This window comes from Skermanella sp. TT6 (assembly GCF_016653635.2).
Classification (GTDB): domain Bacteria; phylum Pseudomonadota; class Alphaproteobacteria; order Azospirillales; family Azospirillaceae; genus Skermanella; species Skermanella cutis.
Genome location: NZ_CP067421.1, coordinates 456,677 through 512,522 on the forward strand (window position 1 = coordinate 456,677; position 55,846 = coordinate 512,522).

Here is a 55,846-nt window from a genome sequence, read left to right on the forward strand (position 1 = left end):
TACCAGTTGGAGGTGATCAGTCTGGAGGAATTGCAGGAGCGGCGCCGGCAACTGGCCGATCAGCGCAAAGCCCTCGACCTTCAAATCGAGCAACAGCGCCGCCTGTGCGAACAGCGCGCCAAGGCCCAGGCAGTCATGACGGACCTGACGGCGTTCTGCCAGCGGGTTCGGCCCGGTGGGACTATCGGGAATTCCGTGCTTGGCGGGGCGGGTTCACTATCAGGCGGTCATCGCCTTTGCGAACCGGTCGCCGAAGATGACAGCCATCTGGGCTTTGGCGGCCGTCCATTCCCGGGGCGGCATCTTCCAGTCTTTCTCCGCGCGGTTCAAGACGAGAAACAGGAGCTTCAGCGCGGCTTCGTCATTGGGGAAATGCCCCCTGGCCCGGACCGCCCGGCGCAGCTTTGAGTTCAACGCTTCAATGGCATTGGTCGTGTAAAGGATGCGCCGGACCTCGCGCGGGAAGGCAAAGAAGGGGATGACCTCCTGCCACGCCCGCCGCCAGGCCTTGCCGATGGCCGCGTATTTTTCGCCCCAAGGCCCGGTCTCAAAGGCGGTCAGGGCCATCTCGGCGGCCTTGTCGTCGACAGCGTCGTAGACCGTCTTCAGGGCGGCGGCGATGGCCTTGCGGTCCTTCCAGGACGCGAACTCCATGCTGTGGCGCAGCAGATGAACGACGCAAGTCTGAACAATCGTCTCCGGATAGGCAGCCGCGATCGCCTCGGGAAAGCCCTTCAGCCCATCGACAACAGCCAGCAGGATGTCCTCCACACCCCGATTCTTCAACTCGTTCAGGACGCGCAGCCAGAACTTGGCGCCCTCGTTCTGTTCGATCCACAGGCCCAGCACTTCCTTGGCACCGTCGGCCCGAACGCCAATCGCCACATGGATGGCCTTGTTGCGGACCAGACCTTCGTCGCGGATCTTGACCCGGATGGCATCCAGGAACACCAGGGGGTAGATCGCCTCCAGCGGCCGGTTCTGCCAGGCCGTCACCTCCTCGATCACCGCGTCCGTCACCGTGGAGATCAAATCGGCTGAGACCTCAATGCCATAGAGCTCCCGCAGGTGTCCCGTGATCTCCCGGGTTGACATGCCGCGTGCGTACATTGAGATGATCTTCTCGTCAAAGCCGGGGAAGCGCCGCTGGTATTTGCCGATCAGCGCCGGATCGAACGTCCCCGACCGATCGCGGGGAATGGACAGACCCATCGAGCCGCCATCGGTCAGCACCGTCTTGTGGCCGTAGCCGTTGCGACGGTTGCCGCTCTCATCTCCAGCCAGATGATGATCCAGCTCCGCCTTCAGCGCCCGCTCCGTCAGCGCCTTCTTCAGCTGGTCGAGCAGGCCGTTCTGGTCGAATGCCGTCTTCGCATCGGCTCCAGCCAGCAGTTGGTCAAGGATCGCGTCAGGGATAACAGGATCTTTGCGTCGGGCCATTCAGGGTCTCCTTCTGTTTCAGGATAACCCCGCCAAGCACGGAATTCCCGATAGTCCCACCGACAAGCCGGGCTCGAAGCGCCACGTCGTCATCGACGCCAACGGCATCCCGCTGGCCGTGACCCTGTCGGCCGCTAACATCCACGACAGCCGGATGCTGGAGGCCACCGTCGATGCCATCCCGCCCATCCGCCAGTGCGCCGGCCGGCCCCGCCGCCGTCCCGCCAAGCTGCATGCGGGAGCTTTAGCTAACGCTGAAAGCGGTACAAAGGCTATGATTTCCGGCGCTGCCGGCGTGCGTTGCGCGGACGCGCCATCATTCCCCGGATCGCGCGGCGCGGCATCGACAGCACCGAGCGCCTGGGCCGGCACCGCTGGAAGGTCGAACGCACCTTGGCATGGTTCGCCCAATTCCGGCGGACCTCCGTGCGCTACGAACGCCGGATCGATATCTTTGCCGCCTTCAACCACCTCGCCGCAGCCCTCATCACCTTCCGCTTCGTCGAACGATGGTTATGTTAGGCACTCTTATCGTGTAGCCCGGCACTCTCACCTAAACCTACCCATCTCAGTGCTGCTTTATGCCTTCCGGTCATAGGTATGTTCGAAGGAGAGCAGTCGACCACCGATAGGTTGTGAGATGATTTCAGCTTGCGCTACTAGTGCATTGACGCCGACAAGGGATTCACACAAGGGCGGCATTGTGCGAGTCTGGGGTCATGGCCCAGACAGTCAGCGTCATCGTCAGCCCTGAGGACCGCGCGCGGTTGGCCGCCGTCATCGGGGACCGCAGCCGCCCGCTCAAACACACGCAGCGGGCCCGTATCGTGCTTCTGTCGGCGGATCGGCTGCCGGTCCTGGAAATCGCCCGGCAGACCGGGGTAAGCCGCCCCTCGGTTTGGCGCTGGCAGCGTCGCTTCGCCGAGAAGGGCGTGGACGTGCTGCTGCGCGAACCCAGCCGCAAGCCGGGCAAGGCTCCGGTCCCGGAGGAGACGGTTCGGCGGATCGTTGCCCTGACCTGCGCGGAACCGCCCGGAACGGCGACCCACTGGACCGGGCGGGCGATGGCCGAGGCGGTCGGCCTGAGCCTGCGCACGATCCAGCGGATCTGGGAGGCGCATCGGCTCCAGCCCCACCGCATCCGCACCTTCAAGCGGTCCAACGATCCGGCCTTCGCCGCCAAGGTCGAGGACGTCGTCGGCCTCTACATGGACCCACCCGCCCACGCGGTGGTCATATCCATCGACGAGAAATCGCAGATCCAGGCGCTCGACCGCACCCAGCCGGGACTGCCGCTGAAGCCGGGGAAATGCGGAACCATGACCCACGACTACAAGCGCCACGGCACCACCACCCTGTTCGCGGCCCTGAACGTGCTGGACGGCACCGTGGTCGGCCGCTGCATGAGCCAGCACCGTCATCAGGAGTTCATCAAGTTCCTCAACGCCGTCGAGCGCGCCGTTCCGGCGGGCAGGATCGTCCATGCCATCCTGGACAACTACGCCACCCACAAGCACCCGAAGGTGCAGGTCTGGCTGGCCGATCACCCGCGTTGGGTTTTCCATTACACGCCCACCTCGGCGTCCTGGCTGAACGCCGTCGAGGGCTTCTTCTCGACCCTGACCCGCAAGCGCCTGAAGCGTGGCGTCTTCACCTCCGTCCCCCAACTGGAGGACGCGATCCGCCGCTTCATCAAGGAGCATAACGGCAAGGCAAAACCCTTCGTCTGGACCAAGCCCGCCGAGACCATCCTGGAAAAGCTCAGGCGCCTTCCCGCTGCATCCCTTCAATGAGTCGCTGCACTAGCTACTATGGGGGCTGACTTGGCGACGCTCAAAGGGAATGCCAGCAACAATACGATCAACGGCACATCATCGGCTGACTCAATCTACGGCTATGCTGGCAATGATACGCTGTACGGCAAGGCTGGGAACGACCTGATATGGGGCGGCATCGGCTCCGACAGGCTATTCGGTGAGGCTGGTAACGACACTCTACGCGGTGAAGCCGGCGATGACTTCGCCTATGGCAGTGACGGCAACGACCTGATCTACGGCGGAACTGGCAACGACACGCTCCACGGCGATGCCGGAACGGACACGATCTATGGCGAGGCTGGTATCGATACGTTGAAAGCCGGTACGGGCATCGCAAAGTTGTACGGCGGTGACGGCAATGATAAATTTTATTATGACCCAACGACAGCGAATATCAGCTCGCTCGGAAATTATTTGTCAACAACGACAATGGATGGTGGTCTGAATTATGACACTCTCAATGTTTACAATAAGGCTACTTACACAAAGAATGGCGTTACCCGACCAGCGGTAACTGAGATTAGCATTGAAGGCTATGGGGACGATGATCGTATCGTTTTCGGCGGAGATCTGCGAACTGATCCATGGATACTGGCTGGAACATTTAAGAACATTGAAAGAATAACAGTCACTGGACCGGGTAGCCTAGACTACTTCGGTTCAATCGATGGTGATGATCAGATGACCATTGTTGGCACTAGTTCAGCAGATTACTTTTTCAGCTCCTGGGGCAAAGACATAATGGACGGTGGTGCCGGTAATGATGTATTTACTCTTGCAGAGGGCAATATAGATGATGTTATTTATAGCACTTCGACTGACAGTGATAAGTTCTGGTTTGATGTTTATGGAGGATCTGGAGCAACTATCACCGGATTTAATGGCGTAGGTAAAGCAGGAGGTGATGAGATACACTTCAACTTTGTAGATAGATTTTTCTATCCAAATCCTAGTGAAGCACTAGCAGGACGCGGAAAAATGGGCCTTCGCAGCGCCCTTGCCTCCGCTGAGGCTTGAAGAGGGCGCTTAGGACGCCCGTTTTGGTCGAGATGGAGCGGTTTGCCTCGATCCAGGGCTCGCGGAGCCGCCGTTGAGGCGGACTCCGGACGTGATTATGCCGCAGCCAGCAGCTTGGGCAGGCGGATCAGGTTGTAGGCCGCGGCGGTCAGCGTGAACATCCAACCGACACGGGCCGTGCCGCGATGACGCGCTTTGCGCAAGCCGGCTCCCTTGATCCAGCCGAACACCTCTTCGATCCGCTTGCGGATACGCAGGCTGACGGCGTAGCCGGGGTGGCGGGTGGTCCGGCCGTCGATCGCCGAGCGGCGGTTGTTCGTGTTCTGGGCGACGTGCGGGGCCGCGCCCAACTCGCGCATGTTCGCCACGAAATCCCTGGTGTCGTAGGCCTTGTCGGCCCCGACCGTGATGCGGTGGCGGCCCGGAATGGCCTCGACCATGGCCACCGCCGCCTCGCGCTCGGCCAAGCCGGTGGCCGCCGTCAGCCGGACATCCACCACCAGGGCGTGGCGGTTCTCCATCAGCGCATGACCCATGAAGGCCAGCTTCGCCGGCTGCCCGTTGCCCTTGCGGTACAGCCGCGCCTCGGGATCGGTGGTCGAGGCGTGGGTCTCGTTGGAGCGCTTCTCGCCATGGAAGTCGCGTTCGCCGTTGCGTCCCGGCCCCGGCGGCTCGCCGCTGCCGTCCTTGGGCCGGAAGCTCTTCACCGAGGCCCACGCCTCGATCAGCGTGCCGTCCACCGAGAAATGCTCGTCCGACAGCAGCGTTCTGACCCGCGGCTGATCCAGCACGGTAGCCAGGAACTTGGCCGCCACATCGCCGGCCAGCAGCCGTTCACGGTTCTTGGTGAACACCGTCACGTCCCACACCGGCGCGTCCATCGACAGGCCGACGAACCAGCGGAACAGCAGATTGTAATCGAGCTGTTCCATCAGCTGACGCTCCGAGCGCACCGAGTAGAAGGCCTGCAGCAGCAGCGCCCGCAGCAGCTTCTCCGGCGGGATCGATGGTCGCCCAATCCTGGAGTACAGCCCCTCGAAGGCCGGCGACATCACCTCCAGCGCCTCGTCCACGATGGCCCGGATCGGCCGCAACGGATGGCTCGCCGGAACCCGCGCTTCACAGCTCACGTAGCTGAACAGACCCTCGCTGCGTTCGTCCAATCCCCGCATCGTCCCCTCGCCGGCCGCAGTCTAAACCACCGAAGAGAATCACGACCGCCCGCCCGTGCACAGCCCTTTTTCCGCAGCCTGCTAGGAAAATACGAAAACGGCAATACCACAACGTTGACCCTGGGGGAAACTACTGTAAAAGTTGATAAGGTTGGTCTGATTGAGAACGTGGACTATTTTTTCCACATGTCTGGCTGAAGCTGCATTGGCGCTCGTCTCAATCACACGGAACGAGTTCGCCTTCTACGGCAACACCCGGCGGGCCTACGCCGCCGACTGGCGCCACTACACCGCGTGGTGCGCCCGCCGCGGCCTTGAGCCGCTGCCGCCCGCGCCCCAGGCGATCGGCCTCTACCTCGCCGACCTCGCCTCCGAAACCGGCGCCGGGCGGGGCCGGACGGCGGCCACCGTCGAGCGCCGCCTGGCCGGGCTGGGCTGGACCTTCCGCCAGCACGGCTTCACCCTCGACCGGGCCGAGCGCCACGTCCGCGAAGTACTGGCCGGCATCCGCCGGGCCCACGGCCGCCCGCCCGGGCACAAGGAAGCCCTGCTCGGCAGCGACGTCACCGCCATGGCGGCGCTGCTCGGCCCCGACCTGCGCGACCGCGCCCTGCTGCTGTTAGGATTCGCCGGCGGGCTGCGCCGCAGCGAGCTCTTCGGGCTCGACCACGGCCCGGACGAGACGCCCGAGGCGACCGGCTGGGTCGAGGTGCTGGAGGCCGGCCTGCTGCTCCGCGTCCGGGGCAAGACCGGCTGGCGCGAGGTCGAGGTCGGCCGCGGCCGGCGAGCTCTCTCGCCCAAAAGTGCGACCCGGCACACGCCTCCATCCCGATCACGCAAACGGGCAGGTTGGCGAAGAACGCCAGCACCGCATCCCGGCGCAGCCGCTTCGTCACAACAACCTTGCCTTGGGCATCAACGCCGTGAACCTGGAACACCGACTTCGCCAGATCGAGACCGATGAATGCTGCGGACATTGCGCAATCTCCGTAATGAAGCTGACCTATCGATCATGTGGCACTACCTGGCCAGATGCGGAGGCCGTCCATCCCATCACGCTGTCCATCTGTTCAGCACTGACTGTCGGTGTAGCAGAACTTTTCAACCCACCATGGCCCGCCGCCTTGACCCAATTATGTAGCGTCTGCTCCGACAGGCCGAGATTCTTGGCGACCGTCGCCACCCGCTCGCCACCGGTGACCAGACGAACGGTCTCTTCTTTGAACGCCAGCGTGTAGCGTGCCCTTGCTGATCTCGTCATTCCGCCTCCATCCTCTCGCCGATCTCACCCGGCTATGGGAGGCGCTGTACGGGGGCAAGGTCACATCTCGAAATAGAATCCTGGTCAGTACGCCTCGTCTATGAACAGTTCTTTGATTGAGGTCATTTTTACAGTAAACAGAGTGCAATCAATCTCTGATAGTTATAATATAAACATTTTCTAGCAGTTAGATTTATTCTGCTGCTTCGAAATCCTGCTGAATCAAGGTTGAGTCTCCGACGATGGTAGGGCGCTCAGTCCGGCACGGAATGCGGGAACTTTCCATTTCTCGCATCAGAAAGCATAATTGAGCGCGTATACCAGCAAGACGTCGAGCATGATCTGGGGGCCAAAGCCTAACGGCGGCTTCGTCAATCGAGCGGATAGCTTCATACAAGGCGGTTCGGTGCATTGCCCGTCCTTTCCAATTAGCCGTAGGACCTAAGAAGTATGGTAGGCTAAATTAGTTAACAATATGTCAATAGGCATATCGCGTAGAGCTTGGGCCAAGTAGCCACCATTATGCGCCGAGGCGCTGCGCAGCCCGCCTACCGAACGAAACTGCTCAGCGTGCAGTTGCAAAGGCACAAGCCATTGGCCGTCGCGCTGGTGTCGGCGTGATACAGGTGGAGCTGGCGGTGAACGGGATCGGCATCGTCAACTTGCTGGACCTGATCCGAGAATTGGGTAAGCTTGACGAGAGGCGTTCGTCCAGGACAACCAGTGCCTGTCAGCGGCGCGCGGCACGGTGCGGGGGCTGCATTTCCAGATCCCGCCGTTCGCCCAGGACAAGCTGGTCCGCGTGCTCCGCGGCAGCATCCTGGACGTCGCCGTCGACCTGCGCCGCTGGTCGCCGACCTTCGGCCGCCATGTCTCGGCCGTGATCAGTGCGCGGGAGGGAAACCAGATCCTGGTGCCCGTCGGCTTCGCCCAGGGGTTCTGCACGCTTGAGCCGGACACGGAGGTCTTCTACAAGGTCTCCGCCCCGTACTCGCCCCCTCATGACCGCGACATGGCCTGGAACTACGGCGAACTCGGCATCGACTGGCCGGTGGCGCCGGGCGACGCCGTGCTTGCGGCCAAGGACAGGCTGCTTCCGGCCTTCGCCGACCTGCCGGACTGCTTCCCCGCTGACCGGCGGAGCTTCCACAGTCTTCCAAGGTCTGTACCTTTCGATCACGGTATTTCATGCGATGAAGATCATCATCACCGGCGCCGCCGGTTTCATCGGATCGGCCGTCTGCCGGTACGTCCTGGAGAACACGGGCGCCTCGATCGCCTGCCTGGACAAGATGACCTATGCCGCGCCCCCCGATACGCTCAGCCGCATCGTGACGGCGACCGCGCGGTGTTCGAGCAGGTGGACATCTACGACCGGGCGGAACTGGACCGGGTCTTCGCCGAGCACCAGCCCGACGCGGTGATGCACCTGGCCGCCGAGAGCCCTGTCGACCGCTCGATCGAGGGCGCGGGCGTCTTCATCCAGACCAACGTGGTCGGGACGTACCATCTGCGCGAGGCGGCCCGCCAAAACTGGTCGGCCCTGTCGGACGAGCGCCGCGCCGTGTTCCGCTTCCATCACGTCTCGACCGACGAGGTCTACGGCTCCCTGAGTCCCGACGGCCTGTTCACGGAGGAGACCGCCTGCGCGCCCACCTCGCCCTATTCGGCGAGCAAGGCCTCGGCCGACCATCTGGCGCTGGCCTGGCACCATACCCACGGGCTGCCGGTCGTCGTCAGCAACTGCTCCAACAATTACGGCCCGTTCCACTTCCCAGAGAAGCTGATCCCGCTGATGATCATCAACGCGCTGGAAGGCAAGCCGCTGCCCGTCTACGGCACTGGCGAGAACGTGCGCGACTGGCTGTTCGTCGAAGACCATGCCGCGGCGCTCTGGCGCATCCTCACGGCCGGCCGGGTGGGCGAAAAATACAATGTCGGCGGCAACGCCGATCGGAGCAACCTGCAGGTCATCCACGGCATCTGCGACACGCTGGACGAGATGCTGCCGGCCGCCAGGCCGCGCCGCACCCTGATCACCCACGTGACCGACCGTCCCGGCCACGACCTGCGCTACGCCATCGACGCGTCCAAGATCCGGCGCGAATAATTGGGCTAGCAGCCGCAGGTCACGTACGAGGCGGGCTGCGCCGGACCATCGAGTGGTTCCTGTCCAACCAGACTTGGTGGCAGCCGCTGCGCGCCGGGTACGACGGCCGGCGCCTGGGCCTGGGCGCCGCGGTGCCGCCCCGCCGGCTGGAGGCCGTGGCGTCGTGACCGGCGCCGTGTTCGAGGAAGCGCCGCGCACCCTCCTGGTGTTCGGCAGCCGGGGCCAGGTGGCGACCTGCCTGCGTGAGGCGGCGCTGCCGGCGGGCTGGGCCGTCCGGACCGTCGGCCGCGCCGAGCTGGACATCGCGTCCGAGCCGGACGTGGACCCTATAGTGGCGGAGAGCGGCGCCGCCCTACCGCGAGGACGATCCCATCGCCCCGATCAGTGTCTACGGCGCCAGCAAGGCGGCCGGCGAGGACGCCGTGCGCGCCGCGGCGGGGCGCCACGCGATCGTCCGCACCGCCTGGGTCTACAGCCCGCACGGGCAGAACTTCGTCAAGACCATGCTGCGACTGGGCCGGGAGCGGCCGGAGCTCGGCATCGTCGACGACCAGCACGGCTGCCCGACATCGGCCGCGGACATCGCCGACGCCCTGGTCGCCATGGCGCTGCGCATGACGGAGCCTGGCGCCGGCGGGCATGACGCCCTGTACGGCACCTTCCATTTCACCGGAATGGGCGCCACCACCTGGTACGGCTTCGCCCGGGAGATCTTCGCGCTGGCCGCCGGCCACGGCCATCCCGTCCCTGGGCTGCGGCCGATCGCCACCAGCGACTATCCGACGCCGGCGGCCCGGCCGAAGAATTCCGTGCTGGACTGCTCCCGCCTGCGCGCGGCCTACGGCATCGAGGCGCCGCCCTGGCGGGACAGCCTGGCCGCCTGCATCGCGCGCCTGTGCCCCCAATTCCTGGAACAAACCGCATGAAGGGCATCATCCTGGCCGGCGGCTCCGGCACCCGGCTCTATCCCGTCACGCAGGTCGTCAGCAAGCAGCTGCTGCCGGTCTACGACAAGCCGATGGTCTACTACCCGCTCAGCACCCTGATGCTGGCGGGCATCCGCGACATCCTGATCATCACCACGCCCCACGACGAGGCGCAGTTCCGGCACCTTCTGGGCGACGGCAGCCAGTGGGGGATCTCGCTCAGCTATCAGGTCCAGCCCTCGCCGGACGGCCTGGCGCAGGCCTTCGTCATCGGCCGCGAGTTCATCGGCCGCGACCCCTGCGCGCTGATCCTGGGCGACAACATCTATTACGGTCATGGCCTGTCGCAGAAGCTCCAGTCCGCGCGGGAGGGCAGCTGCCAGGGGGCGACCGTGTTCGCCTATCTAGTGGGCGACCCGCACCGCTACGGCATCGTCGAGTTCGACGCCGCCGGCCGTGCGGTCCACATCGAGGAGAAACCCGCCAAGCCGCGCTCCCACTGGGCCGTCACCGGCCTGTATTTCTACGACAACCAGGTCGTCGACATCGCGGCGTCGATCCGGCCGTCGGCCCGCGGCGAGCTGGAGATCACGTCGGTCAACGAGGTCTACCTGGAGCAGGGCCGGCTGTCGGTGGAACAGCTCGGGCGCGGCTTCTGCTGGTTCGACATGGGCACACACGAGTCGCTGCTGGAAGCCGGCGAGTTCGTCCGCACCATCGAGAAGCGCCAGGGGCAGCGCATCGCCTGCGTCGAGGAGGTGGCCTACCGCATGGGCTTCATCGACGGCGCCAAGCTGGAACGGCTGGGAGCCGCACTGGGAAAGAGCGGGTACGGCAGGTATATCCTGTCCCTCCTGGAGGATGCCGCCGTCCCGTAGGGCGGCGGGGTCCGCCGCATCCCGGGGCAGAGTTCAGGGTGGAACGCTTGGGCCCGACCGTGCGTCGATCCGGCGCATGCCCGGATGCAGGGCCGAGACGGCCGCCGCTGCGCTGGCCGCCAGCGCGAGGGCCAGGGCGAACCGGGCGGGACCCAGGACCGCCACGGCCGGACCCGCAGCCAGGGCCGCCAAGGGTTGGGCCGCCATGATCATCGCCCTGACCCGGCCCAGCACATGGCCGCGCGCGGCCGCGGGCACCCGTTCCTGGATCGCGGTCACCATGATCGGGCTCAATGGCCCGGCTCCCACGCCGATCAGAGCCGGACCGAGCAGAAGACCGATCGCTGCCGGCAGGAGGGCCAGCGCCCACAGTCCCGCGGCGAACAGAACGACTCCGGACGCGAAGGTCCTTCGACGGGAGAGACGGTGCCCGACCAGCGCGAAGAGCAGGCTGGATCCCAGGGACGTCGCGCCGAGAATGCCCAGGAACAACGCCAGCCGGTCCGCTGCCACGCCTTCGGCGACCACCAGCGCCGGCGCCAGGATCTCGTCGAGACTGGCATAGATGCCGACCAGCGCGATGCCCAGCGCCAGCAGGACGGCGAGCGCGGGATCGCGGGCGGGGCGCCCGGACGCCCCTGACGGTGGGCCGCGGCGCCGGCGCGCAAACCTCGGGAAGGTGGCGAGGTCGACGAGACACACCAGTGCGAGGATCGATGCCGCCGCTTGCAGGACCAGGGGCAGTCCGCCGGCCTCCACCAGCAGCACGGCCGTGGCGGGACCTGCCACGTAGGAAATCCCCATCGCCACGTCGCTCCAGGCGTTCGCCGCCGGCAGGGGAATGCCGGCAAGGCGGGCGATCTCCGGCATGCGCGCCGATTGCGCCACGATGCCGGGCGCGGCGGCGAGGTTGGAAAGCGCAAGCATGCCGACCACCGGCCACAGGCCCATCCCCGGTACCTCGGCCAGGAGCGCCGCGCCCAGGACCGCCAGCAGCCCGCCGGCATCGCCGAGCAGGAGGACTCGGCGGGCGCCGGCCCGGTCGATCAGCCGGCCGCCCAGCGCCGTGCCGATCACCGCCGGCATGTGCAGGCAGAACGCCGCCACCCCCGCCACCATCGTGCCGTGCCCGCCGGAAATGAGGACCCAGGGCAGGGCCATCGCCAGCAGGGTGATGGCGAACACCGACAGGGACCCGGTCAGCATGGTCCCGAGCAAGGGCAGGCGGCGGGCGGGTTTCACGGGTTCGCTCCGCGTCCAGGACCGCACCGCCCAGCGGACCCCCGGCGAGCGCCGCAAGGCGCCGGGCGATCCGCGCCGGCATGACCCAGGCCCGGATCTGGTGCCAGGCCGGAGAGGATCGTCACCATCGCAATGCTCCCGAGAGGTCCTGCGCCGGGCTTGGCGGAGTCGCGCGACGCGGGGACGGGGTGGAGGGGTCAGGCCGGCGGGTCCGGCAGGAAGCGGACGAGCACCCGCTGGCCCAGCGGCACCTGCGGCGGCTCCCCGTCGAACCCGACGGTCACCTCCAGGACCCGCATGTCCGCCCTGTCGCGCGGCTCGTAGGTGGTCACCCGCCGCGGGCCGTAGGCTTTGCCGATCCGCAGCACACGGCCCCTGGCGATCGTCTCGGACTGGCTGGTCTCCAGCGCGATCTCCGCCGCTTGCCCGACCCGCAGCAGCGGAGCGACCGTCTCGTCCGCCTCGGCGCGCACGATCGCCGCCGTCCCCGGTGCGAACCAGAACAGCGGCGTGACGTTCAGGGTCGAGACACCGTCGCCGGGACGGACCAGCCGGCGGACGATGGCGCCGTCGGCAGGCGCGGTGATGGTGCGGACCTCCCGCTCGTAGCGGGCGGAGCGGACATTGGCTTCGGCGGTCGCCTTCTCGGCCCGGCGCAGGGCCAGTTCGGCGGCAGCCAGCCGAGCCTCCGTCTCCGCCTCGTCCAGGGATTTCCGCGATGCGGCGTCGGTGCGCGCCAAGGTCGCCAGCCGGTCGCGTTCGCGTCTGGCCCGGTCGACCTGCACGGCCTGGGCCTCGACCGCGGCTTGACGTTCCGCCAACTGCGCCTCGGCGATCCCGATCTGGATCCCGGCGGCGCGGTCGTCCATCGCGGCGAGCGGCTGGCCCTGGCGCACGGTCTCGCCCTCCTCCGCCAGGACGGCACGGACGACGCCATCCCTCTCGGCCGCGATCTGCACCAGCCCCCCATCCACGTCGACGAGGCCCCGGGCGACCGGGACGATGCGGTCGGCGACCGCAGGCCGGACCTGCGGCGCCTCCTGTCGCCCGGACAGGGTGAAGCCGGCGAGCAGCAGGCCGGCGGTGACGCCGACGGCGGTCAGCAGGCGGGTCCGGATGGTCATGGAGCCGTCTCCAGCAGGGAACGAGGTCCCCCGGCGAGGGGGGCGGCCGGCGCGTGCCGCTCGTCGGCGGTGATAAGGCCGTCCTCGATGCGGATGACCCGGTCGGCATGGTCGATCAGCCGCTGGTCGTGGCTGACGCAGAGCACGGTGGCGTCCCGATCATGGGCCAGGGTGTGCAGCATCCGGGCGATGCGCGAGCCGTTCTCCCGGTCCAGCGCGCTGGTCGGCTCGTCGGCGAACAGCAGCCCCGGATCCTTCGCGATGGCCCGGGCGACGGCGACCCGCTGCTTCTCGCCGCCCGACAACTCCTGCGGGTAGAGATGGGTCTTATCCGCGAGCCCCACCACCTCCAGTGCGCGTCGGGCGCCGAGGTCCGCGGCGGACCCCCGCCTCGTCGAAAACTGAAGCGGATAGACCACCTGCTCCAAGGCGGTCAGCGCGACGAACAGGTTGAAGCCCTGGAACACGAATCCGCAGTGCTCCAGCCTGAACCGATCCATCGCCCGGTCGTCCAGGCAACCCAGGTCGACGCCGAGCGTCACCACCCGCCCGGCGCTGGGGCGCATGAGGCCGCTGGCGATGGCCAGCAGGGTGCTCTTTCCGGAACCGGAAGGACCGACGATCAAGGTCATCTCGCCGGGCCAGATTTCCAGGGTGATGCCCTTCAGCACGCGGGCGGTGATCGCTCCGCTGGTGAAGGAACGCTCGACCGACGACAGGGCGATGGAGGGTGCGCGCGCCGGCCTCATCGCAGCAGCTCCGCCGGCTCGGTCCGGTACAGGGGACCCAGCGAGAACAGGCCGGAGACGAGGCTGACGAGCATCGTGAACAGCGCCGTGCCCAGGATCGACCATCCGGTGAAGGCGACGGAAACCTCGGCGGCCGCCGCGGCCCACCAGACCCCGGCGGCTCCCAATGCCGTGATGCACAGGCCGGCGACGCCGACCCAGAACGACTGCTCCAGAACCACGGCCCGCAGCGCTCCCAAAGGGATGCCCAAGGCGCGCAGGGTCGCGTATTCGCGCAGCGATGCCAGGATCGCGGCCCGCAGGGTCTGGCTGGTGATGGCGACGCCGACCAGCAGGCCCAGGACGGTCGAGAACAGGAATCCGACGCCCGTGCCGGACTCCAGCAGCCAGTACGACTGCGACATGATCGACAGCTCTTCCGGCGTCATGGCCCGGAACAGTCCGGTACCGGATCGATTCAGGCGGGCCTGGACGGTGGCTGCGTCGCTGCCGTCGGCCAGCCGCACCAGGAGATAGGAGGTGCCGCCATCGGTCGATCCGGTCAGGCTTCGGAACGTCTCTTCGGCGGTGAAGATCGTGGCGCCTCCGACGGAGCGGAAACCTGTGACGATTCCCGCCACCGAAACCCGGCGGCCATTGATCTCGGAGTCGCCCGCACCGTCCTCGGAAAGGCCCAGCTTGCCGAGGTCGGCCCGTTCGACCAGGACGCCGCCGGGCCGCAGCAGGGCGCGGCGCAACCCGTCCGGCACCGTGCGCGGGAAGGCCAGGCTGCCCTCGTCGACGTTCAGCCCCACCAAGGTCACCGTCACCCGGCGGCCGTCCGGCGCCCGCCAGTCGGCATAGCCCAGCAGCAACCGCTCGACGCGCTCCACACCCGGCTGGGACCGGACACGGAACTCGACGCGCTCCGGCATGTCCCGGGCGAGGTCGAACGACTGAACCGCGGCCTCGCCGACCCAGAGGTCCGCGCCGGACCGGTCGACCACGGTGGTGACGGTCCTGAACAGCCCGAGGAGCAGGGCCAATTGCACGATCACGAGAAGCCCGGAGAAGGCGACGGCCAGCACGGCGGCCAGGTAACGCCGCCATTCGTAGGTCAGCGAGCGGCGGGCCAGCGATACGCCGGACGGGGCGGGAGCGCCGGTCATGGGCAACCGTCCCCGGGAACCGAGAGGATGCGGCCTATCGCCGCCTTCAGGGCCGGCAGGGCGGCCGCGAAGTGAGCCGAACCGTTCAGCGTCGCCTGCCAGAGAGCCCCGTCGATCAGCGCCAGCAGCATGGCGGCCGTATCGTCGGGGTCGAGATCATGGCGGAGGGCACCCTGGCCGAGGGCGGCGGCGATCGCCGCCGAGAGGGTGCGTCGGCTCGCCCGGTCGGCCTCGGCCGCCCGCTCGCGCAGGGAAGGCTGGCGGAGCAGTTCGGCGCCGATCTCGGCATTCAGGACAAGGTCGCGGTCGGCGATCCCGGCGGCGAACCGGTCGAGCGCGTCGAACAGCGCCGCCCGAAAGTCGGCCGCCTCTGCGAGCGGTTCTATCAGGGCGCGGGAGAAGCCGGCCTGGTTGTCGATGATGCCGGCGATGATGTCCGCCTTGGACCGGACATAGTGGTAGAGCGTGCCCGGACTCATTCCCGCCTCGGCGCAGATATCCTTCATGCTGGTGGCATGGAAGCCCTGTCGGACGAAGCAGGAGACGGCGGCATCCAGGATGGCCTGACGGCGCTCGGCGTTGAGATCGGGGTCACGGCTGCGCATGATTTCACCGAATGATTATTCGACGAACAAATATTCGCCTTTTCAAGCCGCCGTCAAGCCCCTCGAACGGGGAAGCGCGGTCACGCATAGAACCGACGCGAACAAACGGTAAGCGGACAAAGCCGGAACGTCATGCGGCCAGGAGGTCGGCTGGAGTGCGCAACGGGCGATAGCTCGGCGTGCCCGGAACCCGCTTTCCGCTCCGGGGACAGTCGCCGGTCGGGTTGATGCGCTGCCATCAGGGGGGCGCGAGGTGCCCCGGCAATCCGCCGGGGATGTGCTCTCCGCGGGCGCATAGGGTGCCGATGGCCCGCTCCCTGTAGACGGTATTCCACAGGATGCTCGTGGCCACGCACGACCAGGCTGAGGCCGCCGGAGCGGTGCCGCTGGGTTTCCGGCGTCTGGTCGGGTAGCGGTCGGAGACGTGGGTGTAGAAGGAGGCCGCCGGGCCGGATCCTCTGTGCGGGTTGACTGCGCCGGCCACCTTGCCCCGCCAGGCGAGCGGGAAGTGCTGGCTGTCGGAACTGGAAGCTGTCCCGCCGCCGAAGTTGAACCGCACCGGGTTTACCGGAGGTCCCATTTCTTGAGAGACTGGGGTCATCATGACGAAACAGGCATCACCCGAATACGCCCCTGAAGTCCGCGAGCGCGCGGTGCGGATGGTGTTCGAGCACGAAGGGGAGCACGCCTCGCAGTGGGTGGCGATCAGCTCGATTTCGGCGAAGATCGGGATGAAGCGGAGTCCTGCGGCACCCCGGTCGTCGAAACCTTTGCCGCCGGCCTCCGTCAGGATCAGGCGGCGATGCAGGCCGTCAGCTTGTAACGCAATCTCCAGAAGACCACGAGAAACACGATATCCATCGGGACCTGGACCCGATTCAGCGTTGTGCCGGTCCGCTCGTTGAACAGACGCCCACAATCCCGGCATCGAATCCGCCGGAAGCCATGAACCGTTCGCCCTCCCGCTCCGCAGTTGCCGACGGGTGCCAGTGCTGGCCCTCCATGGCGGCTCTCTTGATCCTCAAGATCGGACTGGGAACCCATCCACTGAGGGCGCTTTCGGCAAGCCGCCCCGGGAGCTGACAGAACCTATATGGTGTTCTTCTTCGAATTTCAGAGGAACGGCGCTTCTATTCGCGTCAAGTCTTCGTCCAATCCTCCAGCCGCAATCCGGCGATACGCCCGAACTCGGCGGTGTTGTTGGTGACGAGCGGCAGGCCGCGCGCAAGCGCTTGGCCGGCTATCAGTACGTCATAGGGGCCGATCGGCGTGCCTTGCCGCTTCATGTCCGCCCTGATCTCACCGGCGGCGCGCGCGTCTTCACGATCGAGGTCCAGAATGGCGATGTCGGTGAAGAGCAGCCGGAGCGTTTCGAGGTTGAAGTCGACCTTCTGGCTTCTGTAAGCGCCGAAGTAGAGTTCATGCGCGACGATCGCCGATACGGCGAGCGCGCCGGGTTCGGTCGCCTCAACCCGGCGCAACAATGTTTCCGACCGGCGCGTCGTCAACGCGATGACGGCGTTAGTGTCGAGCAGCCAACCGATCACTGAAACGCCCGGTCGAGATCGGGACGCTCCTGCTGATCGGGCTGCTCGCGGCCCTCGGCCATGAAGTCGTCGCTGAGGCTGCGGTCGATGGCCGCGTGCAGCGATGCCCAGCGCCTGGAGGAATCGGCCCTCGGGCGCAGGATCACGGCATCGCCCTCGCGAGAGACTTCGACCTCATCCACGGCGAAGCGGAAATCCTTCGGCAGCCGGACAGCCTGGGAGTTGCCGGACTGAAAAACCTTGGCGATATGGGGCATGGCAGCCTCCTGTTTATACGTGACCGTATATACATCTTCACGCCTGCCGATACAAGGCCGCTACGGCTCGGCGCCGCCCAAGGACGCGATGGCCGCTGCGCGCCGGATTGACGATGAGGAGCAGACGATGGCGATTGCCTTTCGTCTCCAACTCCTCGGTCCGCCGGCGGCCGATCTGGTTGAGTCACGCCGCCCTGGCGACGTGCTCGGTTTGAGCATAGTAGCGTGCTTCGGCCTCGGCAGGCGGAATGTTGCCGATGGGTTCGAGCAAGCGCCGGTGGTTGAACCAATCCACCCATTCCAGGGTGGCGAACTCGACGGCTTCAAGGTTGCGCCATGGCCCGCACCGTCGGATCACCTCGGTCTTGTAGAGGCCGTTGATCGTTTCGGCCAGGGCATCATACCGCCTTGGGCGTTAGCTGAAGCTCCGTAGCTGTCGCCGACGCTGCCGACCGACGGCTCGACACCGGCCTCGGCCAAGTGCTCGGTGTAGCGAATGCTGACATATTGCGGCCCACGATCGCTGTGGTGGATGAGGCCGCTACCCTTGGCTGGCCGGCGATCATGGAGCGCCTGCTCCCCGCTCCTGGTCGTCCGTCCTCGGGCCGGGCCGTTTCCCCTGGTCGCGCTCGGCCTTCCGGTTCCGCAGCGTCTCCGCCGTGCAGCCGATCTTCGCCGCGATCGAGCTGATCGCCGCCCACTGCGAGGCGTGCTCCCCCTCGTGATCGAACACCATCCCAACCGCGCGTTTGCGGACTTCAGGGGCGTACTTGGGTGATGCCTGTTTCGTCATGATGACCCCAGTTTCTGAAAAAATGGAGTCTCCGGTAAACCCGTCGCGGTTCATCGACCATCCTTGACAGGTTGGTGACAGCTTTCTCTGGTAAGACTCCGCCAACGCAAGGGGTGACCGATGGATCAGCGAACGGCTGCTCTCGTTCGACCCCTAAACAGAACCATGAATGGAGGACAAAGATGCTGCCCCCGAGGCGCGCTCCCTAGACGAACAACCCATACAGCCTTGCAGAAACCCGCAGCAACAGGGGAATCCGGGGCCATCGCTCCAGATCTCATCTGCAACCAGATTTGATCCGGTCCGACCTGCGTCCGCGTGACGCGCCAGCTACAGCCAGGCGATTTCGCGGCTGTGAACGGATCGTCTTTGTCCGGAGTCCGAGAAGAATTTCGGCCCGTCGAAGCCGGCGCACACGCACGACACTATCCGGAAGCTCAAACCGGGTCTTCCGACTACGCACGTGCCGAAGGGGCCTCAAGCTCTGGCGCCTTCATCAGCAAGACTTTGATGATGCAGTGATAATCAAGGGAGGACGACATGCAGGTCACGGGCATGCTGCACGGCTCCAGGCTGCTGCAGTTCGCCGGGTTCCCCACCTCCGAGGTGCTGGGACCGGCCGCGAGCGAGGGCGAGATCAAGGACCTGATCAGCCGCCACGGCTCCGTGTTCATCAAGCCGGTCTTCAAAGGCGGCGTCGGCAAGAAGGGCAAGGCCGGCCTGCTCGGCCGGGCCAAGGACCTTCAGACGGCGCTCAAGGAAAAAGAACGTCTTTATTTTGCCGAGCATAGGGTCGGCAACAATCTCTACAAGGCCAACGGCGTGACCTTCGAGGGTGCCGTTCCGGCAGAGCACGAGATCTACTTCTCCATCACGGACAGCACCCGGTTCCGCGCGCCGACCATGACGCTCACCCATCACGGCGGCATCGATATCGAAGAGCTGGACAAGAGCCTGGTGGCGAGCATCCCCTTCGATCCCTTGACCGGTCTCAAGGCATTCGTGGTCGCCAATGCCCTGACGGAACTGAACGCGCCCAAGCAGATCATCTCGCCGCTGGTCCAGCAGCTGCCCAAGCTCTGGGAGCTGTTCCACAATTTCGGCATGACCACGCTCGAGCTGAACCCGATCCGCATGCGTCCGGACCGCCAGGGCCGATTGACGCCGGTCGCCTGCGACTTCAAGTGCGGCTTCGACCGGGACGACCCGCGCTGGAACCGGCTGAACCTGCCGAACGACCTGTTCGCCGTGGACTACTCGGATTTCGAGCAGGAGATCAACCAGCTCCGGACGTACCAGGGCCAGAGCGACGTCTACGTCATCAACTCGGCGGGCACGATCCTGGCCCCCACCTTCGGCGGCGGCGCCAACTCGATGGTCACCGAGATGCTGGGCGACAACGCCATCATCTCCTCCGACTTCGGCGGCAATCCGCCCTACGAGAAGATGCGCGAGGTGGCACGCATCTGCTTCAAGCACTGGCTCAAGCAGACCGACGTGCTGTTCATCATCGGCGGCAAGTCGAACAACACCGACATCTTCGAGACCTTCCGCGCCATTGCCGACGCGCTGCGCGAGCACTTCAGCAAGAACGGCCCGACGCCGCTCTACGTCGTGGTCGGCCGCGGCGGTCCGAACCTGGTGCGCGGCATGGGCGCCCTGCGCGACACCCTGGAGGCGCTCGGGATTCCCTATCACATCTTCGGTTTCGACAGCGACATGAGCGAGGTCGTCGGCTTCGCCCGTCGGATCGACGAGTGGATGAAGTCGGGCGGACGCGAGCAGATCGAAGCGTCTTTCAAGGGCTCCCGCGCAGCCGCGTAAACCAAGTTTGGTTCAGGAGGAAATGCCGTGTTCAAGCAAGGCATCGGCGACTTCAAATACTATGTCGGCATCAACTCGCTGTCACAGATCGCGACGCGTCAGGACCGGGTCTGCGTCCTGAACATACTCGGCGGCGAGTCCAAGGACGTGACGCCCGTAGGCCATGTGTATTCCGGTGGCAACGTGGTGTTCGGCACCTCGCCCGGTCGGAGCGGGCAGGTGCTGGAAACATCGCTCGGGCCGATCCCGGTCTACAACAGCGTGCGCGAGGGCCTGGAGGCGGGACACCGCTTCAATTGCGGCGTCATCTACCTGCCGCCGTCGGCGGCACGCGACGGCGTTGCCGAACTGATCCGGGTTAACCCGGAACTCGACAAGATCTTCATCGTCACGGAGAAGCTGTCGGTCCACGACAGCCGCGAGATCCGGGCGATGGGCCAGCAGAACGGCATCGACATCTTCGGCGGCAACAGCTTAGGGGTCGCCGATGCCTGGAACCAGGTGCGGATCGGTGGCGCCCTGGGCGGCGACAGTCCGGCCGAGGCGCTCAAGAAGGGCTCGATCGCCATTCTGTCCAACTCCGGCAACTTCACCACGACGATCGCGACCTATCTGCGGATGGCGGGCTGGGGAACGACTACCGCGATTTCCAGCGGCAAGGACATCTACATCCACTACGCCGCCCCCGAGTTCGCCTTCGCCCTGGCCAACGACGCCCGCAGCAAGGCCGCCGTGCTGTATTCCGAGCCGGGCGGCCACTACGAACTGGAAGCCGACTTCAACAAGCCGGTGGTGGCCTGCGTCGTCGGTCGGTGGAAGGGCAAGCTGACACGTGCCGTCGGGCATGCGGGGGCCATGGCGGGCGGCGACGATGATGCCGGCGCCAAGGAACAGTGGTTCATGGCGAAATTCGGCGTCGATGGCATCTTCACGCCCGACAACCCCGTGTTCTCCGCACGTGGCGCCGTGGTGACCAACATCGCCCACATCCCGGCGGCGCTGACCGCGGTGATGCGCGAGAATGCCACCCGGCCGGACTTCGAGCCCGAGGGGAGCCTGGCACTCAAACCGTGGTTCGCCTCGACCCGGGGTATCGGCCTGCCGAAGGATCTCGACCTGCCGGTGGTCGAGGCGGTCGCTCCCTACGATGAGCAGATCGCCCAACTCAATCGGCAGGTCGGATCGGTGTTCCCGCGGCAGTCCCTGAAGGACGCCTCTGGCGCATCGCAGCTCGATCCCAAGACCCAGGTCGCCACCCTGCACGGGGTGTCGATGCTCGATGCCGCCCAGTACCCGCTCGAGACCAACATCGCCCTGGCGCTGGTTCATGAGGCGGGTGGAGAGAACGACCGGGCGCTGGTCAATGTGGCGGTCGGTTCGGCCCTCAACCTGCACGGAAGTACCGTGCTGGCGGCGGCCCAGGCTGCCCGCGACGATGACAACGCGCCCAACGCCGTCCTGGCCGCCGCCGCCTGCCTGGTCGGCCCCAAGCGGATGGAGCCCGCGCGCCGCGCGGCCAAGCTTCTCGTCGAGCGGTTCTCCGAGGCTGGCCTGAAGGACGCTCTGGATGAGGATTTCGACTTCACTTCGGTGATCCTGGACGAAGAGGCACGCTCCCTGCTGGTTGGCGGCCAGCCGGACGCACGGGCTGAAGCCATGCTGAAAGGCTTGCGGGAGCGGGGAGGCCGGTCCGCCTTTGCGCGTTACATCGAGAGCCTCGACGCCCATCCGACCGCGGATGGCGCGCTGGCCGCGATCGCAGTGACGCTCGCCTGGGGGCCGCTGATGCGCCGGCGCATTTCCCGGCTCACGGTCGAGAACCTGCCCTGGTGGATGAGTCTGTTCGGCACCCTTCTGGGCGCCTCGGTCGAGGCCGACCGGCACGAGGCGGAGCGGTTCTGCGGCGTTCCGAACGACGACATCCTGGGTCGCCGCTCGCTGACGGAGGTTGCATACCTGGCGCTGCTGGGGCAGGAGGGCAGGCGTGAGGACCTGTTCGCCTTCCAGACCCTGATCGGCCTGCTGCTGACCGGCAACGGCCCGGGCGCCATCAGCATCCAAGGGGTCAAGGGAGCGGTGTCGGCTGACGGTCCGGAGTCGCCGGAACGGGTGCAGCTCAACAAGGCCCTGGTCGGGTTTCTGTCCCACTGCGGCTACGCCCATGGCGGCAACGGCTACGAGGGCATCGCCTTCCTGCTCGAACAGTTCCGCGATGCCGGTCTGGAAAACCCGGCGGACCCGAACCACGGGCTGGACCTGAAGGCGCTGGCCAAGCGCTACACGGACGAATACGCACGTTACAAGTCCGACCGGAAGAATTCGGGCAACCTGGACATCCAGAAGATCCCCGGGGTCAACCACCCGGTGTTCAAGGACAAGCCAGTCAACCATGACCCCCGCGAGGTGTTCATCTGGAACCTGATGCGGGGCCGCGGCGAGTACAACGTCTTCCACGACTACTACCGCGCCCTGGTGCAGGCCCTGTTCGATGCCGGCGTTTCCCGCACCGTCTACTGCGTCAACATCGACGCGGTGATCGCGGCGCTGCTGCTGAAGATCCTGTGGCAGCCCTACCGCAGCGGCACCTGTCCGGCCTCGGCGCTGGAGACGGCGGCGTTCACGCTGTTCCTCTACGCCCGCATGGTCGGAAGCGCCGCCGAAGCCGACGACCACCTGAACCGGGGCCGCAACATGGACACCCGCACCCCGGCTTCGCAATGCAGGTTCGTCGCCTGACCTGAACAGCGACACTAAAACGTGCCGGAAGGAGAAGTCATGCCATTGCGCGCAGCAATACCTGACGGTCCGGGTCGGCACGACGAATAGACTTTCCAACCTTGAGATCTCGGTCGCCGACCACCGGTCGGTTGCCGGCCTATCGCCCAGAACAGAACATCTTCGGAGGAACTCCTATGCGTACGTTGTTCGCCACCACCGCAATCGCCCTTCTCGTCTCCGCCGGACCGCTCCAGGCCTTCGAGCCCTCCAGGCCTGAGTGCATCGCACCGGCACAGCCGGGAGGCGGGTTCGACCTGACCTGCAGGATCGCGGCCGAGGCCCTGATCGAAGGAGGTCACATCACGCGCCCGATGCAGGTCAGCTTCATGCCGGGGGGCATCGGCGCCATCGCCTACAACGCGATGAACACGACCCGCGCGGAGGATGAGAATGCCATCGTCGCCTTTTCCGGCGGCTCGCTGCTCAACCTCGCATTGGGCAAGTTCGGCAAATTCGACCAGGACGACGCGCGCTGGGTGGGCTCCGTCGGTACCGACTATGGCGCCGTCGTGGTCCGGGCCGATGCCCCCTGGGCGTCGCTGGCCGAACTGAGTGAAGCGATCAAGAAGGATCCCAAAAAGATCGTGATCGGTGCCGGCGGCACGGTCGGCAGCCAGGACTGGATGAAGGCGGCGCTCCTGGTCAAGTCGGTCGGCGTCGATCCCAGGCAGATGCGCTATGTCGCCTTCGAGGGCGGCGGCGAGTCCTCGACCAATCTGCTGGGAGGTCATATCCAGGTCTACACCGGCGACATCTCGGAGCAGCAGGCCAATCTCGAAGCCGGTCTCGTGCGCGTACTGGCGGTGATGGCGCCCGAACGCCTGCCCGCCCCGTTCGACCAGATCAAGACAGCCAAGGAGGAGGGACTCGATCTGGAATGGGAGATCATCCGCGGCTACTACATGGGTCCGAAGGTCAGCGACGAGGCCTATCGGTGGTGGGTCGAGACCTTCGAGAAAATGCACCAGGAGCCGAACTTCGCCCAGGTGCGGACGGACAAGGGACTGTTCGAGTTCTCGCTCGCCGGCGATGAGCTGGATGCCTACGTGAAGCGGCAGGTGGGCGAGTATCGCGAGTTGGCCAAGGAAATGGGACTCGTGAAGTGAGCGACCGCATCTTCAGCGTCGCCTTGCTGGCCATAACCGCGATCTATGCGGTCATGGCCATCTCCATCGAGGTTCCGTTCCAGTACGAGCCGCTCGGGCCCCAAGCCTGGCCGATACTCCTCGCGATCGTCGTCGGTATCTGCGGCGTCATAGTCCTGGTGCGGCCGGACGCCGAACCGGAATGGCCGCCGCGGACGGTCCTGAGGCGGGCCGTCATCCTGCTCGTCGGGCTGGTGCTTTACGCGGTCCTGCTGGAGCCGCTCGGATTCATGATCACGACCACGCTGGTCTGCGGCACCTTCGCCCTGATGCTCGGCGCGCCGAAGATCCCGGCCGTCGTGTTCGCCCTCGTCATGGGGGTGCCGGGTTAGTGGCTCTGGACCTCGGCTCTGCAGCTCAATCTTCCGCTTGGCGCCATCTTCCATTAGAGGTCGCACGACATGGACACATTGATCGCTCTCGGCAATGGGTTCGCTATCGCGGCGACCCCGTTCAACCTCCTCATGATCCTCTCAGGATGTCTGCTGGGCACCATCATCGGCGCGCTGCCCGGCATCGGTCCGATCAACGGCGTGGCGATCCTGATGCCGATCGCCTACGCCCTCAACTTTCCACCGGAATCGGCATTGATCCTGCTGGTCGGCGTCTATTACGGGGCCGAGTACGGCGGGCGCGTATCGAGCATCCTCCTCAACGTGCCCGGGGACGCGGGCGCCGTCATGACGACGCTCGACGGCAATCCCATGGCACGCAACGGCGAGGCAGCCAAAGCGCTGACCATGTCGGCCATCGCCTCCTTCGTCGGCGCCACCTTCGCCATCGTCCTGCTGACCCTGATCGGTCCGCTGCTTGCGTCTGTCGCGATCGCCTTCGGCCCGGCGGAGTATGTCGGGCTCATGGTTTTCGCCTTCGCGACGCTCGGCGCCATGGTCGGCTCCAACTCGGCCAAGACGCTGATCGCGGCCGGCCTGGGCCTGATGATCGCGACGATCGGCGTCGATAGCGGCACCGGCGTGGACAGGTTCACGCTGGGCTCCCCCAACCTGCTCGACGGCATCGACTTCCTGGTGGTGGTCATCGGTCTGTTCGGCATCAGCGAACTGTTCGCGCTGATCGAGCAGCACGGCGGAGGCCAACTCATCAAGGCCTCCGGGCTTGGTCGGGTCGCGGTCTCGATGAAGGACGTGCTGGACGTCAAGTGGACGATGATACGGTGTTCGATCATCGGCTTCATCATCGGTGTCTTGCCAGGCACCGGCGCCTCGGTCGCCAGCGCCGTGGCGTATGGCACCGAGAAGCGTCTCGCCGGCGAGAGCGGCCGTTTCGGCAAGGGTGATGTCCGAGGCCTGGTCGCTCCGGAAGCGGCGAACAACGCGTCCGCGGCCGGATCCATGGTGCCGATGCTGACCCTGGGAGTGCCAGGCTCCGGCACCACGGCGATCCTGCTGGGCGTGCTGCTGCTGTTCAACATCACGCCGGGACCGCTGCTGTTCACCCAGCATCCGGATGTGGCATGGGGCCTTATCGCCTCCATGTACATCGGCAACATCGCCCTGCTGATCATCAACATCCCGCTGGTGGGACTGCTGGTGCGGATGATCATGCTGCCGACGGCCTATCTGGTCCCCGTCATCGCGACGCTGACCTTCGTCGGCGTATTCTCCGTCGCCGGGCACAGTTTCGATCTCTACCTGATGATCGGCTTCGGCGTGTTCGGATACATCCTGCGCAAGCTGGACTTTTCGCTGGCCCCTGTGATCCTCGGCGTCGTGTTGGGCGAGATCTTCGAACAGAACCTGCGTCGCGCCCTCTCGATAAGCGATGGCGACTGGTCGATCCTGTTCCAGACGCCGGCGACCATCATCCTGTGGATGATGGCTGTGGTCATCCTGTTCGCCCCCCTGCTGCTCAAGCGGCTGAAGCGCCAGGAGCCGCGGTTCGCTCACGCGGACACGGTGGGAGAGGAATGAGCTTTCCCTCATGAGTTCCCGATGCCGGGTAGCTCGTGCCCCCGGCATCGGAGTTCCCTTTGAAGAGTAGAACCATGAATATGCCCGCTCTTGGCAAGCTTCTATTCACGGTGGCGCTCGGTGCCGCGGGCGGAGGGGTGCTTGCATGGTTCGGCGCCCCTGCGGCCTGGCTATCCGGGGCCATGATCACGGTGGCTGCCGGGGCGGCATCGGGTCTGCCCGTCGGTATTCCCGATGGGGTGCGCACGCTGGTGTTCATCCTGCTCGGCACCTCCATCGGCAGCGCCGTGACGCCCGAGACGATCGCGCAGGTCAGGGCATGGCCGGGCAGCCTGGTCATGCTGGGTCTGGCTGTCGCCGCCATGACAGCGAGCAGCACTATCCATCTGACCCGGGTGCGTGCATGGGAGAGTACTACGGCACGGTTCAGTTCGGTCCCGGGCGCCCTGTCCCAGGTCCTGGTCATGGCGCTCCGCACCAAGGCCGACATCTCCCGCATCGCCTTCGCCCAGAGCCTTCGGCTGTTCGTGCTGGTGGCGGCAATGCCGTGGCTGCTTGCCGGCGGCGGGTTCAGCACGACCGGGGAGATCGCCGCGGAACTCTCGCTTGCCGACAGCCTCCTGGTGCTCGCGGCCGGCGGCGTCACCGGCCTGATCCTTGAACGCCTTGGGGTGCCCGGTGGCGCGCTGCTCGGCGGGATGCTGGCGAGCGCCGTCCTTCACGCGGCCGGGATCGTCGAGGGGCGGTTGCCGACACTCCTGTTGATCATCGGGTTCGTCGTGACCGGCTGCGTCATCGGAACCCGGTTCCGCATCGTGTCCCTGGCTATGCTGCGGGACGCCCTGCGCGGCGCGCTGGAAAGCGTCGGACTGGCGCTGGCCGTCTCAGCCCTGTTCGCTTTTCTGGCCGGCCGGTGGCTGGGCCTGCCGTTCGGGCAACTTTGGCTCGCCTACGCACCGGGCGGCGTGGAAGCGATGACCATCATGGCTTTCGCGCTCGGCCTCGATCCCGCGTTCGTGGGTGCCCATCATGTGGTGCGCCTGATCTGCCTCAGCATCTTCGTTCCCTTATGGGTGCGGAATTTGCGATGACCCCGCCATCCGACCAAATCGGCTCGAGCTCAAGGACTTCAGGCGAACCCACAGACGTGCCGTTCGTCACATCGCCTGATCGATCATGGCTATAGCCAATCCATCAATCCTGCGAAGAATGGAGGAAAATTATGACAGACAAGGAAGCGGCGAGGGAGGCCAGTTCGATTGAAATCCCTGTTACCAGAAAACACGGAACACCGGGCAAGGTCGCCTTCACCGTCCTGATCAACAACAGATCCGATACCGCAACCCCGCGAGGCAGCGTCACATTCTACGACGCTGATTCCGGAGATGCCGCGGGCGTGCTCTTCGGCGCGATACCGGCCGGAAGGTCGGACGGCAAAACCGTTCAGATCGCCGGGCTGCCGGAAGTCGTCATCGTTCACTTCGAATCCGGTCCTGACACGGTATGGAACGGGGTGATGAACGGCCCGGACATCCCTAATCCGGTAATCATCAACCTCACCTGATCCCGAGCTGGAACGACCCGAAGTGAACCCGGGCGAGCGATCGTTCATGGCTCGGGTTCAATTTCAGCGATCTGAAGAACTCAAAGGGACAGTCATGGTTGGCAATGGCCGCCATCAGGCTCTTCCAATAAGGGAAGAGGATATGGGCGGTGATGGTCAGCAGGTGCTCGAAGAACCGATAGCGTGCACCGCCGGAACGCTGCTGCCAGGTCCTCAGCCGCGGCGACCGCCTCCAGCACCTTGATGAACAGCCCGTCGACAGCGACGGGATCATTGCCGTCCAGCATCGAGCGGATGTGGTTGTCGCTCGGCATCGCCGTCATGCCCAGAAGGGTCCGGCAGTCGGAGCGGCCATGGCTCTTGGACAGGATGCGCTGGTGGTCCAGGAACGACGGGCTCTGCATGAAGAAGATCGAAAAGCCCGCCAAGCCCGGCGCGGACCTTCCTCAACTCCGACAACAGGTCTTCGAGCACGTTCATGGGGCTGTCGGATCACGTTTGCCCCCTCCAGGAAGAACCTTGATCGCCGAACCGAGGCACTTCACCGCACCCGCCCGCATCCGCCACCCTGAGATCGCGATTCATCCGCGTCGAGAACCGCTGATCCCGTGCATGACACGCGATATGACGGAGGAGAAGATGATAGTCTTGCGAAGGCCGTAGGCGGCTTGCCGGGGAGGCGGATGAATCCGGCTCGATCTCGACAGAGCGCTTGGGGCCGGAAGGAAGTGTCAACCCGGATCGGTTGCAGGGGCCATGGTCAATCTATTGGAATGCGTCGCCAGGTGCCGCAGCTACCGCGGAGCGGCCCTCATCCGAAGAACACCCGAGGTTCCTGGCTGCGGCCTGTATGACGACAGCCTGGATCCGATCCCCGGCACTCCAGATCCGGGAACGGAATCGGGCCCGGCAGGTCTTCACCTGAACCGGTCGGCGCAAAGCCGTGCCGGCAGTCGGCTTCGTCTTGCCTCGTCCTGGCACTCATGGGCCGTCTTGTTGCGGGCATTGGGCTTGGCATCGTTACTGGGCTGGCTGCCGGTGGCTGCGGTCAGCCAGGTCGTCACATTTCCCGCGCCGATCGGTGAGCGGGAACGTTTGCGGATCGCTGCCGCGACCGACCGGGAGGTGATGGAACCGCTTATTGCCGGTTTCCAGCAACTCCATCCCGAGATCGCCATCGACTTTTTCGAGATGAACACGATCGAGGTGTACGAGGCTGTTCAGGACGAGAACCGCGAGGACTATCCCGATCTGGTCATCAGCTCGGCCGCGGACCTTCAGGTGAAGCTGGTCAACGACGGATATGCTCAACCCTATATCTCGCCGGCAACGCTGGCACTGCCCGGCTGGGCCAACTGGCGCGACGAAATCTTTGGGTTCACCTTCGAGCCGGCGGTGATTGTCTATAACCGCGCCCTGGTGCCGGAGACGCAGGTACCCCGTTCGCGGGACGCTATCATCCAGCTTCTGCGCGGGAACATGGACCAGTATCGCCGACGCGTCGCCACCTACGACATCCATGCCAGCGGCATCGGGTATCTCTTCGCCACTCAGGACTCGGTGACGTTCAGCCAGTTCTGGCAACTCGTGGCGACCCTGGGGAATGCTCAGGCCCGGCTCGTGGGGAACACCGAAACCATGTTGAACATGATCGAGCATGGAGAGGTGCTGTTCGCCTACAATGTCCTGGGTTCCTACGCCCAAGCCCGGGCAAGAACGGAGGCTTCCATCGGCATCGTCCTGCCGGAAGACTATACCCTCGTCATGTCCCGGACAGCCATGATACCGCGTAGGTCACCGTACCCGCACCTGGCCGGCCGCTTCATCGATTACCTGCTCTCAAGAGAAGGACGGGAAGTTATTGCGACCCGCTCGGCACTCTATGCAATCTCCCCGGAAATCATGAGCAAGGCGTCGGCTTCCTCCGTACGCACCGAAGCCGCCGGCCCTATCTTGCCGATCGATCTCAGTCCGACTTTGATAGTTTTCCTAGATCAGATCAAACGCGAACAGTTCCTGCGTCAGTGGCAAATGGCGTTCCAAGTTCCGTAAAACCACGTTATGGGCTGAATCTGAATGTAGCGGGAGACGTCTAGCAGGTTGCGGAAACGGGCTGTGCACGGGCGGGCGGTCGTGATTCTCTTCGGTGGTGGAGACTGCGGCCGGCGAGGGGACGATGCGGGGATTGGACGAACGCAGCGAGGGTCTGTTCAGCTACGTGAGCTGTGAAGCGCGGGTTCCGGCGAGCCATCCGTTGCGGCCGATCCGGGCCATCGTGGACGAGGCGCTGGAGGTGATGTCGCCGGCCTTCGAGGGGCTGTACTCCAGGATTGGGCGACCATCGATCCCGCCGGAGAAGCTGCTGCGGGCGCTGCTGCTGCAGGCCTTCCACTCGGTGCGCTCGGAGCGTCAGCTGATGGAACAGCTCGATTACAACCTGCTGTTCCGCTGGTTCGTCGGCCTGTCGATGGACGCGCCGGTGTGGGACGTGACGGTGTTCACCAAGAACCGTGAACGGCTGCTGGCCGGCGATGTGGCGGCCAAGTTCCTGGCCACCGTGCTGGATCAGCCGCGGGTCAAAACGCTGCTGTCGGACGAGCATTTCCCGGTGGACGGCACGCTGATTGAAGCGTGGGCCTCGGTGAAGAGCTTCCGGCCCAAGGACGACGGCGGCGAGCCGCCGGGGCCGGGACGCAACGGTGATCCCGACTTCCATGGCGAGAAGCGCTCCAGCGAGACCCAAGCCTCGACTACCGATCCCGAGGCGCGGCTGTACCGCAAGGGCAACGGGCAGCCGGCGAAGCTGGCCTTCATGGGTCATGCGCTGATGGAGAACCGCCACGCCCTGGTGGTGGATGTCCGGCTGACGGCGGCCACCGGCTTGGCCGAGCGCGAGGCGGCGGTGGCCATGGTCGAGGCCATTCCGGGCCGCCACCGCATCACGGTCGGGGCCGACAAGGCCTACGACACCAAGGATTTCGTGGCGAACATGCGCAAGTTGGGCGCGGCCCCGCACGTCGCCCGGAACACGAACAACCGCCGCTCGGCGATCGACGGCCGGACCACCGGCCACCTCGGCTACGCCGTCAGCCAATGGATCCGCAAGCGGATCGAAGAGGTGTTCGGCTGGATCAAGGGAGCCGGCTTGCGCAAAACGCGTCATCGCGGCACGGCCCGTGTCGGTTGGATGTTCACGCTGACTGCCGCGGCCTACAACCTGATCCGCCTGCCCAAGCTGCTGGCTGCGGCATAATCACGTCCGGAGTCCGCCTGAACGGCGGCTCCGCGAGCCCTGGATCGAGGCAAACCACTCCATCTCGACCAAAACGGGCGTCCAAAGCGCCCTCTTCGAGCCTCAGCGGAGGCAAAGGGGCTGCGAAGACCGCTTGTCGGATACGATCAAGTCCCCAGGCGTGGTGTAGGAGCGCCCGTTCCGGGGCAGGCCCGCAGGGAGGCGTAGCCGACCGGAGGGCCTGCCCCGGAACGGGCGGTCATCGTGGTTCTCGGGTAAAGTCTGGTCACCACAACACATACCTGATCCAAGGTGACCACGATGACCGACGAGATGATGACGCTTCGCTCGATGCTTGAAAAGGGCACAGATGCGGATGTGCTGCGTGAGATGATCGGCTTTGCCGCCCAGCGGCTGATGGAGATGGAGGTTCAGGCGGTGACCGGCGCCGGTCACGGTGAGCGCTCGGCTGACCGCCTCGCACAGCGCAATGGCTACCGGGATCGCGACTGGGAAACCAGAGCCGGCACGGTGGAACTGCGCATCCCCAAGCTGCGCAAGGGCAGCTATTTTCCAGGATTTCTGGAGCCGCGCCGGATGGCCGAGAAGGCGCTGACGGCGGTGATCCAGGAGGCCTACATCCAGGGCGTTTCGACCCGCGGGGTGGACGATCTGGTCAAAGCCATGGGCACGAGCGGCATCTCCAAGAGCCAGGTCAGCCGCCTGTGCGAAGAGATCGACGACCGGGTCAAGACGTTCCTGAGCCGTCCGATCGAAGGCGACTGGCCTTACCTCTGGATCGATGCGACCTACGTCAAGGTGCGCCAGCAGGGACGCATCGTGTCTGTCGCCGTGACCGTCGCGGTGGCGGTCAACACCGATGGCCGGCGCGAGGTGCTGGGCATGGACATCGGCGCATCGGAGGCCGAGACCTTCTGGCTCGAATTCCTGCGCAAGCTCAAGCGTCGCGGTCTCGCCGGCGTCAAGCTGGTGATTTCCGACGCCCATGAAGGCATCAAGGCCGCTGTCCAGCGCGTGTTCCAGGCGACATGGCAGCGCTGCCGGGTGCATTTTATGCGCAACGCCATGGCGCATGCTGGCAAGCAGGGCAAGCGCCTCTTCGCCGCGTTCATCGCCACCGCCTTCGCCCAGGACACCGCCGAGGCCGCCAAAGTCCAGTGGCGCCAAGTCGCCGATCAGATCCGCGCCAAAGTTCCCAAGCTGGCAGCCCTCCTGGACGAGGCGGAAACCGACGTGCTGGCCTACATGACGTTCCCAAAGGAACATCGGGTCAAGATACACTCGACAAACCCGATCGAGCGCCTGAATGGCGAGATCAAGCGCCGGACCGACGTTGTCGGCATCTTTCCGAACGAGGACGCCATTACTCGCCTCATCGGCGCTATTCTCCTGGAGCAGAACGATGAATGGGCCGTCCAGCGCGCCCGCTACATGACACTGGAAACTATCGCTCCACTCGGCGATGATAGCCCCATCATGCTGCCCGCCGCAGGGGCATGAGCAACCCGGCCAGACTGCTGGGAACCAGGATGATTGGTGACGCCAATCCTACACCACGTCTGGGGACACGATCTCGGATACAACCCGGTTAGGCGCCGGGGACTCCGCCCCTGCCTCACGAAAGGAGGTGACGCCATAGATCGGCCCGGAATAAACGTTAAGCGGGCAAGCCATGAACGCTGCTGACTGAGACAGTCAAGGGCTGGTCAGATCTTCCGGAAACCGGGCTCTGCGCCCGACAAAGCGACTCCAGGTGGTCACGCCCCGGTCCGGCACGGTGAGCCGCGGCGGCATCTCCCCGGTGAACGCCAGGAGCCCCGGGCGGAGCAGCGGCTTGACCGTTTTATCCCCGATCACCGTGATGTCCGTGTCGTTTGAAGCGACCAGCCGCCAGCCCAGTGTGCCCGCTGCCAACCGATAGGCCGAAGCGTCCTCGCCCCTTGCCTATAGGCAGCTCTAACAGGCCGCGGAAAGCGTTCTTGTCGGACGGTACAACGAGGCCGGGGTTGACGGGCTGGGCGATCTGCGCCGCTTCAACCCCGGCTCCAGACCGCTGCTTGAACCGCCCCGGGATTCCCGGAGGCCGATTTAGTTGAGTCACGCCGCTATGGCGACGTCCTCGGTTTGAGCATAGTAGCGCGCTTCGGCCTCGGCGGGCGGGATATTGCCGATGGGCTCGAGCAGGCGCCGGTGGTTGAACCAGTCCACCCATTCCAGGGTGGCGAACTCGACGGCTTCCAGGGTGCGCCACGGTCCGCGGCGCCGGATCACCTCGGTCTTGTAGAGGCCGTTGATCGTCTCGGCCAAGGCATTGTCATAGGAATCGCCAACGCTTCCCACGGAGGGCTCGACGCCAGCGTCGGTGAGACGCTCGGTGTACTTGATAGCGACATATTGCGACCCGCGATCGGAATGATGAATGAGACCGCTGCCTTTGGCAGGTCGGCGGTCGTGAAGCGCCTGCTCCAGGGCATCCAGCACGAAGCCGGCGTGGGCGGTGCTGGAGACCCGCCAGCCGACGATCCGCCGGGCAAAGGCGTCGATGACGAAGGCCACGTAGACGAAGCCCTGCCAAGTCGCCACATACGTGAAATCCGCCAGCCACAGGGTGTTCGGGCGGGGCGCCCGGAACTGACGGTTCACCCGGTCGAGCGGACACGGCGCCGCCAGGTCGCTTATCGTCGTCCGTACCGTCTTGCCGCGTGTCACCCCCTTCAGCCCCATACGCCGCATCAGGCGGGCTACCGTGCAACGCGCCACGGCAAGGCCTTCCCGCCGCAACTGCCGCCAGACCTTCCGGACCCCGTAGACCTGGAAATTCTCATCCCAGATCCGCCGGATAACCACGCTTATCTCGGCATCGCTTCGCCAGCGGGCCGGCGCCTTTGACGGGTCAGTCCGCCGGGCGGCATGGGCGCGGTAGGTCGACGGGGCGATCGGCAGCACCTTGCAGATCGGCTCGACCCCGTGGACGGCGCGCTGCTCGTCGATGAAGGCGATCATTTCCGGAACGGGCGGTCGAGCTCCGCCTGGGCGAAATACGCCGATGCCTTGCGAAGGATCTCGTTTGCCTGGCGCAGCTCACGGACTTCGCGCTCCAGCGCCTTGATCCGCTCCTGCTCGTCCGTTGTCGGACCAGGCCGCTTGCCCTGGTCGCGCTCGGCCTGCCGGACCCAGCCCCGCAGCGTCTCCGCCGTGCAGCCGATCTTGGTCGCGATCGAGCTGATCGCCGCCCACTGCGACGCGTGCTCGCCTTCGTGCTCGAACACCATCCGAACCGCGCGTTCGCGGACTTCAGGGGCGTACTTGGGTGATGCCTGTTTCGTCATGATGACCCCAGTCTCTCAAGAAATGGGGCCTCCGGTAAACCCGGCGCGGTTCAAGAATGCGATGCACCGAATACTTCGAGGGCACAGGAGGATGGCTGGACCATATCGTGGCGACCCGGGCGATGACCGAGCTGCGACCGGAGACGGTTCGCGTGTCGGGGTACTGCGCGGTCGCCCGATGCGCGCCGCTAAGCAGGTCCGCGATGCCGGCCGCCTACCGGCACCTGTCCGACCACTGCCCAGTAGTGGTTGATCTGACCAACTCCGACAGAGATTGATCAGGATCGCGGCGCGCGAAGACATGGCTGTGGCCGGCCCTGCGCGGCGCCTGTGGTCCGCTGCCTTGGGCAGCCCGATGACCTCGACCAGGAGATCTCCGGCGGTGGTGGACACCGGCCTGGGACGCCCCGTTCCAATGCTGTGCCCAATATCCGGGCGGCGGGACTGCAGGGACTTCACCGCGCCGCCGAGTTCCCGAACGGGTTCAGCGCCTTGCGCGCCGGATGAAGCCGCGGCAAGATCGCAACGATCCGATATCGAGGAAAGATCTGCTCCCGGCGGCTGTGAGGATCGAGATGGAGCGCGATGTATCCACTTTGGCTCTGTTGCTGCTCATCGAAATGGTGTTCGGAGCCATCGACCGGGCCCTGGCGCCCTATGAGGCGGCTTTCTTCGCCTGGGGCGGCTGGATCACCATCGGCGTTCTTGTGATATCTGCCTCGGTCCAGCGCTTTCGTAGACGCCGTCAAGATACAGGTCGAGGGCGGTCAGGATCAGGGTTGTCCGACGATGCCCGGTTTCCTCGCTGAGCGTGTTCAGCATCTTCACCGTCTCCGGGGTTAGCCAGAGCTTCTTCGACAACCCGGCCTTCATCGCCGGCTGGTAGTTGATGGGGGTGCCGGCCCGGTATGTCCGGACCAGCAGGGGCACCGCGTTCTCGACGATGGCCCCGGGCTGATCCTTTATCCTGTCCCAGACTGCCGATGAGATCTTTCCGAAGTGTACGCCGATCTTATCATCGCGCTGGGGCATAAAGCTTCATCTCCTGGTTCTGAACTCGTCCAGAGGGACATGCCGGGCGAGGATGATGGTGATCTCGCGCGGCTCCACCTCTATAACCGGCGGGATGTCTAACTGTCTCCGCGCCCACTCGTCCATAGGGTTTGTCGCGCGATTAGCGAAAATACCGGCAATAGCCGCCCCCATACCTCCTTCGCCGCTGGCCGTGATGGCGGTCTTCGTGATGTCGAGGATCGAGGCGGCGGCGACGTAGCCCAGCTTGCGCCAGAAGTGGGCGTTGACCTCGCCGCTCAGTCCGGCCGTGCCGTCCGGATCGCCGGCCACGGTGTCGTCGAGGTCGATCGTGTCGTTGCGCGGGGGCGGGCGGGTCAGGCCGGTCCACACGATGCCGAGGCGGGCCTGGCCCTCGGCAACCGCGGTCTGGTACCGGCCGACGAAGCGCGTCCCGCGGGGCATGGCCAGGCAGGTCTTGTCGGCGCTCCAGATATCCCGGGTGACGATGGCGGAGACGGTGCCCGGCGACTCGCTGGTGATGCGCTGCTCCGTCATGGCGGGAATGCTGACGCCGGCATTGACCTGGCAGGGGAACGGATCGGTCAGCGAATGGCGGCTGTAGAGCCTGCTGCCGGACGCGGCGGGACCGCCGCCCGGTTCCGTATCCTCGACCGCGCCGGCGGCGGCGACCGGCACCGCCGCGAGATCGGCCATGCGGGCGGCCTTGAGCAATTCGGCCCGGGTCGGGCCCTGCGGCCGCATCCCTTCCATTCCGATGGCCGGGGCGGCCGGGGCCTGGGCCGCCGGTTCGGGGGCCGGCGGCGGCACCGGTTCCGGTACCGGAGGCGGCGGCTGCTGGACCACCTGGGTGTAGTCCAGCGGCAGGCCCTGCAGGGGGCGCGGCGGGCTCGTCCGGGGCTCCGGCTCGATCCGTCTGCTTTCCGGCTCCCCCAGCAGCAGCGAGGGGCCGATGGTGACGGCGCCGAGGACCGTAACGGCGACGATCCCCATCACGACGAACGGCCATTTGCGCAGGGTTTCGACCGGCGGGCGGGGATCGTCCACCGGCCGCGGTGGCTCGGCATAAGTCATGGGATGGACCTTTCGATGCGCAGTGTCGCGGTGTCGGTGCGCAACTCGAGGACGGCGGGGACGCCGTCGACCAGGTATGCGCCGTCGATCATGGTCGGGCTGGCCGGACGTGCCTGGTCACCCTCGATCAGCCAGACCGCCGGCGTGGCGAAGCCGGCGGATTGGGGAAATTGGATGCAGGTGTGCATCCCGTCGTTGGAGACGTCGCCGGGGCGAAGGCCGAAGGCGCCGGGATCCCCGGCGAAGGCGTAGTTGATGTCGGCCTTCTGGCAGATCATCTCCGGCGCCGTGGGATCGGCGGGCGACAGGAACCCGTAGGGATCGGACCAGTGGACGGCGGGGATGTGCGTGCTGGCCGTCGGCTGGATGACCACGCGGTAGATGCCGCGGCTGGTCGTGACCGTGCAGGTCTGGCGCGGTGCGGTCATCTTGGCCTTGACGTGCCAGACCCACGCCTTCGACGGCCCGGTGCCCAGGTGCGACCATGACTGCGACAGGATCACGCCGCCGTCGCCGCAGTAGGCCGGACGCGGCTTCTCTCCGGGGGTGAATTCGAACGTCGAGACAGCTCCTTCGGGAATGTAGACCAGGTAGCTGTGGTTGGGATGGTAGGGCGGGGCGTAGGTCACTCCCTTGAACCATTCCCGGCGCGGCTTCACCAGTCCGTCCCTCAGCGCGGTGACGGTCGCCCTGACGGGGTCTTCGGGAGGCAGCTTGGGTAAGGTTTCCGGCGGCGGCGGTCTGGCCGCCAGGACCGGCAGGGACGGGGCGGCCGACGGGAGAGTGGGCAGGGGAGGCTGGTATCCCGGTGAGGGCGAACAGGCTCCCGAGAGGCAGGACAGCAAAAGAACGGCGGCGCGTCTCATCGATACCATCCCTGTTCCGGTCTGACTACCGTACTAATGTAGTCACGCGGACACGGAAAGGTGGCTCAGGTTCCCGGAGAGGGGGTCCAGTAGAAGCCTTCGATCACGAAGCCGAAGATATTGGCCTCGGCCTCCGCCTCGGTGCGGGGCGTGTGCTGCTCCAGGTCGATGTCGGCCGTCATCGGGATCTGCGCGACGAGCTGGGAATGGCGGTAGACGCTCTCGATCCAGTCCACTCGGTAGCGCGTTCCGGTGCCGGTGGGCGTCACGTTCTGGACGCGCACCATGCGGGCGTTGCCCGCCCTGATGAACTGGTCCACCGGATTCGCCGCCATGTACTCCGCGACACGGTGGTATACCGGTTCGCTCATGTAGATCTGGGACGTCAGGTAGTTGTGGTTGTAGGCCACGGCGTCGGCCGGGACCGACCGCCAGAGCGGGATCCACCATTTAAGGAACTGGCGCCGCTTGGTTTCGTCGACCACCAGCTCGCCGTCGGTGATCGACACGCTGACCACGTCGCCGGTCGTCCGGGAGGTTTCGATGGTCGCGAACTTGAGGTCGCCCAGGCTGGCCAGCAGGTGCTTGTCCCAGGTCTGCAGGGCGGCGAATCCCGTCATGGCGATCAGGCCGAAGCCAAGGAACCACGCCGCCTTGGTCGCTGCGGCACCCTGGCCCTCGTAGGCCCAGCGGGCCCGCTTGTACTCGTCCTCTTCCTTCCACTTGCTTCGGCGAAATCCGAACATGGGAAACTCCGATCATGAACGGGGTGGGGGTAGCTGGCGCGGCGGCGGCGGCAGGGCGCGGCGCGCTTCCAGCAGGCGTGCCGCCGTCCGGGGGAGGTCGCGGGCTTCGGTCCATGTGGCGTCTATCGGCGACCGGTTCAGCAAACGGGCGACGGTGGCCGGTGCTTCGGCGGCACCCCCTTCAACGGCGTGTCTCATGCCCGACGAAGCGGCGGCGCCCGAGGTCGAAGTGGGAATGCTGGCGTATCTCCCGGCCGTGGCAGCGCCGGTCAGCCTCAAAGCTCCCAGCGTACCGAGCCCGACCGTTCCGATGTGGCCGACCATCGACGCGGCAGTGGCTGCGGCACGCCCTGCGAGCTGGCCGGTGTCATGCAGCGACAGGGTCGGCACGCCGGTGACCTGCTCCTTGGCGATATCCGTCGTATACTTGAAGAGCAGTCCGAAGAAAAACATTACCACGAGCAAGGCAAGGCTTTGGTCAACTTTCAAGTGCCCGCTGAGATCGAGCGCATCCAGAGTCATGAAGAACAGCCCAGTCGTTAAGCCTAACACCAACATCTGAACACCATAGGCCAAAATGCGGGCAAGACCGGGCGCTGCCATAAATCGTGTTCCCTCAAACATCAGGAATGCTAAAAATACCAAGGCCACTACTGCCGCTAGCTTGAACACGACGAAGAAAAGCATAATCCACGCAGCCATGAAAACAGCCATCAAAATCGTCCCAATACAACCAACCAACAGCAGTAAATGAGCAACAGTATCTTCGGTACTGCCAAAAATCACGCGCATCCAGGAGACATTCTCGGCGTACATCCGATTTGCAATCTCCATTGCGCGTATTATTACAGCGCTCGGAGCTAATTGGAGTATATTGAAACCTGCAGCGTTTGCGCCAAAATCGCCCATCTGCGAGACATAGTTGTCAGTCAACGGCATCCATTGCCCTGATACGAAGATGAGAACCATTAGTTGAATATATCGAATTACGAATATCGCGAACGGCGATAAACTCCGCTGCCACATGAACTTTATACACGCAAATACGAGGAGTAAAACTCCAACAATAAAGTATATTGGCTGCAAAGCAGCGTCGATCACACCTCCGACGGAAGTGATCCTATCGAGCATACCGCTGACAGCTTCATTCAGATGGCCGTATTCAGCGGGCATTATCATCATCCTTTTTTGAGGATCCCAAGAACGGCTTCTTGAGTTCGCAATTATCGCACTTCGTTAGAGTAGACATGAACTCTGAAGACTTCTTTCCTTTCTCATCGTCCCAGCATGCGGCAACCGTCAGGCCCGCGAGAACGAGTGCAGCCGTTGTCAAGTGTTTCATGATGGTGCCTCCTGTCTAATCGCCCAGGAACGGGCGGCTGATGTTGCAATTGCCGCAGACGGCGAGCGTGCTCATGAACTCCTCCGCCGTCGCGTTGGCGGCGGTTCTCCTGGCCTCCTCGCGCAGACGCACCTCGGTCACGGCCCGCTGGTGACCCACCGTGGCCGCGGTCAGGACGTTGATCGACGCGATCGTCTCGCCCTGGATGGCGTTCATGGCCTGGAGTTCGGAGCGCAGGCCCGGACCGGCACGACCGGCCGCCGCATGGTCCATCGCCCGGCCGAGAGTGCCGGCCTGTTCCTGGACCGCCCGGTTCTGCAGGGCGAGCGACCGGAGATGCGCGTCGCGTTCGTGCCGGCGCAACCCGTCCTCGATCCCGACCAGTCCGTCCGGCGGCAGGGGCGGGAACATGTCCGGATATGTTTGCCGATACTCATCCTCGATCCGCGGTTCGGACAGCAGGAACCCCGCCCGGTCCAGGCCGGGCAGGGTCCTCGCCATCAGGCCGTCGAGGCCGGCCGCGTTGTCGGCCGTGCCGGCCGCGATGTTGCGCCGTTCGAGGTCGAGCATCCGGCGCTGCACCTCGAGCTGCCGGCGCTGGGCCGCGAGCTGCTTGCCCAGGCACAGGTTCCCGGCGATCTGGGTCATGTGCTGCGCCAACTGGGCGCCCAGCGTCGCCCTGCCGCCGCTGAAGATCCCGCTGACGATGCCGGCCGCGCCGGCGACCGCGGCGCCGGCGACGTTGCACGACAGGGTCTGGCCGATGCCGTCGATCATGTCCTCGACCGGCTGCATCACCGTGTCGGCCGTCTCGTCGATGGCCCTGTCGATCGCACCGGTGACGGCGCCGGTCGCCCCGTCGATCGCCCGGTTGGCCTGGCGGGTGATCCCGTCGCCGGACAGCAGATCCTCCAGGCGTCGCTGGGAGCGGTAGGCCCCGCGGTCGACCGAGCCCGAGATGTTCGATCCCGTGTCGCCGATGTTGGCCCCGACCCCGTCCACGCCCCGTTCCAGGCGCGAGCCGCCGTCCACGGTGTTGCCAGAACTTCTGATGGAGTTCGGCATGTGGATGTTGGTGCCGCTGCTCACCGGGCCGGTGATGGCGTTGCCGGTGATCCTGTTGTCCACCGCCGAGACCAGGCGCACGCTGCCGTCGATCGCGTTGCCGGTGACCGTGGTGTTCCTGGCCTCGAAGCCCTGCCACTCCGCCGGGAACTCCCGGTCCAGGCGCGAGTTTCCGTATCCCCCGACGCTGAGCTGGGTCGGCGCGTCGACGTCGATCCGGTTGTCGCGGACGACGTTGTCCCGGCTGCCCGCCTTCAGGGTGAGGCCCGAGAACCCGGCCCGGCCGACGATCGTGTTGCCGGCGTAGACGGTGTCGCGGACCGAGACGTTGTCGATCGCTTCCTGGCGCCAGTCGCCGTCCAGGGTGTTGTCGGCGACCAGCACGTCGTGGGCGCCCTGGAACAGCTTGAAGCCGTCCTGCCCGCGTCCGGTGATCGTGTTGCCGGTGAACTCCAGGTGGCGGGCCGGATTGTCCCAGCTCCCCCAGATCTTGAAGCCGCCCACGTCGTCGTCGGTTCCCCCGGCGTTGGCGACGACGACCAGGTCGCGGACCGCCACGTGGCTGATGCGGTTCGCCTGGATCGCCGCCGTGTTCCTGCCTCCGTTGATCACGGCGGTTCCCGGGCCGGCCGCGGCCCGGATCGTGATCGGCGCGCCCTCCCTGCCGTGCAGGCCGCTGAGGTCGACCGACTCGTTGTAAGTGCCGGGCGCCAGCAGCAGGGTGTCGCCGGGCGCGAGGCGCCGGGCGGCGTCGGTGACGCTCTGGCCCGGGCCGATCGTGATCGTCTCGGCCAGGGCCGGTGCGCCGAAAAGCGTCCCGGCGAGAACCAGCGTGATGCGGCGCATCGTTTGATCCTCCTGCTATGCGGCGGCGGCGTCCGTGCCGGCCGCCCCGCGGTCCGCCCGTTCCTGCCGGATGTACTCGGCGGCCCAGCCGACGCCCTTGGCGTCCAGGAATCGCTCGGCGAACCTGTCCGGCTGGTCGGCCAGGATCCGGCGGGCGGCCTTCAGGTCCTCCGTCGAGGTCGAGGCGCAGAGCGCCGTGCCGAGCTGGCCGAGCTCGAGGTCGAACAGGCGCCGGCCGGCCGGGCAGGTGAAGTAGTACTGGCGCTTCGGGCACGCCCGGCCGACGATCCCGATGTCCCGCTCGTTGAAGCCCAGCTGCTCGTAGGGCCTCCGGCCCTTCTCGCTGAGCGCCCGGTCGTTGGGCAGCAGGATGATGTTCGGCACGTTCTCCGCGTCGGCCAGGACCCGGCCGATCGTGCCGTCGAAGGCATCCTTCATGTTCTGGGTGGCGAACACCACGACGACGTTCCTGGAGCGCGCGGCGCGCAGCCACTCCTCGAACTTGGCCGTGAACAGCGCGTCGCCCAGGAACCGCCACGCCTCGTCGACCACCAGCAGGACCGGATCGCCCGTGAACACCCGGCGCTCCACGTAGCGGAACAGGTGCGCCAGGACATGCGGCGCGATGTCGGACTTCTTCAGCAGCTCGGTCATGTCCAGGCTGAGGATGTCGGACAGCGCGATGCGGTCCTCGTCGTCGTCCAGCAGCCGGCCGTAGTTCCCGCCGTCGAGAGCGTAGTGCTGGATCGCCCGCTTGAGCGCCGGGCTGCCCAGGTATCCCGACAGGTGGGTCAGGGTCCGCCGGCGGGGCGGGTTGCCGGCGATCAGGTCCAGCGCGCCGCTCACCTCCTCGCGCACCCCGGTGTCGACCGCCACCCCCTGGTCGCGCAGCAGGCCGAGGATCCAGTCCAGCAGCTCGATCCGCTCGTCGGGGTCGTCGGCGTGGCGCAGCGGCTGGAAGCCGAGCGCCTCCCGGCCGACGGCGCCGACATCGTAGGAGACGCCGCCCAGCATCCGGGTCAGGATCTCGCCGCCGCCCTTGATCGTGAAGATGCACACCCGGGCGCGCTTATAGCGGCGCCACCCGACGCACAGGGCGTTCAGCAGGGTCGTCTTGCCGGCGCCGGACGGCCCCAGGACCAGGGTGTGCCCCAGGTCGCCCCGGTGCAGGTTGATCCGGAACGGCGTCGAGCCGTCCGTCGTGGCGATCAGCAGCGGCGCGCCGCCCAGATGCCCGTTGCGCGCGTCGCCGCTCCACACCGACGAGTAGGGCGCGAAATGGGCCAGGTTGACGCTGGTCCGGATCGGCCGGCGCAGGTCGGCGTAGATGTGGCCGGGCAGGGTGCCGAGCCAGGTGTCCACCGGCGCCACCGCGTAGCTCGTCACCGTCAGCCCCAGCCGCTGCAGGATGTCGGTCACCGTCCGGATCCGCCCCTCCAGCCCGATCCTGTCGCGGTCCCACAGCACGACGTTGAGGTTGGCGTAGCCGATCGTCAGCTCGTCCCGCCGGGCGGCGTGCAGCGCCTCGCGGGCGTCCTCGGCCATGGCGTTGGCCGCCTCGCTGGTCTTCTGCCGGTCGCTCCTCAGCAGGTACGAGATCAGCATCGGGACCATGGCGATGCCCAGCATCTCCCAGTCCCGCAGCTGGCTCTCGATCCGCCGCAGGCCCTCGCCGTGCTCCAGGCCCATCCAGCGCAGCGTGCAGCGGTGCTCGAAGGGCACGGTGTCGAGCGCCGCCAGGGCGGCCGGAACCGTGTCGGGCGCGTTCCTGACCGAGATCACCCGCAGCGGGCAGCCGCCCAGCATCGGCTCCGCGCCGCCGACCACGCGGCAGTCGGCGACGTCGTAGTCGATCCGCGCCTTGCCGTGCGACGGCCGGACCGGGTGGCCGCCGGTGGAGACCGCCTTGTGCAGGAAGTCGAAGGTCTCCGCGTCGTCCAGCCAGCGGCATTCCTTCATGACCCCGTCCAGCAGCCCCTTGACGGTGTCGCTGGCCTGGACGAACTCGTGGAGCTCCCGCTCTCCCTCCTTGCCGTTCCCGCCGGCCCGGCCGGTCACGAACAGGGAGCGCGCCCGCTGCGCCGCCGCGGCGGCGCACCGCCAGACGAAGGTGACGTAGCGTTCGGTCTCGAAATGGGCGCCGGCCCGGTCGTAGGCGTCCCGCCGCTCCTCGTCGAACAGGAACGAGACCGGGTCGGGCCACTGCCGGCGCCGGTCGGGGTCGGACAGCTCTCCCCCGGGATACGGGGCCGCCCCGACCCGGCGCGCCTCGAGGTGCAGGCTCATCTGCCCGCGCACCCGGCGCAGGGCGTCGTGCAGCCGCGCCATGGCCGCGTCCAGGTCGCCCTCGCCCATGCTGGCGGCGTCGCCGCCGCGGAACCGCAGGGTCCGCTGGAACCCGCCGAATTTCAGGAACACGATGCCGCGTCCCGCGAAGTAGGCCCACGGCAGCCGCTCGGTCAGCGGGACGGCGGCGGCGCCCCGGCTGACGCCGATCCTAAACATCGAGGTAGCTCTCCTCGTCCAGGAGGTGCCGCTGCCCGCCCTCGACCCAGAACGGGTCGGCGCGGCCCAGCCAGGCACCGATGCCGAAGATCGCCGCCGACAGCGCCAGGGCGCCCAGGACCAGCAGCAGGGCCGCCAGCCAGGGCAGGAACAGGAACCCCAGGAGCGCCGCCACCGGCGTCAGGATGGCGATCAGGGCGACGTGGATGTGGCAGCCGAAATAGTTCGGCGGCACCTCCAGGCTCTTGTAGGTGCGCCCCGTCTCCACGGGTCAGAACGCGCTGGTCAGGCCGGTCAGGGACTGGACCAGGGTCGGCGCGTTGGCCATCATCGCGCCGCCGATCACGACGCCCAGCACGCCGCCGGCGAAGCCGATCAGGTTCCGCATGAACAGGAAGACGCAGGCCAGCAGGAAGCTGAACAGGGCGATCGCGACGCCGGCGACGAAGGCCCAGTTCAGCACGGTGCTCATGCCCTGCTGGAAGGGTGCCGCGGTGCCCCCGCCGGCGAACTGGGCCAGCGCCGGGGCTGTGGCCAGGACGGCGATCAGCCCGATGGTGACAGACGGATAAGCGGTTCGCATCGGTCTACCTCCCAAGTTTTTGACTACTGATCCGCGGTAGTCAGTGTCGCAGATTTCGCGCCGGGGCGCAATCCCGTCACGCGGGTTCCGTCAGGTACCGTCCGCCGTCGTGCCCCGCCGGCCGGACGATCTCGGCCAGGCGCCGCGCCCCGTCCCGCTCCCGCCGGAGGAAGGCGACCAGCTCCACCGCCTCGGCGATGTCGGCGTGGGGCACGTTGACGGCGACCTGCCCGATCAGCCGGGAGATCCGCGACAGGCCGTGCGCCGCCGAGTTGGCGTGGGCGGTCGACAGCCCGCCGGGATGGCCGGTGTTGCTCGCCGAGATCCATTCCAGCGCCGTGTGGCCGTCGCGGATCTCGCCGATCACGATCCGGTCGGGATTGTGCCGGAGGAACTCGCGCACCAGCTCGCGCGCCGTCATCGGGCCGGTGAAGGCGCGCACCACGTTCGGCCCGCTGCATTTCAGCTCGTCCTGGTCCTGGATGATGCAGGTCCGGCTCGCCCGGAAATCCGGCTCCGCCAGCAGCGCGTTGGCCAGCGTGCTCTTGCCCGCCCCGGTGCCGCCCACGATCAGGATGTTGCGCCGCTCGGCCACCGCGCGGCGCAGCGTGTCGGCCTGGGCCTCGGCCATGATGCCGGCCGCGACGTAGTCCTCCAGGGTGAAGATCCGTCCCGGCGGCAGGCGGATCGAGAAGACGATCCGCCGCACGGTCGGCGGCAGCAGGGCCGCGAACCGCTCGCCGGTCGGCAGGTTGGCCGAGAGCGCCGCCTTCTCGACCGGGTGGCTGTCGATGTCGGCCACCAGCGCCACGATCCGCCGGGCCGCCTGCTCGGACAGGTGGGCGCCGGCCGGCCTGTCCTGCCCGCCGACCGTGATCCAGATCGCGCCGTCCTCGTTCACCGCGATGTCCGTGCACCCGGCCAGGGTCCGCGCCGCGCGGATCGTCGGGCCGTAGGCGTCCTCCAGGTCCTCGAGGCGCCGGCGCAGGCTTTCCGCCCGGTTGGCCGCCGTCAGGTCCGGAACCGCCGGGTCAGGCCGCATCGCCGTCCTCCCGCTCGATGATCCCGACCACCCTGCGGTATTCCGCCTGGTCCCCGTCGGCCAGGGTCAGCAGGATCGAGCGCAGCAGCCGGTCGTGCCGGGCCGACCGGTCGAGCAGCCGGGCGATGCTGGCCTCGACCCGGCCGACCGCCTCGGTCTCGCGGCGCCACATCCGGAAGCCGTCCTCGATCAGCTGCTCCAGCACGTCGTTGCGGCTGACCTTGCGGCCCGCCGACCGGAACCGCGTGGTCGCCTCGGCCACCCGGGACGCCAGGTCGGGATCCAGGTAGAGCTTGACCTCAACCTTCCTCATCCGCCGCTCTCGGGGCCGCGATCAGCTTGCGCCCGCGTTTCGGCCGGGCGGGCGGCGGCGCGGCGGGCTCCGCGCGCGGCGCCGGTCCCGGCGGGTCCGGGGACCGCGGCAGCCCCGGGTAGCGGCCGTCGCGGCCGCGCATCGGGGCCGGCGGCAGGCCGAGGCGGCGGCTCAGCACCGGATCCCGGAAGTCGCGGATCTTGCGGGCGCGGATCACCGGCTGGCCGGTGATCAGGATCAGCTCGTCGCGGTCGGGCAGCGCCCGGACCCCGCCGGCGTCGAGCACCGGCCGCTCCACCTCGCTCCGCGTCTCCGTGTGTGTCCGGCCCCAGCCCGCGGCCGGCCGGCCGCGGCTCACCGAGGTGCGCCGCTCCGCGACCGTGCCGCACGACCGGGAGATCTCCTGCTGGGTCAGGCCGTCGTTGGCGGCGTACGCGACGTGGCAGCGGATGTTGTCGCGGAACTGGTTGTACGGGCCGTAGGGCGCCTGGCGCAGCGCGTTGAGCGACTGGGCGCCCAGCAGCATCGTGGCGCCGCACCCGACGATCTTGGTGATCGCGGTCTGCAGGATCTCCATGCGCAGGCTGGCGAACTCGTCGATCACCAGCAGGCAGCGCGGCTCGCCGTCGAGCGCCGGCTGCTCGCGCAGGATCGCCCCGATCAGCAGCGACAGGAACAGCGATGTCGCCGGGCGCAGCCGGTCGTCCTCGCTCGCCGGCGTGGTCAGGTACAGCGACACCGGCCGCAGCAGCGGGCTGAGCCGGAACAGGTCCCGCATCCGGAAGTCCGAGCGCGCGGTGATCCGCGCCACCACCGGGTCCTCGAACACCGACAGCCGGACGAGCGCGCTGTTGTAGACGCTCTGCCGGTACTTCATGCCCTCGTCGGCGCCGCTGCCGAGCACGGCCCCGCCGAACAGCCCGTTGACCCGGTCGACGGCGACCGGGTGCGCGGCGCTCCGGATGATGTCGCGCATGCCGGCGTCGCCCCGGGAGACCAGGCGCACGACCTCGGCCATGTTCCGGCGGTCGGCCGCCCCGGCGTGGAGCACGTGCAGGATCACGGCGGCGATCAGCCGGTCGGCCGCCGGCTCGAAATGGCCGTCGGCGTCGTCGGGGCGGGGCACCGCCTTGGCGAGGTTGTCGGCGCCGGCGACCGGATTGGCCGGGTCGATCTCGTCCAGGAAATTGAAGTGCACGCCGTCCGGGTTGGTCAGGTCGAGGTTCAGCACGTGGCTGAAGCGCGCGCGCCAGCCCGAGGTGTCGCGGAACAGCTCGCCCTTGCCGCCGTCGTACATCACCATCGGCCCGCCGTAGGTCAGGCAGGCCGGCCGGATCACGCCGGTCCCCTTGCCCGACCGGGTCCCGCCGGTGACCAGCACCGGTTCCTGGTCGACCCAGCACAGCCGCTTGCGGCCGATCCGGCCGATCGGGATGCCGGAGCGCTCCAGCCCGGGGTTGCGCAGCAGCCCCGCCTTCCGGGCCGCGCGGAGGCCGCCGTACCGGCGCCGCTCCCCGGCCGCCCGGCGCAGCCGGTCCGCGACCGCGCCGGCCCCGAACCCGGCCGCCCCGGCGACCGCCAGCGCGCCCGCCGCCCAGCCGGCCAGCAGCCCGGCGTTGGACGATATCCACAGCCGGGCGGCCTGCACGAACGGCTCCGGGTGGGCGATGACCTGGGCGACGGTGAAGTCAGTCATGGCCGCGCCCGTCCCCGCGCCGGCCGGCGGCGCGGACCCGCTCCCCGGCGCGCTCCGCCCGCCGGGCGAGGTGGGCGTCCAGCTCCCGCTGGCTCATCTGGCCGAGCTGCCGGGTCGCCAGCTCCTCGGCGATGCGCCGCATCCCATGGCGGATGAATTCCCGGCCGATCACCAGGTCCGCCCCGGCGTCGTCGACGCCGCGGATCACGATGTGGGCGTGGCGGTTCCGCGGGTGGGCGGCGTCCGCCTTCTCGTGGATGCCGGCGACCCACTCGAGCCGGGTGCCCAGGGCCGCCTCCATCTCGGCCATGAAGGCGCGCGTGTAGGCCGTCATGTCGAGCCGGTGGCCGTCTTCAGGGGCCAGGATCACCCGGAACTGGTGCCGGTCGTCGCGCCACGCCGCGACCCTCTCATGCCCCGGGACGCCGTCGCTCCCGGCGGAGAACAGCTCGGCCGCCGCCGTCCGCTCGCCGGCGCCGGGCCGCTCGACGTAGCGGAGGTGCGCGTGCAGCTTGGCGTATCCCGCGCCGCGCAGCCGGTGGAAGGACACGATCACCGCCGCGCGCCGTCGGTACGGCGACCCGGGCCCGCCCGTCAGCCGGGCGGTGCCGCGCCGGACGGTGGGAGGTTTCCCGAGGCCGGGCAGGGGAGCCCGCCCGCCCGTCGGCGGCACCGTTCCGGGCGCGGGCTTCAGCCACCGCTCGATGAAGCCGTCCCGCGTCCGGGCGAGGGGAACCCGGCCAGCCACTTCACATCCCTCCCGGAAAAGACTACTGTAACGCGGTAGTCTACCCCACGCCGGGGAGATCGGCCAAGGGGTGGGGACACCGGAAACCGTGAAAATAAAGGGGTGGGGAGGGTGGTGTGGGGAGGCGTCTTTTATCTTGCGATAGCCTTCCGCCGACGGTGACCGGAGCCGCGGGCCCTGGGCGGTCGGTCGGCTCGGCGCCGCCTGCTTTCCGGGCCGCGGAGCTTCCGCGCCGGCTCAACGGAGGGTCCACGGCACCTCAACGGCGAGGTCAACGGACGGTCGACGGCCGCCGGCGGGAAGGCCCCGGTGCGAGGGGGTGGCGATGAGGGCCGAGGCCGATCCGGAGCTGGAGGCCATTGCCGGGATAGCCCGGTCCGCGTCGCGGCGCTCGCCGCTGTACCGCTGGCTCCACGCCAGGCACGACGCCTTCGCGGCGCTGATCCGGGAGGACCGGCCGGGCTGGCAGGCCCTGGCCGGCGGATTCGCCGGGCTCGGCCTGCTGTCCCCGGAGGGAAGGCCGCTCACCCCGGAAGCGGTCCGCCACACCTGGTGGCGTGTCCGGAGGGACGTTGCCGCGTCCCGGCGCGCGGCCCCGCCGGCCTGCCGGCGGGACGCCGTCCGGACCGGGCCTCCGTCCGTCGCGGCGCCGGAAAGCCCCGTCACGGACCGTGCGGCGCCGGGTCCGGATGCCGACGACGTGCTGGCGCGCTTCAGGTCGAAGGTCAACGAACGGTCCGGAAGGAGGGCGTGATGGCGAAGGATGAGGGTCGGGCATCCCCCGCTCCGGTGCTCGCGGTCGGGCTGGGGCGCGGGTACGGCGGCAAGTCCACCGGCCTGTCCGAGCTGGTGTGGCGGGCGCGGGACCGGGGCCGCGACGTCCTCGTGGCCGACGGCGACGCGCGCTCCCGGACGCTCGCCGGCATGTTCCCGGAGGCCCTGGTCCCGGAGACCGACGAACTGCCCGACGTCAAGCAGTGGCTGTCCGGCCTGCTCAACCGGATGGTCGCGGAGCGGCGCTCCGCCGTCCTCGATCTCGGCGGCGGCGACCGGGTGCTCCAGGAATACGGCCGCGACCTGCTGCCGGTCGAGTTCTGCGGCGAGTACGGCATCGAGCCGCTGGCGCTCTACTTCCTCGGGCCGGAGGAGGAGGACCTCAAGCACGTCCTGTCGATCTGGGAGGCGGGGTACTTCCGTCCCCGGCGGGTCTTCCTGGTGATGAACGAGGGCGTGATCCGGGAGGGCAGGACGATGGCGGGCGCGTTCGGGCGGACGCTGGACGATCCCGGCCTGGCGGCGATGGTCCGGGCCGGGGCGGTGCCGATCCTGATGAAGCGGTTGGCCTGCATGGATCTGGTCCGCAGGGCCGGCATCGGCTTCTACGCCGCCGCGTCCGGCGCCGAGGGGCGCGACGGCAGGCCGCTCGACCCGACCTACGCGTTCATGGTCCGCAAATGGCTGCGCGACCTCGAGGGCGAGCGGGCGGCCCAGGCGGATTGGCTGCCGTGAACGGCGGGGCGCGGCGCGTCGAGGGCTTCTGCGCCAGGGCCGGCATGGAGGAGGACAGCCCGCTGCGCCTGGCGCTGCTCACCGTCATGGAGGCTGCGGAGACCGCCAGCGAGGCGGCCAGGGGCGGGGCCAGGGGCCTGACGCCGGAGGGCGAGGCCGAGCTGGTCCGGCGCGTCGCCGAGGCGGCGGGCCTGGCCACCCGGCGGGAGGCGGCGCGGATCGTGCGCCGGTCGGGCTTTGCGACGGGGGCGCTGCTGGCCGCGGCGGGCCTGCTGCTGGCCGGCGCCGGTTACGGCGTCGGGCGCTGGGACGGGGCGCGGCAGGGCGCCGCCGCGGTCGAGGGGGCCGCGTTCCTGGCGCAGGTCGCCGCCCTCAACGACGCGCGGGCGATGGCCGAGGAATGCCGCCGGACCCGGCGCCGGGAGAAGCAGGGGATCGCCTGCGATCTGCCGCCGGTCTGGATCGGACGGTGACGGGGGGCGGCGCTCTCCCGGCGATCACCCGGACCGCGATGTCCCGGACGCGTACGCGGAACGGGACGCCCCAGTTGTGTCGGCACCGTGTTCGGACGGCGGGGGCGGGATCCGGACGGCGGGAACCGTCCCCTTCCTGCGCCGTCCCGACCCTGCGGGCGACACGCCGGCGCCGGCGGTCGAAGCGCCGGCGCCGACCTGACGATGCCGCCTCTCTTGCGGTCGAGCCGACGCGCTTGGTAGGATGCGCGATGAACGGGAGGCAGGCGGATGAGCATCGCGGTCGGCAAGATCAGGGCGGCGGCCCAGAACCTCAAGGACAATATCGGGGGGGATCCCGGCAGGGCGCGCGATGTCCTGCGGGCCGAAGGCGTGCTCACCGCGAAGGGCACGCTGACGAAGCGGTACAGCAAGGGCCCGCAGCAGATGGCCGAATACCTCTACGCGGCGGCTAGGGGTGCCGCGGTCGTGCTGTCGAGGCGGCCGACGCTCAAGGGATCGGCGGCACGGATCGCGACGCGGGGCTCGGTCGGGCGCGCCAAAGGCAAATGAGCCGTCTCCAGCCGTCGTTCGTCCTGGGCTATCACGGCTGCGACGGGGAGGTGGGCGAGCGGATCCTGGGCGGAGAGACCATGGTCGCGTCGGTCGAACGGTACGACTGGCTGGGCGGCGGGGTTTATTTCTGGGAATCCGACCCGATCCGTGCCCGCGAGTGGGCCGAGTGGAAGGTCGGCAAAGGCGATTACCGGACGGCGTTCGTCGTCGGCGCCGTCATCGACCTCGGCAACTGCCTGGACGCGACGACGCGTGACGGCGCCGAGGCGATCGAGGTCGCCTATGCGTCGTTGATCGACGCCTCGACCACCGCCGGATCGCCGGTTCCCAAGAACGTGAAGGCCAGGCGGTATCTCGACTGCGCCGTGATCAACCACCTGCACAGGCTCGTGCTGGACAGCGGCGAGTCCCCGTATGACACCGTTCGCGGCCTGTTTCCGCAGGGGGAGCGGATCTATCGCACCTCGGGTTTCTGGCGGCAGACCCACATCCAGATCGCCGTGGCCAACCCCGGGAACATCAAGGGCACGTTCCGGGTCAAGGCCTGAAAGGCTGCTGGCGGAGCAGGGGCCTCGGCCGGTGCCGGCCGGGGTGCCACTGCCGGCAGCTCTCGGACCGACGTCCTGTCGGCACCGTCTTCCGTCCCGCGACAGTCTTCCGGGCTCCTTGGTTTGCCTTCCCTGTCGATGCCGTCGGGGATGACGGGCTGATCCGATCCTGCCGCCCGGGCGCCGGATGCACCGGGATCCGGCTGCCGGATCCCGGTGTCGCCGGGATGACCGCTGCCGGGACGATGCCGGTCTGGAGGGAGCGGCTGGCCCGCTGGGCCGGGTCCACGAGTCCGGCTTCGGCGGTGCCGCGTCGCGAGCGCCGGGGTGCGACGGGCAGGCCGCCCGATCCGACCTGATGCCATCAGGCCCCGGAAACGGCTGCACGCGATCGAGGGCGGGCGGCGGGCCGGGCGGGCGGCCGCGACCGGCGGAGCGGGGCGCGGGATCGCTCCGGTCCGGCCTGCGGGAAGCCGGTCAGTGCAGCCACAGCACGCGGGTCGGCTGGGCCACCAGCCGCAGTTCGAGCTGCTCGATCCGGTCCGCGGCTTCCTCCAGGTGTGCCGCCAGCGTCTCGGGGTCGATCTCGTCCGGCATCGCCCGGACCAGGAACGCCCGGGCGCGCAGGCTTTCCGCCAGGGTCAGGACGCGTTTCATGATGCCGGCCCCCGGGTCGGGGCCGTCCGGTCCGGCCGGGCGCGGCCGCACCCTCCGGCGGCGAGTCCGGCGTCGGGCCCTGGGAGGGGAGCCGGAGTGCCCCCGTGCGTCGCCGGCGATCCGCCGGACGGCTCGGGGCCGGGCTGGAGGGTGTGGCACCGGGCGGGCTCCGGCGGGTCCGTGATCCGCCCGGCGTGGTGGGAGAGACGGTAAGCGTGCATGGCGTCATGCCTCGTGCAGGGAAAGGGCGGGCACGGCCCGGAGGGCGGTGCCCGCAGGGGGAGGGAGGAGCCGACGGCTCAGTCCGCCGCGTCGGGACCGGAGACGGCGTGCCGGAAGGAGCGCAGCCGCTCGCGGACTAGGTCGCGCCAGCCGCGGGTCTCGTCGTCGATCGACAGGCCGAGCGCCGCCAGCATGGCGACGTAGGTGCGCCAGTCGCGCGAGCAGACTTCCGGCTGGCCGAACGGGCTGTGGGCGGCGATCAGGCCGGCCGCGTGCAGCTGGTCGTCGGTCGCCAGCTCCAGTTCGATGTCGTTGGCGAGGGCGGCGGCTTCCTCGATGCTGAGCGGGAAGCGGACGCCGGGCAGGATGCTGCCCGGTTGGTAGCCGGCGCCGAACTCGGCCATCGCCAGGTCGACGAAGCGGCCGAACTGAAGGCCGAACAGGGTGGTGGCCGTGGACGCGAGGCGGCGGGCCTTCCGCTCGACCGCCGGGTCGGTGAGCAGCCAGCCGGTGAGGGCGACGCGGGTGCAGTCGGCCAGGATCCAGCGCTGGGTGCGGGTGAGCGAACAGGGCATGTCCAGTCTCCTGTCTGGTGGCGGATACGGGGAGCCCCGCCGCGGCGTGTCCGCGGCGGGGGATCGTGGAGGGAGGGTTTCAGCGGGAGGAGCCGTGCCCCGGGACCGGCTTCGCGGCGGCCGGGACCACGCCGTCGGGTCCCGGCAGGCCGGGAAGGATGCGGTGCCGCCGGCGCCACCGCGCGGCGGACCGGGGAGGAGGCTCTCCGGCCTGCAGGGCCCGGAGGCGCAGGTCGATCCGGATCAGGCGATCCCAGATCAGGTCGTGGTGTTCCTGATCGAGCCGCCCCGCCAGGTCGACGAGGAAGCCGGTCAGCTCGGCATACGCCGCCTCGTGGGGCGTCACGGCGGGACCTCCCCGGACCGGGCCGTGCCGGCGGGGTTCCGCCCGGGCTTCCATCGGTCGCCGGCCCGCGGCGGTGGTGCCGGGAAGACCGCGGGCCTGACGGGCGGCCGGTGGCCGGGAGCCGGGGCTTCGGGCGCCAGGCCGGTCGTCATTCCGCCGCCTCCCGGACGGGTCCAGGGTCCGGCCCGGGGACGTCGAAGTCCAGTCCGGCCGGCACCCAGTCGGCGACCAGGTCCAGGCACGCCGCCTGGAGCGCCGGGCCGCAGCCGGCCGGCGGGCAGCCGCCGAACAGCTTCGCCATGTGTTCGACGAGGTCGGGCTTGCGGCACTCCCGCCAGCGCTCCGACAGCGCGCCGAGCCCGTTGCCGGTCAGGATCGCGTGGATCTGCGCCTTGGTCAGGCCCTCCAGGAACCTGGCGTCCGGCCGCCAGCGGTCCGCCATGCGCAGCCGGCCGGCCCGGGCGACCGCGGCGTACATCTCCGGGCTGCGCATCGTCCCCGCCTGGACTCCCACGCCGCGCGCCACCAGCAGGGCGAAGGCCTGGAGCACCAGCGGGTACGGGGCGTCCAGGAGGGCGCGCCACCGCTCGGGATGACGCCGCGCATGGGCGTCGTCGCGGGCGGCGGGCACCACCGCCGTGTCGGCCAGCCCGATCCGGCCCAACACCTCCCGGAGGCCGTCGTCGAGGACCGGGTTCTCCCGCGCGAAAACGTGCTCGACCATCCGCAGGCCGACGCGGTCGGCTCCGGCGGGACCCGGGTTCAGCCGGGAGCCGCCGTCGATCAGCTGGTGGACCGCGATCCGCACCGCCGTCTCGGGATCGCCGCTGACGAGGTCTTGGAGGGCGTGGCTCTTGGCGGCGGCGAGCGATTGCAGCACCGCGGCGGCGTAGGGCCTGCCTCCGTCGGGGCCCTCCGGAGCACCGTCGGCCCCGGCGGGATCCCCCGGCGCGGAAGCGTCCCCGGAGCCGGCGTCGCCCGGCCGGCCGTCCGGCGCGCCAGCGCTCGGGGCGGGGCCGTCGGCCCGGCGCGCGTAGCCTTCCCGGACCTGGAGACTGCCGGGCGGGGCGTAGAGCACCAGGACCACGCCGGCCGCCCGCTGTTCTGGGCTGTAGACCCCGGACTTGGCCAGCGTGTCCAGGGCCTCGAGCCGCCGCTCGGCGTCGATCCCGGCCTGACGGGCGTCCCGCTCCTCCGCGGGATCCCCGGGATCGGGGGTTTCCCGGATGAGGGCCATGAGGCGGCGGCGCTCGGCCTCCTCCTCCTCGGTCAGCCCCCGCTCGCCCGCGCACGCCATCTCCTCGAGGTTCAGGTCGCGGGCGTGACGGCTCAAGCCGAGGCCGGGGTCGCACTCGATGACCTCGGCCCATCCCTCGGCCTTCAGCGCCGCGATGCGCCGGTCGACCTCGGCCCGCTGCATCGCGGCGAACAGCGCCGGGCTGCCGATGGTGCCCTGGTCGCGCTCGTCGAACAGGTCCCGCTCGATGACGCCGCCGGCGGCGACGTAGTCGGCGATCGGGAACAGGGCGGCGCCCACGGGCGTCCTGGCGTCGCGCAGGAGGCGCCGGATCTGCCACGCGTCCCGCTGCCACGGCGGGAGCTGCCGCCAGCAGTCGAGCTGGCGGTCCTGGTCCGCCGTCAGGGTCAGCGCCTGGGCGCAGGCGATCGGCAGTTCGTCGCGCTTCAGCAGGTCGAGCAGGTCGGGGTGCAGGCCGGCCAGCGCGAGGCGCTGCCGGACCCAGGAGGCCCGGGCGCCGAAGCGCTGGGCGATCCGGTCCGGGTCGAGGCCCTGCTCGGCCAGTTTCCGGAACCCGGCGACCTGGTCGTAGGGGTGCGGCGGGATCCGCATCTGGTTCTCGACCATCGAGATCTCCACCGCGTCCTCGGGGCGGTCGAGTTCGACCGGCACCGGGAGGGAGGCCGGGATGACCTTCTCGCGGCGGAGCCTGAGCAGGGCCGACAGCCGGCGGCCGCCGGCGTGGATCTCGATCTTCTTCGGGCTGATCCGGCAGCCGCGCAGGTTCTGGATCAGCGGCGGCTGGCCGCGGGCGACGCGCTCGCGCATCGAGGCGGCGAGCTCGTCCAGGCCGTCGTCCTTGCGGACGGAGCGCATGTTGCGCGGGCTGTGGCGGAGCATGCTGAGCGGGAAGTCTGGCATCGGTCGTGATCCTCCGGAAAGCGAAGACCCCCGCCGGGATCGGCGGGGGCCGGGGTCGGGCGCGTCACCGGGTCCGTGGCGCCGCCTTCTTGTCGGGACCTCGCCCCGTCTCTCATTTCCAGGCGTTCGTCCCGGCGGCGTCGCCGGCCGGCGCCGGCTCCTCGTCGGGACTGGGCAGGCCGCCGCGCTCGAGCAGGAACTCGAAGGCCAGGCGCGCCTGCCGGGTGGCGGTGAACAGGGCGCGGCTGTCCGACCTCAGGTGGGCCAGCCAGTGGCTGATGTACTCGGGGTGCCGGAGCCGGCCGGCCACCCCGAAATAGGCGCACAGGATCGCGGCGCCGAACTCGGCGCACAGCTCCTCGCGGGCTAGGGCCCGCAGTTCGGGGGCGGCCAGGTCGGGCCGGCCGAGGCGGGCGGGGTGGCCGCTCCAGTGGACGATCTCGTGCAGCAGGGTGGCGTCGTAGTGCTCCGGCCCCTCGGCGCCGGACCGCTCGACGAAGCGGGAGAGGAACGGCATCCTGACCTGGTCGCTGGCCGGGTGGTACCAGGCCTCGTCGCCGCCGTGGCTGAGGTTGACCCCGGCGGTGACGACGAAGTCCCGGATGCGCCGGCGAGTGGTCTCGCCGTGGTCGGCGGGCAGGCCGGCGTAGAGCCGGTCGGGCAGGCCGGTGATCTGGTCCACGTTGAAGACCCGGAAGGCCTTGGCGTAGGGCACCGTCTCGGTGTCGCGGATGTGGCCGTCGCGGTCGACCCAGGGTGCGACCTTCTTCTCGAAGGTGCCGTAGCGGATGCCGACGCAGTCGCGCCGGCCCTTCGGCCGCGCCAGGGTCTCCTCGGACAGCCGGCCGCCGAGCCTCCGCATCTGGTTGAAGGTCAGCCAGCGGTGGCTGGCGTAGCCGTGGCGCCGCGCCTCGAGCCAGAACAGGAGGGTGTTGGTGCCGGTGTAGGCCTTGCCGGTGAAGCCATTGACCGGCAGGCGGGACGCCCCGGCCTTGTGCCATGGGCAGCGCCAGTCGGCCGGGTCGACCGCTTCGA

General features: G+C 67.7%; 51 protein-coding genes, 7 pseudogenes and 1 other annotated feature (1 of these 59 only partly in view). Of the genes and pseudogenes, 23 read left to right on the forward strand and 35 right to left on the reverse strand.

Annotated features, from left to right (window positions below):
- Positions 1-219: 219 nt before the first annotated feature.
- On the reverse strand, positions 220-1,440 hold the full coding sequence (locus tag IGS68_RS35790) for an IS256 family transposase (RefSeq protein ID WP_247881435.1): 1,221 nt from the start codon (positions 1,438-1,440) through the stop codon (positions 220-222).
- A 31-nt stretch (positions 1,441-1,471) separates the two neighbouring features.
- Here IGS68_RS35790 and IGS68_RS29915 point away from each other — a divergent pair.
- The 3 genes and pseudogenes from IGS68_RS29915 to IGS68_RS29925 form a co-directional block, all read left to right on the forward strand.
- Positions 1,472-1,962: pseudogene (locus tag IGS68_RS29915) on the forward strand (transposase); the annotation flags it as partial.
- Positions 1,963-2,159: 197 nt separating this feature from the next.
- Entirely contained in the window at positions 2,160-3,233 is a 1,074-nt protein-coding gene (locus tag IGS68_RS29920) for an IS630 family transposase (protein ID WP_201081797.1), read from the forward strand.
- 30 nt (positions 3,234-3,263) lie between these two features.
- Complete coding sequence (locus IGS68_RS29925) at positions 3,264-4,274, forward strand: calcium-binding protein (protein WP_201081799.1); 1,011 nt, start codon at positions 3,264-3,266, stop codon at positions 4,272-4,274.
- A 95-nt stretch (positions 4,275-4,369) separates the two neighbouring features.
- On the opposite strand, the gene IGS68_RS29930 is transcribed toward IGS68_RS29925, so the two are convergent.
- From IGS68_RS29930 to IGS68_RS29940, 3 genes and pseudogenes are all read right to left on the reverse strand, one after another.
- The gene (locus IGS68_RS29930) at positions 4,370-5,446 is read right to left on the reverse strand and encodes an IS5 family transposase (RefSeq protein ID WP_201081801.1); all 1,077 of its coding nucleotides are present in this window, start codon (positions 5,444-5,446) and stop codon (positions 4,370-4,372) included.
- A 773-nt stretch (positions 5,447-6,219) separates the two neighbouring features.
- A pseudogene (locus tag IGS68_RS29935) lies at positions 6,220-6,423 on the reverse strand (IS110 family transposase); the annotation flags it as partial.
- A gap of 26 nt (positions 6,424-6,449) precedes the next feature.
- Positions 6,450-6,707 (reverse strand): transposase, encoded by a 258-nt coding sequence (locus tag IGS68_RS29940; protein WP_201081803.1) that lies wholly within the window; start codon positions 6,705-6,707, stop codon positions 6,450-6,452.
- A gap of 748 nt (positions 6,708-7,455) precedes the next feature.
- Here IGS68_RS29940 and IGS68_RS29945 point away from each other — a divergent pair.
- The 4 genes and pseudogenes from IGS68_RS29945 to rfbA all read left to right on the forward strand — a co-directional run.
- Positions 7,456-7,758 (forward strand): annotated as a pseudogene (locus tag IGS68_RS29945) (dTDP-4-dehydrorhamnose 3,5-epimerase family protein); the annotation flags it as partial.
- A 142-nt stretch (positions 7,759-7,900) separates the two neighbouring features.
- Positions 7,901-8,984 (forward strand): annotated as a pseudogene (gene rfbB, locus IGS68_RS29950) (dTDP-glucose 4,6-dehydratase).
- A 213-nt stretch (positions 8,985-9,197) separates the two neighbouring features.
- Positions 9,198-9,743, forward strand: a complete 546-nt coding sequence (locus IGS68_RS29955; RefSeq protein WP_247881486.1) for an SDR family oxidoreductase — start codon at positions 9,198-9,200, stop codon at positions 9,741-9,743.
- Positions 9,740-10,621, forward strand: a complete 882-nt coding sequence (gene rfbA, locus IGS68_RS29960; protein WP_201081805.1) for a glucose-1-phosphate thymidylyltransferase RfbA — start codon at positions 9,740-9,742, stop codon at positions 10,619-10,621. Before IGS68_RS29955 ends, rfbA begins: the two co-directional genes overlap by 4 nt.
- A 33-nt stretch (positions 10,622-10,654) precedes the next feature.
- On the opposite strand, the gene IGS68_RS29965 is transcribed toward rfbA, so the two are convergent.
- From IGS68_RS29965 to IGS68_RS29990, 6 genes and pseudogenes are all read right to left on the reverse strand, one after another.
- A complete protein-coding gene (locus IGS68_RS29965) occupies positions 10,655-11,863 on the reverse strand; it encodes an MFS transporter (protein WP_201081807.1) in 1,209 nt (402 codons plus the stop codon).
- Between the two features lie 197 nt (positions 11,864-12,060).
- Positions 12,061-12,987 (reverse strand): HlyD family secretion protein, encoded by a 927-nt coding sequence (locus IGS68_RS29970; RefSeq protein WP_201081809.1) that lies wholly within the window; start codon positions 12,985-12,987, stop codon positions 12,061-12,063.
- The gene (locus IGS68_RS29975; protein ID WP_201081811.1) at positions 12,984-13,736 is read right to left on the reverse strand and encodes an ABC transporter ATP-binding protein; all 753 of its coding nucleotides are present in this window, start codon (positions 13,734-13,736) and stop codon (positions 12,984-12,986) included. Before IGS68_RS29975 ends, IGS68_RS29970 begins: the two co-directional genes overlap by 4 nt.
- Positions 13,733-14,884: an ABC transporter permease gene (locus IGS68_RS29980; protein ID WP_201081813.1), complete on the reverse strand. Its 1,152-nt coding sequence runs from the start codon at positions 14,882-14,884 to the stop codon at positions 13,733-13,735. Before IGS68_RS29980 ends, IGS68_RS29975 begins: the two co-directional genes overlap by 4 nt.
- The gene (locus IGS68_RS29985; RefSeq protein WP_201081815.1) at positions 14,881-15,489 is read right to left on the reverse strand and encodes a TetR/AcrR family transcriptional regulator; all 609 of its coding nucleotides are present in this window, start codon (positions 15,487-15,489) and stop codon (positions 14,881-14,883) included. The genes IGS68_RS29980 and IGS68_RS29985 overlap by 4 nt, the downstream gene beginning before the upstream one ends.
- Positions 15,490-15,619: 130 nt before the next feature.
- Positions 15,620-16,051: pseudogene (locus IGS68_RS29990) on the reverse strand (Tn3 family transposase); the annotation flags it as partial.
- A 40-nt stretch (positions 16,052-16,091) separates the two neighbouring features.
- On the opposite strand from IGS68_RS29990, the pseudogene IGS68_RS29995 reads away from it, so the two are divergent.
- A pseudogene (locus tag IGS68_RS29995) lies at positions 16,092-16,220 on the forward strand (IS3 family transposase); the annotation flags it as partial.
- Positions 16,221-16,628: 408 nt separating this feature from the next.
- On the opposite strand, the gene IGS68_RS30000 reads toward IGS68_RS29995, so the two are convergent.
- From IGS68_RS30000 to IGS68_RS30015, 4 genes and pseudogenes are all read right to left on the reverse strand, one after another.
- Positions 16,629-17,036 carry a type II toxin-antitoxin system VapC family toxin gene (locus IGS68_RS30000; protein ID WP_201081818.1) on the reverse strand — a complete coding sequence of 136 codons (408 nt, stop codon included), beginning with the start codon at positions 17,034-17,036 and terminating at the stop codon, positions 16,629-16,631.
- A complete protein-coding gene (locus IGS68_RS30005; RefSeq protein WP_201081819.1) occupies positions 17,033-17,293 on the reverse strand; it encodes an antitoxin in 261 nt (86 codons plus the stop codon). The genes IGS68_RS30000 and IGS68_RS30005 overlap by 4 nt, the downstream gene beginning before the upstream one ends.
- Before the next feature lie 184 nt (positions 17,294-17,477).
- Positions 17,478-17,872: pseudogene (locus IGS68_RS30010) on the reverse strand (IS3 family transposase); the annotation flags it as partial.
- Positions 17,856-18,086, reverse strand: coding sequence for a hypothetical protein (locus tag IGS68_RS30015; protein WP_201082890.1), 231 nt, complete (start codon positions 18,084-18,086; stop codon positions 17,856-17,858). The pseudogene IGS68_RS30010 and the gene IGS68_RS30015, both read right to left, overlap by 17 nt.
- 540 nt (positions 18,087-18,626) lie before the next feature.
- Here IGS68_RS30015 and IGS68_RS30020 point away from each other — a divergent pair.
- From IGS68_RS30020 to IGS68_RS30050, 7 genes are all read left to right on the forward strand, one after another.
- Positions 18,627-19,910: an ATP citrate lyase citrate-binding domain-containing protein gene (locus IGS68_RS30020; RefSeq protein WP_201081821.1), complete on the forward strand. Its 1,284-nt coding sequence runs from the start codon at positions 18,627-18,629 to the stop codon at positions 19,908-19,910.
- Positions 19,911-19,937: 27 nt separating this feature from the next.
- A complete protein-coding gene (locus IGS68_RS30025) occupies positions 19,938-22,646 on the forward strand; it encodes a hypothetical protein (RefSeq protein ID WP_201081823.1) in 2,709 nt (902 codons plus the stop codon).
- Positions 22,647-22,822: 176 nt separating this feature from the next.
- On the forward strand, positions 22,823-23,794 hold the full coding sequence (locus IGS68_RS30030) for a Bug family tripartite tricarboxylate transporter substrate binding protein (protein ID WP_201081825.1): 972 nt from the start codon (positions 22,823-22,825) through the stop codon (positions 23,792-23,794).
- Positions 23,791-24,165, forward strand: a complete 375-nt coding sequence (locus tag IGS68_RS30035) for a tripartite tricarboxylate transporter TctB family protein (protein ID WP_201081827.1) — start codon at positions 23,791-23,793, stop codon at positions 24,163-24,165. Before IGS68_RS30030 ends, IGS68_RS30035 begins: the two co-directional genes overlap by 4 nt.
- 69 nt (positions 24,166-24,234) lie before the next feature.
- The gene (locus IGS68_RS30040; protein WP_201081828.1) at positions 24,235-25,764 is read left to right on the forward strand and encodes a tripartite tricarboxylate transporter permease; all 1,530 of its coding nucleotides are present in this window, start codon (positions 24,235-24,237) and stop codon (positions 25,762-25,764) included.
- 74 nt (positions 25,765-25,838) lie between these two features.
- Positions 25,839-26,855 (forward strand): AbrB family transcriptional regulator, encoded by a 1,017-nt coding sequence (locus IGS68_RS30045; RefSeq protein ID WP_247881436.1) that lies wholly within the window; start codon positions 25,839-25,841, stop codon positions 26,853-26,855.
- Between the two features lie 131 nt (positions 26,856-26,986).
- Positions 26,987-27,328, forward strand: a complete 342-nt coding sequence (locus IGS68_RS30050; RefSeq protein ID WP_201081829.1) for a hypothetical protein — start codon at positions 26,987-26,989, stop codon at positions 27,326-27,328.
- Positions 27,329-27,420: 92 nt separating this feature from the next.
- Here the strand turns inward: IGS68_RS30050 and IGS68_RS30055 are convergent, their stop codons facing one another.
- Positions 27,421-27,756, reverse strand: a complete 336-nt coding sequence (locus IGS68_RS30055) for a hypothetical protein (RefSeq protein ID WP_201081830.1) — start codon at positions 27,754-27,756, stop codon at positions 27,421-27,423.
- 328 nt (positions 27,757-28,084) lie between these two features.
- Here IGS68_RS30055 and IGS68_RS30060 point away from each other — a divergent pair, with 328 nt between their 5' ends.
- The 3 genes from IGS68_RS30060 (at position 28,085) to IGS68_RS30070 (ending at position 32,081) form a co-directional block, all read left to right on the forward strand.
- On the forward strand, positions 28,085-29,380 hold the full coding sequence (locus tag IGS68_RS30060) for an ABC transporter substrate-binding protein (RefSeq protein WP_201081831.1): 1,296 nt from the start codon (positions 28,085-28,087) through the stop codon (positions 29,378-29,380).
- A gap of 124 nt (positions 29,381-29,504) precedes the next feature.
- Positions 29,505-30,581, forward strand: coding sequence for an IS5 family transposase (locus IGS68_RS30065; RefSeq protein WP_201082847.1), 1,077 nt, complete (start codon positions 29,505-29,507; stop codon positions 30,579-30,581).
- Between the two features lie 300 nt (positions 30,582-30,881).
- Positions 30,882-32,081, forward strand: a complete 1,200-nt coding sequence (locus IGS68_RS30070) for an IS256 family transposase (protein ID WP_201081832.1) — start codon at positions 30,882-30,884, stop codon at positions 32,079-32,081.
- 597 nt (positions 32,082-32,678) lie between these two features.
- Here the strand turns inward: IGS68_RS30070 and IGS68_RS30075 are convergent.
- From IGS68_RS30075 to IGS68_RS30140, 14 genes are all read right to left on the reverse strand, one after another.
- Positions 32,679-33,910, reverse strand: a protein-coding gene (locus tag IGS68_RS30075; protein ID WP_201072042.1) for an IS3 family transposase whose coding sequence is annotated in 2 segments (ribosomal slippage) — positions 32,679-33,616 and positions 33,616-33,910 — 1,233 coding nt in all. Because the reading frame shifts where the segments join, the coding sequence is not laid out codon by codon here.
- Positions 33,510-33,626: a sequence feature (AL1L pseudoknot), on the reverse strand. Its footprint overlaps the gene before it by 117 nt.
- A 690-nt stretch (positions 33,911-34,600) precedes the next feature.
- Positions 34,601-34,942 carry a hypothetical protein gene (locus IGS68_RS30080; RefSeq protein ID WP_201081833.1) on the reverse strand — a complete coding sequence of 114 codons (342 nt, stop codon included), beginning with the start codon at positions 34,940-34,942 and terminating at the stop codon, positions 34,601-34,603.
- Between the two features lie 6 nt (positions 34,943-34,948).
- On the reverse strand, positions 34,949-36,016 hold the full coding sequence (locus IGS68_RS30085; RefSeq protein WP_201081835.1) for a TraB/TrbI/VirB10 family type IV secretion system protein: 1,068 nt from the start codon (positions 36,014-36,016) through the stop codon (positions 34,949-34,951).
- Positions 36,013-36,882, reverse strand: coding sequence for a TrbG/VirB9 family P-type conjugative transfer protein (locus IGS68_RS30090; RefSeq protein WP_201081837.1), 870 nt, complete (start codon positions 36,880-36,882; stop codon positions 36,013-36,015). The genes IGS68_RS30085 and IGS68_RS30090 overlap by 4 nt, the downstream gene beginning before the upstream one ends.
- A gap of 65 nt (positions 36,883-36,947) precedes the next feature.
- Positions 36,948-37,628, reverse strand: a complete 681-nt coding sequence (locus IGS68_RS30095; RefSeq protein WP_201081838.1) for a VirB8 family type IV secretion system protein — start codon at positions 37,626-37,628, stop codon at positions 36,948-36,950.
- A 12-nt stretch (positions 37,629-37,640) separates the two neighbouring features.
- Positions 37,641-38,801 carry a type IV secretion system protein gene (locus IGS68_RS30100; protein WP_201081839.1) on the reverse strand — a complete coding sequence of 387 codons (1,161 nt, stop codon included), beginning with the start codon at positions 38,799-38,801 and terminating at the stop codon, positions 37,641-37,643.
- Positions 38,802-38,985: 184 nt separating this feature from the next.
- Positions 38,986-40,881, reverse strand: coding sequence for a right-handed parallel beta-helix repeat-containing protein (locus tag IGS68_RS30105; RefSeq protein WP_201081840.1), 1,896 nt, complete (start codon positions 40,879-40,881; stop codon positions 38,986-38,988).
- Between the two features lie 15 nt (positions 40,882-40,896).
- The gene (locus tag IGS68_RS30110; RefSeq protein ID WP_201081841.1) at positions 40,897-43,386 is read right to left on the reverse strand and encodes a hypothetical protein; all 2,490 of its coding nucleotides are present in this window, start codon (positions 43,384-43,386) and stop codon (positions 40,897-40,899) included.
- Positions 43,379-43,654 carry a hypothetical protein gene (locus IGS68_RS30115; RefSeq protein ID WP_201081842.1) on the reverse strand — a complete coding sequence of 92 codons (276 nt, stop codon included), beginning with the start codon at positions 43,652-43,654 and terminating at the stop codon, positions 43,379-43,381. The genes IGS68_RS30110 and IGS68_RS30115 overlap by 8 nt, the downstream gene beginning before the upstream one ends.
- Before the next feature lie 3 nt (positions 43,655-43,657).
- Positions 43,658-43,969 carry a hypothetical protein gene (locus IGS68_RS30120; RefSeq protein WP_201081843.1) on the reverse strand — a complete coding sequence of 104 codons (312 nt, stop codon included), beginning with the start codon at positions 43,967-43,969 and terminating at the stop codon, positions 43,658-43,660.
- A 76-nt stretch (positions 43,970-44,045) separates the two neighbouring features.
- Entirely contained in the window at positions 44,046-45,011 is a 966-nt protein-coding gene (locus IGS68_RS30125) for an ATPase, T2SS/T4P/T4SS family (protein WP_201081849.1), read from the reverse strand.
- On the reverse strand, positions 45,001-45,324 hold the full coding sequence (locus tag IGS68_RS30130; RefSeq protein ID WP_201081851.1) for a hypothetical protein: 324 nt from the start codon (positions 45,322-45,324) through the stop codon (positions 45,001-45,003). Before IGS68_RS30130 ends, IGS68_RS30125 begins: the two co-directional genes overlap by 11 nt.
- A complete protein-coding gene (locus IGS68_RS30135) occupies positions 45,311-47,020 on the reverse strand; it encodes a type IV secretory system conjugative DNA transfer family protein (RefSeq protein ID WP_201081853.1) in 1,710 nt (569 codons plus the stop codon). Before IGS68_RS30135 ends, IGS68_RS30130 begins: the two co-directional genes overlap by 14 nt.
- The gene (locus tag IGS68_RS30140) at positions 47,013-47,768 is read right to left on the reverse strand and encodes a hypothetical protein (RefSeq protein ID WP_201081855.1); all 756 of its coding nucleotides are present in this window, start codon (positions 47,766-47,768) and stop codon (positions 47,013-47,015) included. The genes IGS68_RS30135 and IGS68_RS30140 overlap by 8 nt, the downstream gene beginning before the upstream one ends.
- A gap of 325 nt (positions 47,769-48,093) precedes the next feature.
- On the opposite strand from IGS68_RS30140, the gene IGS68_RS30145 reads away from it, so the two are divergent.
- The 5 genes from IGS68_RS30145 to IGS68_RS30165 all read left to right on the forward strand — a co-directional run bounded on the left by IGS68_RS30145 (position 48,094) and on the right by IGS68_RS30165 (position 50,853).
- Positions 48,094-48,522: a hypothetical protein gene (locus IGS68_RS30145; RefSeq protein WP_201081857.1), complete on the forward strand. Its 429-nt coding sequence runs from the start codon at positions 48,094-48,096 to the stop codon at positions 48,520-48,522.
- Positions 48,522-49,277 (forward strand): hypothetical protein, encoded by a 756-nt coding sequence (locus IGS68_RS30150; protein ID WP_201081859.1) that lies wholly within the window; start codon positions 48,522-48,524, stop codon positions 49,275-49,277. The genes IGS68_RS30145 and IGS68_RS30150 overlap by 1 nt, the downstream gene beginning before the upstream one ends.
- Positions 49,274-49,750, forward strand: coding sequence for a hypothetical protein (locus IGS68_RS30155; RefSeq protein WP_201081861.1), 477 nt, complete (start codon positions 49,274-49,276; stop codon positions 49,748-49,750). Before IGS68_RS30150 ends, IGS68_RS30155 begins: the two co-directional genes overlap by 4 nt.
- Before the next feature lie 270 nt (positions 49,751-50,020).
- The gene (locus IGS68_RS30160; RefSeq protein ID WP_201081863.1) at positions 50,021-50,302 is read left to right on the forward strand and encodes a hypothetical protein; all 282 of its coding nucleotides are present in this window, start codon (positions 50,021-50,023) and stop codon (positions 50,300-50,302) included.
- Positions 50,299-50,853 (forward strand): hypothetical protein, encoded by a 555-nt coding sequence (locus tag IGS68_RS30165; RefSeq protein ID WP_201081866.1) that lies wholly within the window; start codon positions 50,299-50,301, stop codon positions 50,851-50,853. The genes IGS68_RS30160 and IGS68_RS30165 overlap by 4 nt, the downstream gene beginning before the upstream one ends.
- A 477-nt stretch (positions 50,854-51,330) precedes the next feature.
- Here IGS68_RS30165 and IGS68_RS30170 read toward each other — a convergent pair whose 3' ends face one another.
- From IGS68_RS30170 to IGS68_RS30195, 6 genes are all read right to left on the reverse strand, one after another.
- Positions 51,331-51,510: a hypothetical protein gene (locus IGS68_RS30170; protein WP_201081868.1), complete on the reverse strand. Its 180-nt coding sequence runs from the start codon at positions 51,508-51,510 to the stop codon at positions 51,331-51,333.
- A 299-nt stretch (positions 51,511-51,809) separates the two neighbouring features.
- Positions 51,810-52,307, reverse strand: coding sequence for a hypothetical protein (locus IGS68_RS30175; protein WP_201081869.1), 498 nt, complete (start codon positions 52,305-52,307; stop codon positions 51,810-51,812).
- A 79-nt stretch (positions 52,308-52,386) separates the two neighbouring features.
- Positions 52,387-52,653 carry a hypothetical protein gene (locus IGS68_RS30180; RefSeq protein ID WP_201081871.1) on the reverse strand — a complete coding sequence of 89 codons (267 nt, stop codon included), beginning with the start codon at positions 52,651-52,653 and terminating at the stop codon, positions 52,387-52,389.
- Positions 52,650-52,805, reverse strand: coding sequence for a hypothetical protein (locus IGS68_RS30185; RefSeq protein WP_201081873.1), 156 nt, complete (start codon positions 52,803-52,805; stop codon positions 52,650-52,652). The genes IGS68_RS30180 and IGS68_RS30185 overlap by 4 nt, the downstream gene beginning before the upstream one ends.
- Positions 52,802-54,811 (reverse strand): ParB/RepB/Spo0J family partition protein, encoded by a 2,010-nt coding sequence (locus tag IGS68_RS30190; protein ID WP_201081875.1) that lies wholly within the window; start codon positions 54,809-54,811, stop codon positions 52,802-52,804. Before IGS68_RS30190 ends, IGS68_RS30185 begins: the two co-directional genes overlap by 4 nt.
- A 112-nt stretch (positions 54,812-54,923) precedes the next feature.
- A protein-coding gene (locus IGS68_RS30195; RefSeq protein WP_201081877.1) for an ArdC family protein crosses the window boundary here: on the reverse strand, positions 54,924-55,846 show its 3' portion. Its footprint extends 241 nt past the window's final position; 923 of the gene's 1,164 nt are visible here — the last part of the coding sequence; the start codon falls outside the window, past its right edge; the stop codon is at positions 54,924-54,926.

Coding starts and splice junctions, on each gene's coding strand:
- IGS68_RS29975 (WP_201081811.1), bottom strand. CDS start 13,736: ATGAGGCCGGCGCGCGCACCCTCCATCGCCCTGTCGTCGGTCGAGCGT.
- IGS68_RS30135 (WP_201081853.1), bottom strand. CDS start 47,020: ATGACTGACTTCACCGTCGCCCAGGTCATCGCCCACCCGGAGCCGTTC.
- IGS68_RS30040 (WP_201081828.1), top strand. CDS start 24,235: ATGGACACATTGATCGCTCTCGGCAATGGGTTCGCTATCGCGGCGACC.
- IGS68_RS30030 (WP_201081825.1), top strand. CDS start 22,823: ATGCGTACGTTGTTCGCCACCACCGCAATCGCCCTTCTCGTCTCCGCC.
- IGS68_RS30130 (WP_201081851.1), bottom strand. CDS start 45,324: ATGAGGAAGGTTGAGGTCAAGCTCTACCTGGATCCCGACCTGGCGTCC.
- IGS68_RS30125 (WP_201081849.1), bottom strand. CDS start 45,011: ATGCGGCCTGACCCGGCGGTTCCGGACCTGACGGCGGCCAACCGGGCG.
- IGS68_RS30065 (WP_201082847.1), top strand. CDS start 29,505: ATGCGGGGATTGGACGAACGCAGCGAGGGTCTGTTCAGCTACGTGAGC.
- IGS68_RS30085 (WP_201081835.1), bottom strand. CDS start 36,016: ATGACTTATGCCGAGCCACCGCGGCCGGTGGACGATCCCCGCCCGCCG.
- IGS68_RS30160 (WP_201081863.1), top strand. CDS start 50,021: ATGAGCATCGCGGTCGGCAAGATCAGGGCGGCGGCCCAGAACCTCAAG.
- IGS68_RS29940 (WP_201081803.1), bottom strand. CDS start 6,707: ATGACGAGATCAGCAAGGGCACGCTACACGCTGGCGTTCAAAGAAGAG.
- IGS68_RS30120 (WP_201081843.1), bottom strand. CDS start 43,969: ATGCGAACCGCTTATCCGTCTGTCACCATCGGGCTGATCGCCGTCCTG.
- IGS68_RS30165 (WP_201081866.1), top strand. CDS start 50,299: ATGAGCCGTCTCCAGCCGTCGTTCGTCCTGGGCTATCACGGCTGCGAC.
- IGS68_RS30170 (WP_201081868.1), bottom strand. CDS start 51,510: ATGAAACGCGTCCTGACCCTGGCGGAAAGCCTGCGCGCCCGGGCGTTC.
- IGS68_RS30175 (WP_201081869.1), bottom strand. CDS start 52,307: ATGCCCTGTTCGCTCACCCGCACCCAGCGCTGGATCCTGGCCGACTGC.
- IGS68_RS30150 (WP_201081859.1), top strand. CDS start 48,522: ATGGCGAAGGATGAGGGTCGGGCATCCCCCGCTCCGGTGCTCGCGGTC.
- IGS68_RS30145 (WP_201081857.1), top strand. CDS start 48,094: ATGAGGGCCGAGGCCGATCCGGAGCTGGAGGCCATTGCCGGGATAGCC.
- IGS68_RS30020 (WP_201081821.1), top strand. CDS start 18,627: ATGCAGGTCACGGGCATGCTGCACGGCTCCAGGCTGCTGCAGTTCGCC.
- rfbA (WP_201081805.1), top strand. CDS start 9,740: ATGAAGGGCATCATCCTGGCCGGCGGCTCCGGCACCCGGCTCTATCCC.
- IGS68_RS30060 (WP_201081831.1), top strand. CDS start 28,085: ATGGTCAATCTATTGGAATGCGTCGCCAGGTGCCGCAGCTACCGCGGA.
- IGS68_RS30090 (WP_201081837.1), bottom strand. CDS start 36,882: ATGAGACGCGCCGCCGTTCTTTTGCTGTCCTGCCTCTCGGGAGCCTGT.
- IGS68_RS30070 (WP_201081832.1), top strand. CDS start 30,882: ATGACCGACGAGATGATGACGCTTCGCTCGATGCTTGAAAAGGGCACA.
- IGS68_RS30080 (WP_201081833.1), bottom strand. CDS start 34,942: ATGCCCCAGCGCGATGATAAGATCGGCGTACACTTCGGAAAGATCTCA.
- IGS68_RS30185 (WP_201081873.1), bottom strand. CDS start 52,805: ATGACGACCGGCCTGGCGCCCGAAGCCCCGGCTCCCGGCCACCGGCCG.
- IGS68_RS29985 (WP_201081815.1), bottom strand. CDS start 15,489: ATGCGCAGCCGTGACCCCGATCTCAACGCCGAGCGCCGTCAGGCCATC.
- IGS68_RS29970 (WP_201081809.1), bottom strand. CDS start 12,987: ATGACCATCCGGACCCGCCTGCTGACCGCCGTCGGCGTCACCGCCGGC.
- IGS68_RS29980 (WP_201081813.1), bottom strand. CDS start 14,884: ATGACCGGCGCTCCCGCCCCGTCCGGCGTATCGCTGGCCCGCCGCTCG.
- IGS68_RS29920 (WP_201081797.1), top strand. CDS start 2,160: ATGGCCCAGACAGTCAGCGTCATCGTCAGCCCTGAGGACCGCGCGCGG.
- IGS68_RS29930 (WP_201081801.1), bottom strand. CDS start 5,446: ATGCGGGGATTGGACGAACGCAGCGAGGGTCTGTTCAGCTACGTGAGC.
- IGS68_RS30100 (WP_201081839.1), bottom strand. CDS start 38,801: ATGCCCGCTGAATACGGCCATCTGAATGAAGCTGTCAGCGGTATGCTC.
- IGS68_RS30105 (WP_201081840.1), bottom strand. CDS start 40,881: ATGCGCCGCATCACGCTGGTTCTCGCCGGGACGCTTTTCGGCGCACCG.
- IGS68_RS30015 (WP_201082890.1), bottom strand. CDS start 18,086: ATGACGAAACAGGCATCACCCAAGTACGCCCCTGAAGTCCGCAAACGC.
- IGS68_RS30095 (WP_201081838.1), bottom strand. CDS start 37,628: ATGTTCGGATTTCGCCGAAGCAAGTGGAAGGAAGAGGACGAGTACAAG.
- IGS68_RS30045 (WP_247881436.1), top strand. CDS start 25,839: ATGAATATGCCCGCTCTTGGCAAGCTTCTATTCACGGTGGCGCTCGGT.
- IGS68_RS30005 (WP_201081819.1), bottom strand. CDS start 17,293: ATGCCCCATATCGCCAAGGTTTTTCAGTCCGGCAACTCCCAGGCTGTC.
- IGS68_RS30190 (WP_201081875.1), bottom strand. CDS start 54,811: ATGCCAGACTTCCCGCTCAGCATGCTCCGCCACAGCCCGCGCAACATG.
- IGS68_RS30050 (WP_201081829.1), top strand. CDS start 26,987: ATGACAGACAAGGAAGCGGCGAGGGAGGCCAGTTCGATTGAAATCCCT.
- IGS68_RS35790 (WP_247881435.1), bottom strand. CDS start 1,440: ATGGCCCGACGCAAAGATCCTGTTATCCCTGACGCGATCCTTGACCAA.
- IGS68_RS30110 (WP_201081841.1), bottom strand. CDS start 43,386: ATGTTTAGGATCGGCGTCAGCCGGGGCGCCGCCGCCGTCCCGCTGACC.